Consider the following 55,873-nt stretch of genomic DNA (forward strand, 5'->3'; position numbering starts at 1 on the left):
CCGACGCGCTGCAGCTGAGCGAAGCGGCCTTTGGTCTGGGCGCCGGGCTGTTCTTCGTCGGCTATATTCTGTTCGAGGTGCCGAGCAACCTGATCCTGCAGCGCGTCGGCGCCAAGATGTGGATCGCCCGCATCATGATCACCTGGGGGCTGCTGTCCACCGCCACCATGTTCGTCACCACGCCGACCCAGTTCTACGTCATTCGCTTTTTGCTCGGCGTGGCGGAGGCCGGTTTCCTGCCCGGCGTGCTCTTTTACCTGACGCTGTGGTTCCCGACCTATCGCCGCGGCCGCATCATCGCGCTGTTCATGATCGGCCTGCCGCTCTCCAGCGTGATCGGCGGGCCGCTCTCCGGCTGGATCATGGGCCATTTCGACATGCGCCACGGGCTGCACGGCTGGCAGTGGTTGTTTTTGCTGGAGGGCATTCCCAGCGTGCTGTTGGGCGTGCTGACCTTCTGGCTGTTGCCTAACACTTATCAGCAGGCCAAGTGGCTGACGCCCGAGGAAAAACAGCGCATCGCCGACGATTTGGCGCGTGACGACGCCGAGGCCGATCACGGCAAGCACAGCTTCCGCGACGGCTTCTTCAACCTGAAAGTGTGGATGCTCGGCGGCATCGACTTCGCTATTCTGCTCAGCGCCTACGCCATGGGCTTTTGGATGCCGACCTTCATCAAAACCGCCGGCGTCACCGACATCACCACCATCGGCTACCTGACGGCGATCCCCAGCGTCGCCGCCCTGCTCGGCATGCTGCTGATCGGCAGCAGTTCGGACCGGCTGCGCGAACGGCGCTGGCATATCATCGTGCCGTTTATCATCGGCGCGCTGGCGATGGCCGGCAGCACCTTCTTCACCCACAATGCGTTGGCCACGGTGCTGCTGTTTTCCATCGCCCAGGCGGCGATCATCGGCGCGGTGCCGGTGTTCTTCAGCCTGCCGGCCACCTTCCTGCGCGGCACGGCGGCGGCGACCGGCTTCGCGCTGGCCTGTTCGCTGGCCAACATCGCCGGGCTGGTTAGCAATTCGCTGATGGGGTTGGCGCTGGATCTGACCGGCAAGAGCGGCGGCGCGCTCTGGGCCTTCGCCGGCTGCCTGCTGCTCAGCTCGCTGCTGGTGGTGGCCCTGCCGGCCAAGGTGGTGAACCGCTGAATTCCGGATAGGGGCGCAATATTTTGCGCCCCGACATTACCGCCCAGAATCTGAATAATAGGTATCTATGTGTTCTTGAGCTTTCTTTCTAAGCCCGCAAGATGGAGGGAATGCAGCGATTGATATCAAAAGAAATCCCCCCCAGAGAACAAAAAGCGCGAATCCAAAAAGAGGATCGCTTCTGAGGTTAAGAAAGGACGCTATCAAGAAAGAAAATGAAAACAGCATCATCCAGAATGCATCTTTATATCTTCTTTTTATTTTCTCCTCATCGATAAAGACCTTCCCATTCTTCAATGACAAGAAAAAATTAAATTTACTGAAGTACTTGGGACCCAGTAACTCATGGGAGTCCATGATGATTTTAATCATTTCATTCTGTATGTGTGAATTACTGATTCCAATAATTTTTTTAATCGATGTACGCTTTATTTCAAAATCAACAATCTCCGCACACTCTTTTTCCGCAATACCGTTTTTCTTCTCAGCAACCAGCATTTTACGATAACGATCTGACATCAACCCAAAGAGTTTCATTGAGGAAATATCGCGAAAAAGCCATCTAAAAATAAGAAAGATGGAGCCTAGCGCCATGACATTTAAAGTCCCATTTTGGAACGTTGATAAAATCCAATTTCCGATTTTCAGTAGCTCCTGCATATCCATGCTCCTTTCATGTTTCAATCAAAATCGCCAAGTAAAAAGGCGCAATCTGCTGCGCCTTTTACTGTGCATGAACACACCCGCGGTTACTCGTCCTTCAGCCCGCGGTTGATCAGCATCGGCTCGATGCTCGGCTCTTTGCCGCGCCAGTCGATGTACAGCTTCTCCAGATCCTGGCTGTTGCCGCGCGACAGGATCATGTCGCGGAAGCGCTGGCCGTTTTCGGCGGTCAGGCCACCGTGTTCGGTGAACCACTGGAAGGCGTCGTCCGCCAGCATTTCCGTCCACAGATAGGCATAGTAGCCCGCGGCGTAGCCGTTACCCCAGATGTGCTGGAAGTAGCTGGAACGGTAACGCGGCGGCACGTAGCTGAGATCCACCTTGTCTTTTTGCAGCGACTCGGCCTCGAACTTGTCCACATCCTGCTGCGGCTGATCGGCGGTCAGCATGTGCCAGTGCATATCCAGCAGCGCGGCGGACAGCAGCTCGGTCATGCTGTAGCCCTTGTTGAACTTGTCGGCCTTCTTGATCTTGTCGACCAGTTCCTGCGGCATCGCCTCGCCGGTCTGGTAGTGCTTGGCGAAGTGGCTGAACACTTTCGGATCGCTGACCCAGTGCTCGTTGAACTGCGACGGGAACTCGACAAAGTCGCGCGCGGTGTTGGTACCCGACAGGCTCGGGTATTCCTGATCGGCGAACATGCCGTGCAGCGCGTGGCCGAACTCGTGGAACATGGTGATTACGTCGTCATACGACAGCAGCGCCGGCTGCCCCGGCGCCGGTTTGGTGAAGTTGGCGACGTTGTAGATCACTGGCTTGGTGCCATTGAGCTTCGACTGATCGACGAAGTTGCTCATCCAGGCGCCGCCGCCCTTGTTGTCGCGCTTGAAGTAGTCGGTATAGAACAGCGCCAGCGATTTGCCGTCCTTGTCGAACACTTCATACACCTTAACGTCCGGCTGGTAGACCGGAATGTCCTTGCGCTCTTTGAAGCTGATGCCGTACAGCAGGTTGGCGGCGTAGAACACGCCGTTGTTCAGCACGTTGTTCAGCTCGAAGTAAGGTTTGATCTGCGACTCGTCCAGATCGTACTTGGCCTTGCGCACCTGTTCGGCGTAGAACTGCCAGTCCCAGGCCTGCACCTTGAAATCGCCTTTCTGCTGGTCGATCACCGCCTGAATGTCTTTGGCTTCACGTTCGGCGCGCGCGGTGGCCGCCGGCACGATGTTGCGCATAAAGCTCAGCGCGGCATCCGGCGTCTTGGCCATCTGGTTTTGCAGTTTCCAGGCGGCGTAGTTCGGGTAACCCAACAGCTTGGCCTGCTCGGCGCGCACCTTGGCCAGTCGGGAAATGGTCTGGCGGGTATCGTTGCCGTCGCCCTTCTCCGCCCGCGTCCAGGAGGCGTCGAACAGCGCTTTGCGGGTATCGCGATCTTTCAGGCTCTGCAGCAGCGGCTGCTGGGTGGTGTTCTGCAGCACCAACAGCCACTGTTTCTCCAGCTTGCGCTCGGCGGCCGCCTGCGCTGCCGCGGCCAGCTCACCTTCGGACAGACCGTCCAGCTTCGCCTGGTCGGTTATCGCCAGCGCGCCGTTTTTGCTCGCCGCCAGCAGTTTGTTGGTGAACTGGGTGCTCAGCGTCGCCGCTTCCTGGTTCAGCGCCTTCAGCTTGGCCTTGTCGGCGTCCGACAGGTTGGCGCCCGCCAGCTCGAAGTTCTTATAGGTGACTTCCACCAGCCGACGTGACTCCGGATCCAGCTTTAGCGCATCGCGATCTTGATAGATGGCCTTGATGCGCGCGAACAGCTTGCCGTTGAGCATGATGTCGTCGTTCAGCGCCGCCAGCTTCGGCGAGGTTTCTTCATCCAGCTTCTGCAGCGCATCGCTGGTATTGGCCGAGGTCATGGCGCCGAACACGTTCATCACCCGCGTCAGCAGCGAACCGGCCTGCTCCAGCGCCACGAAGGTATTTTTAAAGTTAGGCTTGGCCGGGTTGTTGGCGATCTTCTCCACCTCTTCCCGCTTTTGCTTGATGCCCGCGTCGATCGCCGGCGCGTAGTCGCTTTCCTTGATCAGGTTGAACTGCGGCGCCTGGAACGGCAGACGGCTTTGATAGAAGAACGGATTTTGGGTCTTTTGCTTGTCGTGCTGATTGGCTTCACCGGTCACGGTAGCCTCCTTCGCCTGGCCGCTGGGCAGCGCGCTATGGTCGGCGTGAGGTTGGGTTTCTGCTGCCTGTGCCTGCGAGCCCAGCGCCATGCCGATCGCCAGCACCAATGTGGATAAACGCATCAAATCGAAACTCCTCCATGTTCACGGAATAAGGTCTCGGGGAATGGCTCCCTCTGAGTCACCTCCTAGCTTAGGCGCAGTTGGCAGTTTGAGCAAAAACAAGTGATTAGAAGTGAGCCGCCTCGCCGATCTGCTGTATCAGAAAGGTCAGCAGCGCGCGCGTTTTGGCCGGAAGATAGCGGCGGCCGGGATAAACGGCATACAGCTGCAGCGGCGCCGGCGGCAAGGCCAGCGGTATCTCAACCAAACGTCCGTCGGCCAGAAACGGCCGGCAGCCGAGCTCGGAGAGTATGGCGAACCCCACGCCGGCCAAGGCCGCCTTCAGCGCCATCTCCCCGCTATTGACGCGATAGCGCGCATTGACCGGGACGGTAACGAACTTGCCGTCCGGACGGACGAATTGCCACGGCATGCCCTTCAGCGCATCCACCGTACTGATACAGGGCAATTGCGTGAATTGCTCAATCTCCGACGTCGGCGGCCACTGCGCCACCAGCGCCGGCGCAGCCACCACAATGCAGGGAAAGGTCGCCAGCGGCTGCGCGACATAGTCGCTGTCGTCCAACAGGCCCCGGCTGACCATGACCGCCAGATCGACATCGTCAAGCAGCGACGCCATGCCCGCCAGATTGGTGACGCAGCTGATTTCGATCTGCGGATGCTGCAGGGCGAAGGCCGCCAACGGATCGCCCAACAGATATGGCCCCACTTCATTCGGCACGCACAGGCGCAGCGGCCCGCGCAGCTGTTGCTGCCGTTCGCTGAGCGTTTGCGCGGTGTGATCGAGCGACGCCAGCAACGGCTGAGCCCGCTCATGCAACAGTTGGCCGTTCGGCGTCAGCCGCATTGAGCGGGTGCTGCGCTCGATTAAGCGCTGGTCGAGCTGGCGCTCCAGCTGCGAGATAGCGCGGCTGACGTTGGAGGTCGGCATCGCCAGCGCCCGAGCGGCCCCGACGAAGCTGCCTTGCTCCACCACCGCCACGAAAATGCGTAACAGGTTTAAATCCAATTTGGCGCGCATGATTATCCCACATTTGATAACAAACCATGCCATTTCTACCACCTAATCCCGCGCCACGCCACGCGCTACACTGCCGGCCTGACTCTGCAACCGAAGGATGCTTATGACACCCACGAGAAAGCTGACGGCGATAGCGCTGGTCATCGCCTTTATTCAATTCACCAATGCCCTGGAATACATGGTGTTCAACCCGATATTTCTCTATATGGCCGCCGACTTTTCCGTGCCCGTCAGTTACGCCGGTTATGTCAGCGCGGCCTATACGCTGGCAGCGGTGATTTCCGGCATCGGCGCGTTCTATTGGATCGGCGGCGTTGAAAAGCGGCGTTTTCTGCTGCTCAACGTCGCGCTGCTGGGGGTGACGACCTTACTGATCGCCGCAACCCAGCAGTTTTATTGGCTGTTGGCGCTGCGGCTGCTGGCCGGTCTGCTGGGCGGCACCACGATGGGCGTGGGGATCGGCTTGCTGCTCAACGCCGCGCCGGCCGCGCTGCACGGCCGAATGTTGGCGACGGTGATCGCGTCTTTTTCGCTGGTGAGCATCGTCGGCATGCCGGGCATGCTGTACCTGTGCGAGGTGGCAAGCTGGCGCGCCGCGCTGGTGACTATCGGCGGGCTGTGTCTGCTGGCGGCGGTGTTGGTGGCGCTGTTCGTTCCCAGGGATGCGCCGCAGCCACAGGCTGCCGCGCCCGTCACGCTCGATCGCCGGCTGTTGCTGTTCGCCTCCGCCGCCGGTCTGACGCAGTTCAGCCCGATGCTGCTGATCCCGGTGCTGGCGCCGCTGCTCACCCAGCGGCTACAGGCAGCCAATGCGCATTTGCCCTGGCTGTTTCTCATTGGCGGCGTGGCCGGCTATCTGGCGACCGTGCTGGCGGGCCGCTGGCTGCAACGCTTTGGGGCCGTGACGCTGACGGTGAGCGCCACGCTGTTGCTGCTGGGCAGCCTGTGGCTGGCGGCGCGCGGTGGCGATCGCGCTGAACTGTTTATGGTGACGTTTCTCGCGGCAGCCTACGCGCGACTGGTGGCGATCTCTTCCCTGAGCATGCGCTGGCCGGACAATCGGCAACGCGCCGCCTTCGGCACGCTGCAAACCGCCCTGATACACCTGAGCGCCACGGTGGCCTTCTTGCTCTCCTCCGCGCTGCTGAGCGGCGGCCTCACCCCGCGCAGTTTGCAGCGCCTGCTGTGGCTGTGCGCACTGAGCGCCGTCGCCGTCGCGCCGCTCAGCGTTTGGCTGCAGGCGCGGCTGCGTCAGCGCGACGCCTCATAAACCACCTTGCCGTCCACATAGGTGCGATAAATATTGCGATCGTCCCCCAGGGTCATCAGCACGAACCCTTGTTCCGCCGTCGTGGCGCTGTTGGCGTAGCGCAGCTGCTGCAGCGGCGTCACCGCCGGATCGAGCACCACGAAATCCGCCTCTTTGCCGACGTTGAAGTTGCCGATTTTGTCGTCCAGCGCCAGCGCGCTGGCGCCGCCCAGGGTGGCATGATAGAACGCTTCTACGGCGGAGAGCCGGTAATGCTGCAGCTGGCCGACCTTGTACGCCTCGCCTAACGTGCGCAGCATATTGAAGGTGGTGCCGGCCCCCACGTCGGTGCCGATGCCGAGCTTCACCTGCTTGCGCCAGGCCTGCTGCAGGTCAAACAGCCCGCTGCCGAGAAACAGGTTGGAGGTGGGACAAAAGGCGATCGCCGAGCGGGTATCGCACAGGCAATCCCACTCCTGCTCCTCCAGATGCAGGCAATGGGCGAATACGCTTTTATCGCCGGTCATGCCGTAGCGGTGGTAAACATCCAGATAGCTGCGGTGTTGCGGGAACAGCGCTTTTACCCAGGCCACTTCCTGCGGATTCTCGCTCAGGTGCGTCTGCAGCCAAACGTCGGGATATTCTTCGCGCAGCCGCTGCACCTGCGCCAGCAGCGCCGGCGTACTGGTGGGCGCAAAGCGCGGCGTAATGGCGTAACCGAGGCGGCCTTTGCCGTGCCAGCGTTCGATCAGTTCGCGCGTCTGGCGATAACTCTGCTCCGGCGTTTCCAGCAGCGCCTCCGGCGCATGGCGATCCATCATGACCTTGCCGGCGATCAGGCGCATGTTCAGCGCTGCCGCCTGGCTGAACAGCGCATCGACCGACTGTGGATGCACGGTGCCGAACACCAGCGCGGTGGTGGTGCCGTTACTCAACAACTGCTGCAGAAAGAAAGCCGACATCGCGTCGGTGTGCTGCTCACAGTCGTAACGGCTTTCTGTCGGGAAGGTGTAATTGTTTAACCAGTCCAGCAGTTGATCGCCATAGGCGCCAATCATTTCGGTTTGCGGATAGTGGATATGGGTATCGATAAAACCCGGCACGATCAGCTTGTCGCGATACTCCGTGACCGCGAAGCCCGGCGGCAGCAGCGCCTCGCCCTGCCGCCAGCTGCCGAACCAGACGATGACGCCGTCGTTCAGCAGCAGCAAACCGTCGGGAACATGCCGCAGGCGTTCTTCGAGCTGTTGCGGCGACTCCACACAGGCTGCGATATCAAAAAAATTGCCACGAATAGCCGTGGTGAATTGCAGTGCCATTATTTTCTTCCTGGTGACGACCGACCAAGCTCACCCGCGAAATAACCTGCGCCGATGAAACAAGGCTTTTTTGCCCAAACGCAAAGACCGGCTTAAGCATAGCAAGCCGTATGCCAACAGGCGGCGATAAAATACATTTTTAAATAAAAACAATTAATTAGTAATTAACCTAAAAGCATAGACCGGCGAAAGAGAATAAGACCCACGCTCAGTCTTCGACGGCGGATAAATAGCAACCGTTTGCTTGCCGAAATAACACCGCGCCGCTGCACCTTTAATGGGCAAACGACGCTCTTTACGACCGTCCGCTTTATTTCAACACCGCTTCCGGGGGCGGAACCCCAGCCTGGAGGCAACGGCCAAACTTGAAACGATAACTATTCTCAATTATCATCCGCGCATCTTTTTGACCAGCAATGCGAAAACCATGTCCGCCACCGCCTCTGCCCCGCACGCCGCGCTGTCGCGCCTTTACGCCACCCACCACGCCTGGTTGCAGGGATGGTTGCGTCGGCGGCTGGGCTGCGCTTTCGACGCGGACGATGTGGCGCAGGACACCTTTATGCGCCTGCTGAAAAGCGACGCCGCGGCGACCCTGCGCGAGCCGAAAGATTTTCTGGTCACCGTCGCCAAGCGGGTGATGGTCGATCTGTTCCGCCGCAGAACGCTGGAGCGCGCCTATCTTGAGATGCTGGCGCTGATCCCGGAAGGCTACGCCCCGTCGCCGGAGCAGCGCCAGAGCCTGCTGGAAAGCCTGCAGCAGATCGACGCCATGCTCGACGGCCTGGGGCCGAAGGTAAAACAGGCCTTTCTGTTGTCGCAGCTCGAAGGCCTGGGCTATGCGGACATCGCCGCGCGCCTCGGCGTGTCGGTCAGTTCGGTTAAAAAATACATGGCCAAAGCCACCGAGCATTGCCTGCTGTTCATCCTCGAAAACGACGTTTATTCATGAGCAACGCCATCACCCCCGAGCAGCGCCAGGCGCTGAAAATGGCCGCACACTGGTATGCCCTGCTGTGCGACGAGCACGTCACCGAACGCCAGCGCCAACAGTGGCAAGCCTGGCACCAGCAGCATGACGATCACCGCTGGGCCTGGAAGCGCGTCGAAGCGTTGCAGAGCCAGCTGCAGGGCGTGCCGGGCAAATTCAGCTATCGCGCGCTCGATCGCGCCGGCCGTCAATCGACGATCGATCGCCGCACCCTGCTGAAAAGCCTGCTGCTGTTGCTCGGCGTGGGCGGCGGCGGCTTCTTCTACCGGTCGCCGCTCGGCCAGGAGCTGCGCGCCGACTACCGCACCGCCACCGGCGAAATCAAACCCATTGTGTTAAGCGACGGCACCCAGCTGGTGCTGAACACCGCCAGCGCGGTGGACGTGCATTACGACGATCGCCAACGGCTGATCCGCTTGCACGCCGGGGAAATCAGCCTGGTTACCGGACGCGATGCCCGGCCGCTGTGGGTGCAGAGCCCGCAAGGGGCGATGCGCGCGCTCGGCACCCGTTTTTTGGTGCGCGAGAGCGGCGGCGAAACGCGCCTGACGGTGCTGGAGCATGCAGTCGAAGCGCAGCTGGCGCAAGACGCGCAACAAAAGCGCCGGGTGAACGCCGGCGAACAGATAAGCTTCAGCGCGGCGGCCTTCAGCGATAAGCAACCGGCTACGGCGGAAGACGGCTGGCTACACGGGGTGCTGAGCGTCAGCCAGTGGCGGCTGGACCGGGTGATCGCCGAACTGGCGCGCTATCGGCGCGGCCACCTGAGCTGCGATCCGGCCGTTGCCGGCCTGCGCGTCAGCGGCAGTTTCCCGCTCAACGATACCGATCGCGCCCTCGCCCTGCTCAGCCAGACGCTGCCGGTACGCCTGCAAAGCTTTACCCGCTATTGGTTGCAAATCGTCCCCGCCTGAATTTTTTAAATGAAAATGATAAAAAATCGCATTCTTGATTGTCCCTTTTGCTTTGCTCATCCGACTCCCAGGAAAACACTGCAGCAATAAATAAAAAATGATTCAGGAGAAGGTATGAACAACGCTTGGGGAAAGGTCGCTCCGGCTTCGCTTTGGGGAAAACGGGCTACGCCGCTGGCCGTGGCCATTGGCCTGGTCTTCGCTGCACCGCAGATGGCGAGCGCCGCCAGCACCGCTGCCGCCTATCACATTCCGGCCGGTGAGCTGGACGGCGCGCTGAACGCTTTCGCCGCGCGCGCCGGCATCGCGCTCTCGGTGGACGGCGCACTAACCGCCGGTAAACGTTCGCCGGGCCTGAGCGGCAGCTACGGCGTCGATGACGGCCTGAACGCCCTGCTGGCGGGCAGCGGCCTGCAGGCTAAAGCGCTCGGCAACAACGGCTACACGCTGGCCAAACTGCCGCAGCCGCAGAAAGAAGAGGACATCACCGTGGTCGGCGACTGGCTGGCGGAAGGCCGTCAGGCAGACGTGTTCGAACACCCCGGCGCGCGCGACGTAGTGCGCCGCGAAGACTTCGTCAAAACCGGCACCACCACCGTGCGTGAAGCGTTGAACCGCGTGCCGGGCGTGGTGGCCCCGGAAAACAACGGCACCGGCAGCCACGATATGGCGCTGAACTTCGGCATACGCGGCCTCAACCCGCGCCTCGCCAGCCGCTCCACCGTGCTGATGGACGGCATCCCGGTGCCCTTCGCCCCTTACGGCCAGCCGCAGCTGTCGCTGGCACCGGTCTCGCTCGGCAATATGGATGCGATTGACGTGGTGCGCGGCGGCGGCGCGGTGCGCTATGGGCCGCAGAGCGTCGGCGGCGTCGTCAACTTCGTTACCCGCGCCATCCCGAAAACCTTCGGCCTGGAGGCCGGCATGCAGGGGCAGCTCAGCCCGACCTCGCGCCAGGATCACCCGAAAGGCACCGGCAACCTGATGATCGGCGGCACCGCCGACAACGGCTTCGGCGCGGCGCTGCTTTACTCCGGCACCCGCGGCAGCGACTGGCGCGAGCACAGCGCGACCAAGATAGACGACGTGATGCTGAAAAGCCGCTACGCCCCGAACGAGGTGCACACCTTCAACAGCCTGCTGCAATACTACGAAGGCGAAGCGAACATGCCGGGCGGCCTGAGCCGGGCGGACTACAACGCCAACCCGTTCCAGTCTACGCGCCCGTACGACAAGTTCTGGGGCCGCCGCCAGTTGGCGAACTTCGGCTACCAATATCAGCCTGATCAGCAGCATAAGTTCGACGTGCAGAGCTTCTACACCTACACCCTGCGCAGCGGCTATCTGGATCAGGGCAAGAACCTGACGCTGTCGCCGCGCGAATACTGGGTGCGCGGCGTAGAACCGCGCTACAGCCAGAGTTTCCGCTGGGGAGATTCCGCCCATGAGGTCGGCGTCGGCTACCGTTACGTCAGTGAGTCCACCCATGAGCTGCGCTACACCAGCAAGGCCAGCACCGGCAGGCTGCCGTCCACCGCCAGCCCGTACGATCGCGACACCCAGTCCGGCACCGAGGCGCACGCCTTCTATCTCGACGATCGCATCGACATCGGCGACTGGACCATCACGCCGGGCATGCGCTACGAGTACATCAAGTCGTATCAGAACAACTACATCAAGAATAACCGCCTCGACGTCAGCTATAACGCGCCGCTGCCGGCGTTGAACGTGATGTATCACCTGAACGAATACTGGAACCTGTACGCCAACACCGAAGGCTCCTTCGGCACCGTACAATACAGCCAGATGGGCAAAGCGGTCGACAGCGGCAAGATTGAACCGGAGAAGGCGCGCACCTGGGAACTGGGCACCCGCTACGCCGGCGATGCGCTGACCGGCGAGATCGGGCTGTTCCTGATCAACTTCAACAACCAGTACGATTCCAACCAGGTGACCGACAGCGTGACCGCGCGCGGCAAAACCCGCCACGCCGGGCTGGAAGGCAGCCTGCGTTACGATCTGTCGCAGCTGACGCCGAAACTGGACGACCTGACCGCCTACGCCAGCTACGCCTACGTCAACGCCACCATCCGCGAAGACGGCGGCTACAAGGGCAACCAGGTGCCGTTCTCGCCGAAGCATAAAGGCACCCTGGGGCTGGACTACACGCCGGGCAACTGGGCGTTTAACCTTAACGGCGAGTTCCAATCCAACCAGTTCGCCGACAACGCCAACACCGTGGCGGAAAGCGCCGACGGCAGCACCGGCCGCATTCCCGGCTATATGCTGTGGGGCGTGCGCGCCGCCTATGATTTCGGCCCGGAAATGGCCGGCCTGAATCTGGGCGTCGGCGTGAAAAACCTGTTCAACCACGAGTATTTCACCCGCGCCTATGACGACAACAACAAAGGTCTGTACATCGGCCAGCCGCGCACGATCTATCTGCAAGGTTCGGTGAAGTTCTGATCCTCAACGGCGGGCGCGGTTAACCGTGCCCGCCGCCTTTCCCGTCGACGTGACGACGTCACATAAAACCGTTCCTCCGCGTCGCCGCAACGGCGAAAAATAAGTCGCTTCTGACGCCAATACGCGTAATATCGACGATCCGCCCCGATTTATGTGCGCGGATTTTTTGCCGTTATGGCCTGAAAAGCGAGGAAATAAAATGAATCACAATGACCTTTCTCAGTGCCGCGTTGACACCGACCGTTTGTTGATTGCCCCCTTTACCGCAGCAGACGCCGACGATGTTTACCAGGCGATCACCCCCACGCTGACGCGCTTTATGACCTTTGAGCCGGAGGCGTCGCCGGAAGATTTCGCCAACGTTTGGCAAAGCTGGCTGCCGCTGATGCGCGAAGGCGAAGAAGTGATCTTCGTCGCCCGTCGGCGCGAAGACCGGCAGTTCGTCGGCGTCGGCGGCGCGCACAACCTGCGCAGCCCCACCCCGGAGCTGGGCATCTGGGTGAAAGAGAGCCTGCATGGCCAGGGCTACGGCCGCGAAATCGTGCAGGGCATCGCGCGCTGGGCCAGCGAGCGCTTTCAGCCGCCGCACTTTCTCTACCCGGTGGCCGAGCAGAATACCGCCAGCCGCCGTCTCGTCGAGTCGCTGGGCGGCGTGCTGGCAGGCCGTTGCGAACGCATCAAGTATGACGCCGTGTTCTACCACCTGCCGCCTCAGCGCTAATCAGCATCGGGCCGCTGGCCCGGTGTGACCTTTTTTCCTTTCCGCCGTGATAACCGCTGCCACTGCCTGCGGGTTTGTGCTAATGATAGAGGCATGTAGGGTAAAAACAGTTGAGGAACAGCAACATGATTATATTTGTTACCGGCGCCACCTCCGGTTTCGGCGAGGCCATTGCGCGCCGTTTTATCCGTGAAGGCCACCAGGTGATCGCCGCCGGGCGCCGCCTTGAGCGTCTCGAAGCGCTGCAGGAAGAATTGGGGGAAGCGTTGCACATCGTGCGGCTCGACGTGCGCAACCGCGCCGCCATTCAGCAGGTGATAGAAGCGCTGCCGGCCGAGCTGCGCCAGATCGACGTGCTGGTGAACAACGCCGGGCTGGCGCTGGGGCTGGAGCCGGCGCACAAGGCCAACGCCGATGACTGGGAAACCATGATCGACACTAACGCCAAAGGGCTGGTGAACATGACCCGCGCGCTGCTGCCCGCCATGGTCGAGCGCAACGTCGGCCACGTGATCAACATCGGTTCCACCGCCGCCAACTGGCCCTATGCCGGCGGCAACGTGTACGGCGCCACCAAGGCGTTCGTCAAGCAGTTCAGTCTGGGCCTGCGCGCCGATCTGCACGGCACGCGCATCCGCGTGACCGATATCGAGCCGGGCCTGGTGGGCGGCACCGAATTCTCCAACGTGCGCTTCAAGGGCGATGACGGCAAGGTCAATAAAACCTACGAAGGCGCCGATGCGCTGACGCCGGAAGACATCGCCGAGTCGGTATTCTGGGTCGCCACGTTGCCGGCGCGCGTCAACATCAACACGCTGGAAATGATGCCGGTCAGCCAGTCCTTCGCCGGGCTGAACATCCACCGCGGCGCCTGAGCCCTGTCGGCGGGAGGCGACTCCCGCCGTGTTTCCTCAGGCCGCGCGCCAGCCGGAAACAATAATCAGCATGCCCGCCAGCGCCACCCCGGCGCCGACCCAATCCAGCGTAGACAGCTTCACGCCGTCCACCACTCGCAGCCACAGCAGCGCCGTCGCCACATACACGCCTCCATAGGCCGCGTAGACCCGCCCGCTGGCCGCAGGATGCAGCGTCAACAGCCAGACGAACAGCATCAGGCTCAAGGCCGCCGGCAACAGCAGCCAGGCGCTGCCCTGCTTCTTGAGCCACAGGTAAGGCAGGAAACAGCCGATAATTTCAGCGAGGGCGGTGGCGAAAAACAACAGCGTAGTTTTTAACATCGGTCGCAGTTTTCTCTCGATAAAGTAAACGAATCGGCACTTGGCTGGTGAATTCCAGGAGCGCGGTGGTATATTTGTCACCACGCCTGCGGGCGAGGTAACGCCAGTGCCGCCTTCATCAGGCGCACTCACTCATAAGGATGAAACGATGAAAACATTTTCGACCCAACGACTGCTGCGCGGGATGCTGCCGGTCGCCATGCTGGCCGTAATGGGCGCCTGGCAGGCGCCGGCGCTGGCCGCCACCTGCACTCAGGGCAGTACCTGCGTCACCGTCGATGGCAAAGGCAGCGGCGCGATGAGCACCGAAGAAGCGCGCCAGAGCAAAGAGCAGTGGAATGATACCAAATCCCTGCGCCACAAGGTTAACACCCGCGTCGAGAAAGAATTCGACAAGATCGATCGCGCGGCGGATGACGAAGATCGCTGCAACGACAGCAACAACGTCAACGCCTACTGGGAGCCGGACACCCGTAAATGTCTGGATCGCCAGACCGGGCGTCGGATTAATCCTTAATCCGCCTGCGGCGGGCGGGCAAGCGTGAAACCCGGCCGCCGTTGCTGCTATCCTGTTACAGGAAGTCCATTGTCTAAAAGGATGACGTGATGAAAAAAACGCTGATATTAACCGCTGTGTTGCTGGCCGGCGCGCCGATAGCGGCTCTGGCCTCCTGCGAAAGCGTGAAAGCGGACATTTCGCAAAAAATCGTCAATAACGGCGTACCGGAGTCCGGCTTCAAACTGGAGATCGTGCCAAACGATCAGGCCGATCAAGCGGGCGGCCAGGTGGTCGGCCACTGCGAAAACGACACCCAGAAGATCGTCTACACCCGCCTGAACAACGGCGACGATCGCGGTGATGCGGCGCAGACCGGCACCAGCCAGGATACCTCCAACACGCAGTAAGCCGCACCGGCTACCCAGGGCGCTCTGCAGCAGCGCCCGCTCCTTCTCTTCCTTACGCCTGTTCCGCCTCTTCCTCTTCGCCCTGCGGCCGACAACGCGCCGGGATCAGCATCGCCGCCGCCAGCGCCAGCAACGACACCAGCGCCGAAACCAGAAACACCCAATGCAGCGAAGCCGCCACTTGCTGGGTCAGCTGCGCCAACGCCTCGCTCCCCATGCTCTGGCGCACTGCCGGTTCCATCAGCCGCTGTACCGGATCGTCAATCTCCGGCAAACGCCACTGCAGGTTGAGATTCAGCGTCGCGCCCAAAATCGCGGTGCCGATGGCCGAGCCCACCATGCGGGTAAACACCGTACAGGCGGTGGCGATGCCGCGAATGCTGTAATGTGCCGCGTTCTGCACCGAAACCAGAAACGTGGTATTGCACAGCCCCATGCCGGCGCCGACCATAAACGCCGCCACCCGGCCCCACAGCAAGCCGCCCTCCGGCTGCAGCAGCAGCAAGATCAGGCCGCCCGCCACCAACAACAGCGCGCCCAGCAGCGCCGTAGCGCGGTACGAGGTCATCAGCATCAAGCGGCCGCTCAGCGTGCTGGCCAGCGGCCACCCGATCGACATCAGCGCCAGCGTGGTGCCCGCCTCCAGCGGCGAGCCCCCCATCACGCCCTGAATGAAGGTCGGCAGAAAGGCGCTGATGCCCATCATCGCCGCGCCGATCACCAGCCCGCCGATGTTACCGGCGACGATCACCCGGCTTTGCCACAGCGCCAACGGGAACAGCGGTTCGACCGCGCGCCGCTCCTGGCGGACAAGCAGCGCCAGCGCCGCTGCCGCCAGCGCAAACAGCGGCACCACCCACCAGCCCAGGCTTTCCATCTGCAACAGCGCCAGCAGCAGCGCCGAAACGAACAGCGTCAGCCAGGCGGTGCCGGCCAGATCCAGCGCGTGCTGGCGCAATGGCTGATGCGCCGGCAGATAGCGCCAGAGGAAGAACATCGCCAACAGGCCGATCGGCAGGTTGACCCAGAACACCAACGCCCACGGCAAATGTTGCACGATAAACGCCCCCAACAGCGGGCCGATGATCGCCGACACGCCCCACACGCTCGACAGGTATCCCATCACCTTCGGCCGTTCGGTGGCGCTGTAGATATCGCCGATGATGGTAGAGGCGATCGGCATGATGGCGCCGGCGCCCAGCCCCTGCAGCAGACGAAAGCCGATCAGCCAATACATGTCGGGGGCGAAACCGCACAGTACCGATCCCAACAGGAACAGCGTGGCGCCGAAGAAGAACACCCGCTTGCGGCCGTAGAGATCCGCCAGCCGCCCGTAGATGGGAATGGTGATCGCCTGCGACAGCAAATAGACCGCGAACACCCAGCCCAGCAGCGAGAAACCGCCGAGATCGCCGATGATGGTCGGCATGGCGGTGGCGACGATGGTGGCTTCGATCGCCGACATGAACATCGCCAGCATGCAGGCGATCAGAATCAGCGGGCGGTGAGCGATGGGTGCGGGTGAAACGTTATTTGTCATGGCGTTATGCAGGTTTCCTGGCGTTTTTGTTTTCCCTGAGTATATCAGCAAGCGCCTACACCGAGTCTATCCGCCCTCACATCCCGTCTTCGCCGACGGCGGATCGCACCATTTGGACTTGTTGTTACGGCGTAACGTTATGCGGCGGATTTTTTTCACTTTCCCCCCATCCCAGCGCTGACGCGGGCTGACACGCCGATTGGCGCAAACTCAATCACCTGATTTTGTTCATAAAACTTGGCACGGTCAACGACAGAGTGCTATACCTTCCCTAGCCGGGGTCGTTGGGCTTCGTGCTTTCTCGGGTTTAAATATCAGTATCTTATGCTGATTAACTCACGTATTGAGCCTACGTTCAGCACGCTGTGCCGAACGCACCCTTCGCTCAATGTCGCTAACCTCATGCGAAACGCCCGTTTTGTACCGCCACGCCCGCCGGGCCGTGGGTAACAATCAGAGCGGAATGCGCCGTCTCGTCGGCCGCTCCGCGCAACGGAGGACGCAACATCATGCACAAGTCAGCGCCATACCGGCGCCTGCTCCTCGGGAGCCTGTTGTTTATCGCCGTCATCGCACTGCTGGTTTACGGCATCGGTTGGGACACCCTCAAGTCGCGCCGGGAAGATTTGATCTACCTCGGCCAACAACACATGTTCCTGGTGGCCTGCTCCATGCTGCTGTCGCTGCTGGTCGGCATTCCCAGCGGTATCTTGCTGAGCCGCCCTTTCGCCCGCCGCTGGGCGGAACACGTGATGCAAATCTTCAACGTCGGCAACACCCTGCCGCCGCTGGCGGTGCTGGCGCTGGCGATGGTGATCATCGGCATCGGCGATCGGCCGGCGGTGGTGGCGCTGTTCCTCGCCTCGCTGCTGCCCATCGTGCGCAATACCTATGCCGGCCTGCGTTCGGTGCCGCCGGCGCTGGTCGAGGCCGCCAACGGTATTGGCATGACCGCCGGGCAGCGGCTGCGCCAGGTCGAACTCCCCAACGCGCTGCCGGTGATCTTCGCCGGGATACGCATCGCGATGGCGATTAACGTCGGCACCGCGCCGCTGGCGTTTTTGATTGGCGCCAGCAGCTACGGCGAGCTGATTTTCCCCGGCATCTACCTGAACGACTTCCCGACGCTGATCCTCGGCGCCGCCGCCACCGCGCTGATCGCCCTGCTGCTCGATCTGGCGCTGGCCGGTCTCGGCCGCCGGCTCAGCCCGCACACCGCATCCTGATGGGAGAAACGCGATGACTCGATGGTTACAACGCCTCCGCCACGCGCTGCTGTTCTCCTTGCTGATGACCGGCGCGGCCGCCTGGGCCGCTCCGCTGACGCTGGCGAGCAAGAACTTTACCGAACAGCGCATTCTGTCGGCGATCACCGTGCAATACCTGCGGGCCAAAGGTTTTCAGGTCGAACCCAAGACCAACCTGGCCACGGTGATCACCCGCAACGCCATGATCAACAAGCAGATCGACATGACCTGGGAATACACCGGCACCTCGCTGATCATCTTTAACCACATCAATAAGCGCATGACGCCGCAGGAAACCTACGACACGGTGAAAAAGCTCGACGCCAAACTCGGCCTGGTGTGGCTGCAGCCGGCGGACATGAACAACACTTACGCCTTCGCCATGCAGCGCCGGCGCGCGGAAAAAGAGCAGATTCGCACGATGTCGCAGCTGGTGGCCAAAGTGGAACAGGTGCGTAAAACCGACCCGAAACACAACTGGCTGCTGGGGTTGGATCTGGAGTTTGCCGGCCGCTCGGACGGCCTGAAACCGATGCAGGCGCTGTACGACATGCCGCTCGATCGCCCGCAAATCCGCCAGATGGATCCCGGCCTGGTCTACAACGCCATCCGCGACGGCTTCGTCGACGCCGGGCTGGTGTACACCACCGATGGCCGGGTGAAAGGGTTCGATCTGCAGGTGCTGGAAGACGACAAAGGCTATTTCCCGAGCTACGCGGTCACGCCGGTAGTGCGCGCCGACGTATTGCAAAACACGCCGGGGCTGGAAGCGGCGCTGAACACGCTGTCGAAACAGTTCAACAATCAGGTGATCACCGAGCTGAACGCTAAGGTGGATATCGACTACCAGACGCCGCAACAGGTCGCCGACGCGTTCCTCAAGCAGCGCGGCCTGATTTAGGAGGCATGATGAATACCTTACTTTACGCCTGGCAAAACTGGGCCTATATCGCCGGATTGACGCTGGAACACCTGCTGCTGGTCGGCATCGCCGTCGGCCTGGCGATCCTGATCGGCGTGCCGCTTGGCGTGCTGATCGTCCGCCACAAATGGCTGGCGACGCCGGTGCTGAGCCTGGCCACGCTGGTGCTGACCGTGCCCTCCATCGCCCTGTTCGGGCTGATGATCCCGCTGTTTTCATTGATTGGCCACGGCATCGGCTACGTGCCGGCGATCACCGCGGTGTTCCTCTACTCGCTGCTGCCGATCGTGCGCAATACCCACACCGCGCTCGACAATCTGCCCGGCGGGCTGCGCGAAGCCGGCCGCGGCATCGGCATGACCTTCTGGCAACGGCTGCGCTGGGTGGAGATCCCGGTGGCGCTGCCGGTGATTTTCGGCGGCATCCGCACCGCCGTGGTGATGAATATCGGCGTAATGGCGATCGCCGCGGTGATCGGCGCCGGCGGCCTCGGCCTGCTGCTGCTCAACGGCATCAGCAGCAGCGACATTCGCCAGTTGATTACCGGCGCCGTGATGATCAGCCTGCTGGCGATCGTCCTCGATTGGTTATTGCACCGCTTGCAAATTGCGCTAACGCCCAAGGGGATCCGCTCATGATTAAATTGGAAAATCTGACCAAACAGTTCATGCAAAAGAACGGCACGCCGTTCAACGCCGTCGACAACATCAATCTGGACGTGCCGGAAGGCGAAATCTGCGTGCTGCTCGGCCCTTCCGGCTGCGGCAAAACCACCACGCTGAAGATGATCAACCGCCTGATCGAACCCACCGGCGGCACCATTCTGATCAACGGCGAAGACACCAGCGCGCTGGATACCGTCAGCCTGCGCCGTAAAATCGGCTACGTCATCCAACAGATCGGTCTGTTCCCCAACATGACCATCGAGGAGAACATCACCGTGGTGCCGCGCATGCTGGGCTGGGACAAAAAACGCTGCCACGCCCGCGCCGAGGAGCTGATGAGCATGGTGGCGCTGGATCCCAAGCGCTTTTTGCACCGCTACCCGAAAGAGATGTCGGGCGGGCAGCAACAGCGCATCGGCGTGATCCGCGCGCTGGCGGCCGATCCGCCTGTGCTGCTGATGGATGAACCCTTCGGCGCGGTGGATCCGATCAACCGCGAAACCATCCAGAACGAGTTTCTCGACATGCAGCGCCAGCTGAAAAAGACCGTGATGCTGGTCAGCCACGACATCGACGAAGCGCTGAAGCTCGGCGATCGCATTGCGGTGTTCCGCCAGGGTAAAATCGTGCAGAACGCCAGCGCCGATGAGCTGCTGGCGCGGCCGGCGAACGAGTTCGTCGCCTCCTTTGTCGGCCAGGATCGCACGCTGAAGCGCCTGCTGCTGGTGCAGGCCGGAGACGTGGCAGGCCAACAAGAGACGGTGACGGTGCGCCGGGAAACGCCGCTGGTGGAGGCGTTCGGGCTGATGGACGATATCGACGCCCGTTCAGTGACGGTAGTGGACGCCGACGGCAAGCCGCTGGGCTACGTCAAACGCCGTGAGGCGCGCGGCGCGCCGGGGGTGTGCGCCGACAGCCTGCACCGTTTCCGCGTCACCGCCCGCGCGGAAGAGAACCTGCGCGTGGTGCTGTCGAAGCTGTACGAACACAACACTTCCTGGATGCCGATCGTCGATGAAGACGGCCGCTACAGCGGCGAAATCTCGCAGGATTATATCGCCGACTACCTCAGTTCCGGCCGCACACGCCGGGTGTTGACGCCGCAATAACCCACGCCGGGGCGCTCGCCGCCCCGCCCATGCCGCAGTTTGCTAAAGATTCACTGGTCATCGGCCGGAGCGCCAAGCACAATGCGCTGATGACCCTTTGATTTTTCTCACGACGCCGCCCACGCATGAAAAGATTGGTCCACCTGCACCACTATCGCGCCCTACTGCGCAGCCTGCTTATCGCCGTATTTATCGGCGTCGCCGCCGCCCTGGCGGTGTGGCTGTTTCACCGTTCGATGATTGGCCTCGAGTGGCTGCTGCTCGGCAATGCCGACGGCAGCCTGGTAGCCGCCGCCGCCGCGCTGCCCGGCTGGCGACGCGCGCTGACGCCCGCGCTGGGCGGTCTGGCGGCGGGCCTGCTGCTGTACATTCACCAGCGCTACCGCCACCAGCGCCCGGCGGCGCCCACCGACTATATGGAAGCGATTGAGACCGGCAACGGCAAGCTGGATACCGGCGCCAGCCTGGTGAAGTGTCTGGCGTCGCTGCTGGTGGTGTCGAGCGGCAGCGCCATCGGCCGCGAAGGCGCGATGATCCTGCTGGCGGCGCTGGTGGGATCGCTCTTCGCCCAGCGCTTTACGCACGAGAAAGAATGGAAACTGTGGGTGGCCTGCGCCGCCGCCGCCGGGATGGCCAGCGCCTACCATGCGCCGTTGGCGGGCAGCCTGTTTATCGCCGAGATCCTGTTCGGCACCCTGATGCTGGCCTCACTCGGCCCGGTGGTGATCGCCGCAGTGAGCGCTCTGCTGATGACCAACCTGCTCAACGGCGGCCAGGCGCCGCTCTACCTGGTGACGCCGCTCTCCGCTCCCTTGCCGACGCAATACCTGCTGATGGCGCTGGTCGGCGTGGTGGCCGGCGCCGGCGGGCCGCTGTTTTTGTGGTTGATGACCGCCAGCGGTCGCGCCTTCCGATCGCTGCGCCTGAAGCCGCCATTGCAGCTGGCGTTGGGCGGCCTGATCGTCGGGCTGCTTTCGCTGCTGTTTCCGCAAGTGTGGGGCAATGGCTACAGCGTGGTGCAGGCGCTGCTGATCGCGCCGCCGGGGGTGTTGCTGCTGGGCGCGATCCTGGTGTGTAAACTGTTGGCAATCCTCGCCAGCAGCGGCTCGGGCGCGCCCGGCGGGGTCTTCACCCCGACGCTGTTCGTCGGCGCCGCGCTCGGATCGATAATCGGTCAGCTGTTCGGCCTGTGGCCGGGCATGGATGCGGCGGTGCCGCTGCTGCTGGCGCTGACCGGCATGGCCACCCTGCTGGCCGCCACCACCCATGCGCCGATCATGGCGGCGCTGATGGTGTTTGAAATGACCGGCGAATACGCGCTGCTGCCCGGCATTCTGCTCGCCTGCGTGATCGCCACCACCGTGTCGCGCGGCCTGCGGCCGATCTCGGTGTACCACACGGCGCCGCTGCCCAAGCGCGAGGTTTAGAACTCACCCTGCTGCAATATTTTCCTGAACTGCGGGCACTGCAGGTGCTCGGGTTCAGGGCAATCAACCATGTGCCGCAGCCCGTCGCGCACCTGTATCAGGCGCTGGATATGGCGATCCAACTCATCCGCCCGCGCCGCCAGCAACACGCGATTGAGCGCGATTTTGCCCCGTTCGTCAAATAAGGCGCTCATCTCATCCAACGTAAAACCGGCCAGGCGCGCGAGGGCGATCAACCGCAGTTGATCGAGCACCCCGGCGGCGTATTGACGGCGCAAACCGTGGCGGCCTATCGACGCGATCAGCCCCTTTTTCTCGTAATGCCGCAGCGCAGAAGGCGCGACTCCGCTCAGGCGCGCCACCGCGCCGATATCCAGTTCTTTTGCCATTGACTTGAAGCCGACTTTAAGTTGCACACTGTGCGCACCTTATCACGTCACTGAGCCAAGGACACCCCTATGACCCCCGATTTGTTATTGCGCATTCTGTTAACCGGCGCCGGCGCCACCCTCTGCATGGATTTGTGGGCGTTGCTGCTGAAGCGGCGCTTCGGCATCCCTTCCCTCGATTACGCGCTGGTGGGCCGCTGGTTTCTCGGCATGTTCGACGGCCGCTGGTTTCACGCCACCATCGTCACGGCGCCGCCGCGCCAGGGTGAGAGAAAAATCGGCTGGATACTGCACTACGCCATCGGCTTGGCGTTCGCCTTTATCCCGCTCGGTTTGGCGGGCATCGAGTGGTATGCGGCGCCGGAACCGCGCATCGCGCTGTTGAGCGGCTGGCTGAGCCTGGCGGCGCCGTTTCTGGTGATGCAGCCCGCGCTGGGCTTTGGCGTGGCGGCGGCGAAAACCGCCAATCCGCGCAGAGCGCGGCTCCTCAGCCTGCTCACCCACACGGTGTATGGGCTGGGCCTGCTGATCGCCGCCCGATTGTTGGCGACGTTCTGCGCCTGAATGGGCTACAGCAACGTGGAAATATCGAGGTAGTGCGCCAGTTCGCGCTGCTCCGCGCGCGGCAGATACGGAATTTCACCCAGCAGCGGCGCGGAAATGCGCTGCTGCAGCGCCGTGATGGTTTCGGCATAGTGTGCCAACCCCGGATTGATGCGGTTGGCCACCCAGCCCAGCAGCGGCAGGCCGTCATTGATGATCGACTGCGCGGTCAGCAGCGCATGGCTGACGCAGCCCAGCTTGATGCCCACCACCAACACCACCGGCAGTTGCTCCTGCACCACCCATTCGGCGTACGGCCGCAGATCGTTCATCAGCACGCGCCAGCCGCCGCTGCCCTCCACCACCACCGTATCGGCTTTGGCGGACAGATCGCGCAGGCCGCTGCTCATCAGGCCGTAGTTGATGTCCTCGGTGGCATGCGCATGAAACACCTCATCCAGACAGGTGATGGGATTGATCTCCTCATAGCACAGCGGCAAGGTGGAAGATGCCTGCAACACCAAAGCGTCTTTATTGCGGATGCCCTCGCTGGTTTCCTGGCAGCGCGCGGCGATCGGCTTGTAGCCCGCGACCGAGCGGCCATCGGCGGCCAGCGCCTGCATCAACCCGCGGGAAACCACGGTTTTACCGACGTCGGTATCCGTGCCTGTCACAAATAAACGCTTCAACATGAATAAAATGCCCCAGAATGCCCCGTTAACAATGTATCGCCGCACCGGCGGCGAAGAAGTCTTGCGGAAAAATTCTAGGGGATGCCGCCACGTAGGGGCTTGAGGTAGCTCAATCTTTTGCAGGATTAATAAGAAGTTCTGATGTTAGCCTTGCAGCAGCTGCACCAGCAATGAACCGTTATACAGCGCCTCTTTCACCAGCGCCGCGCCGGGCATGGTGCCCTGATTGAAGAACTGCGTGGATTCAACCTTGACCTGCTCGCTGTAGGCCGGCAGCGCCTGCTGGCGAATGCAAGAGGCGATGGCCGGGTGCAGGATCTCCGCCGCGCGGTTGAGCGGCGAACCCACCAGGATCTTCTCCGGATTGAACAGGTTGACCATGATAGCCAGAATGCGCCCCACGCTGTGGCCGACGCCGAGGATGATGTCCCGCGCCAGTTGATCGCCCGCCAGCGCGGCGTCGCACAGCGATTCAACGGTCAGCGGCGCGCCGTGCAGGCTGGAGCTCATCGAGCCGCTCAGCCGCTGCTGGGCGATCTCCAGCATGTTCTCGATGCTGGCCACGGTCTCGAGGCAGCCGTGGTTGCCGCAGTAACAGCGTTTGCCGTAAGGATCGACCTGGGTGTGGCCGATCTCCACCACGCTGTGGCTGCCGGCATGCAGCACGTGGCCGCCGGTGATCACACCGGCGCCGACGTTGTGGTCGATCACCACCTGAATCACGTTCTGGCTGCCGCGCGAGGCGCCGTACAACGCCTCGGCCATGGTCCAGGCGCTGATGTCGTGTTGCAAATAGACGGGCAGACCGGTCCGGGTTTCCAGCGCCGGGCCGAGCGGCATCTCCAGCACGTCGTAAAACGGCATGCGGTGCACCACGCCCGACTGCACGTCGATAATGCCCGGCAGCGTAATGGCGATCGCCGTCAACCGTTCCAGCTTGCTTTGGTGGCGAATAAAGAATTGATCGACTTCGGTCAGGATGCGTTTCAGCAGCGGTTCGGGATCTTCGGCCGCCAGCGGCAGCAGCTCTTCCACCACCAATTTGCTGCTCAGATCGCGCAGCGCCAGCGTGATGCTGCCGCGGCTGATGCGGGCGGACAGGTAGTGCCAGGCCTCGGTGTCCAGCACCAGCCCCACCGCCGGGCGGCCCCGGCTGCCGATTTCCTGGTACTCGGTTTCCTTGACCAGATGGGCTTCCAGCAGTTCACGCACGATCTTGGTGATGCTGGCGGGCGCCAGCTGTGCGCGTTTTGACAGTTCGATGCGCGAAATCGGGCCCAGTTGATCGATTAGCCGATAAACCGCCCCCGCATTGGTCTGTTTGATTTGATCAATATGCCCAGGCTGCCCAACCGCAATCACAAACCGGCTCCTACTATTTTTCGCGCTTCTAAATAAAGACTAGGGGTTATGGTGGGGCTTTTGTCATACAGCGTCAACTATTTGATTCGTTATGTGATTTGCTGCACAAATTCCTCGCAATTTCAGCGCGAATTGATTTTTATTTGCCCAATCTCAACGTCATTTCAGCATCAACGCCATCAGCGCCTGCGCCGCGGCGGTCAGCGGCCGTCGGCGGTGATGCACCAGCCACACTTCGGTCGTGGCGTCCGGCTCCGCCAGCGGCAAATAACGCACGCCGTCCACCCGCACCCGGGCGAAAGATGCCGGCAGAATCGAGACCCCCAATCCGGCGGAGACCAAACCGATGATGGTCATCGCTTCCCCCACTTCCTGAGTGATATACGGGGTAATGCCGGCCTTGCCGAGCAGCAGCAGAATTTCGTCATACAGCGCCGTGCCCACTTCGCGCGAGAAGAACACGAACGGCTCCTGCGCCAGGTGTTGAAAACGCAGCGCGCCGCCGGGCGTTTCCGCCAGCGGATGCCCCTCCGGCACCACCGCCACCAGCGGTTCGCGCAGCAGCAGCTGATAGTGCAGCGCTTCCGGCAGCCGCGTGTTGCGCATTACCCCCAGATCCAGCTCACCGTTCAGCAGCGGTTCGATCTGCTGTTTGGTGTTGATTTCGCGCATCTTGATGTGCACCTGCGGAGAATGCTGACGGAAAGCGCGCAGGCTGCGCGCCACCACGCCGATAAACGGTGCGGAAGAGGTAAAGCCGATGGTCATTTCCCCCAGTTCGCCGCGATCCAGGCGCGCCGCCTTTTCCGCCGCGCGGCCGACCTGATCGAGCACCTGATAGGCTTCTTTGAGGAACATCTCCCCGGCCTGCGTCAAGCTGACGTTGCGATTGTTGCGCGCCAGCAGCCGCGCGCCGACCATATCCTCCAGCGCCTGGATTTGCTGGCTGAGCGGCGGCTGGGAGATACGCAGCCGCTCCGCGGCGCGGCCAAAATGCAGCTCTTCCGCCACGGCGATAAAGTAACGCAGGTGTCTCAACTCGATATTCATATTTAAAAAGTCTTAATTGTAATTATTAATATATTAGACAAAAAAATCGCCGCTCCCTATCATTTTGTTATCTGCAAAGTGTCTGTTTATCTCCCCGAAGTTCGGTAAGGAAACGCTGTGACAACCCCTGTGCGTTCTGCGGCCGTGATGCCGTCGACGCTGGCCGCCAACGATGACGCGGCCGCTGCGCCAAAAGTAAAACGCTCCACCCTCAACAACAAACTCCCCTATATCGAACGCGGCACGCCGCAGTTTATGCGCGTAACGCTGGCGCTGTTTTCCGCCGGGCTGGCGACCTTCGCGTTGCTTTACTGCGTGCAGCCGATCCTGCCGGTGCTGTCGCAAGATTTCGGCGTCTCGCCGGCCGAAAGCAGCCTGTCGCTCTCGGTCTCTACCGGCCTGCTGGCGATCGGCCTGATGTTCACCGGGCCGCTGTCCGACGCCATCGGCCGTAAGTCGGTGATGGTGGTGGCGCTGTTGCTGGCGGCAGTCTGCACGCTGATTTGCGCCTTTATGACCAGCTGGCACGGCATTTTGCTGATGCGCGCGTTGATCGGCCTGTCGCTGAGCGGCGTGGCGGCGGTCGGCATGACCTATCTCAGCGAAGAGATCCATCCCAGCTTCGTCGCCTTCTCGATGGGGTTGTACATCAGCGGCAATTCGATCGGCGGCATGAGCGGCCGCCTGGTGACCGGGGTGTTGACCGACTTCTTCTCCTGGCGCGTCTCACTCGGGGTCATCGGTCTGTTCGCCCTCGCCGCCGCCTTCATGTTCTGGCGCATTCTGCCAGCTTCGCGGCATTTTCGCGCCAGCTCACTGCGCCCCCGCACGCTGCTGATCAACTTCAAACTGCATTGGCACGATAAGGGGCTGCCGCTGCTGTTCGCGGAAGGCTTTCTGCTGATGGGCAGCTTCGTCACCCTGTTCAACTACATCGGTTATCGCCTGCTGGCGGATCCTTATCATCTGAGCCAGGCGATCGTCGGCCTGCTGTCGGTGGTCTACCTCACCGGTTCCTACAGCTCGCCCAAGGCCGGCGCGCTCACCTCGCGCTTCGGGCGCGGCCCGGTGCTGCTGGCGTCGATCGTGATTATGCTGATCGGGATTCTGATTACCGCGTTGCCGCAGGTGCCGGCGATCTTTATCGGCATGATGCTGTTCACCGCCGGTTTCTTCGCCGCCCACTCGGTGGCCAGCAGCTGGATCGGCCGCCGTGCGCGCCGCGCCAAAGGCCAGGCGTCGTCGCTGTATCTGTTCTGTTATTACGTCGGCTCAAGCGTGGCCGGGACCCTCGGCGGCGTGTTCTGGCACAGTTTCGGCTGGAATGGCGTGGCGGCGTTCATCAGCCTGATGCTGTTGCTGGCGCTGCTGGTGGTGCATTACCTGAAGCGCCTGCCGGAAGCGGCGCGCCTGTGAATAAAAAAGCCGCGGTGGATTACCGCGGCTCGCTATGCCAATGCCGGTGATTATTGACCGGTTTTCCAGCGGGTGCGCAGGTACTCCACGGCCTTATCCGTTTGCGGCTCGGTCAGATAACGTTGCCGGAACAGGATGGTTCCCCCCATCCCCGGCAAGCTCTCGTTGAGATCCAACTGCCTTTTCAGCTCAGGAACGCCGCCGTCGACGGTCCATGCCGGTTCGCTCGCCGATGGCGTGCCCACTTTATACAGCGCCACCCCGGCATAAAGCCGAACCGGCGTGTCTTTCACCACCTCGGCCCACCAGTTGGCCAGCACGTCGTAGCGAACTATTTCACGATCGAAAGGCCAGTACAGCTGCGGTGCGATGTAGTCGAGCAGCCCCAGTTTGACCCACTGGCGCGTATCGGCATAGGCCGCATCGTACGATGGCGCGCCGGCCTGAGTCGCCGAGCCGGCGGGATCGTCCGCTTTGTTTCGCCAGACGCCCGCCGGGCTGACGCCAAACGCGACAGCGGGCTTTAGCGCCCTGACGGTGGCTGAAACCTGTTTTATCAATTGCAGCGTATTGTCTCTTCGCCAACTGGCCTTGTCTGCAAACCCTTTGCCGTATTCGCGATACGTCTTTTCATCATCCAGCGGCGATTGCGGCGTCTCATAATAGAAATAATCGTCAAATTGAATGCCGTCGACGTCATAGTTTTTGACGACTTCCGCCACCACGCCGGTGATCCAGTTGCGCACATCGGGTAAGCCAGGATCGAGCGCAAAGCGGTCGTTGGCCGTACGTATCCAGTCGGGATGCAGCGCATAGACGCTGGCCGGCGGGGACTGCAGCGTTTGATTAAGCGCATCAATCGTTTGCTGCCGGGTATTCATGGAAACCCGATAAGGATTCAGCCAAGCGTGCACTTTGATGCCGCGCCGGTGCGCTTCTTTCAGCATAAAGGCCAGCGGATCGTAACCCGGATCCTGGCCCACGGTGCCGGTCAATACCTCCGACCAGGGCAAGATGTCAGAACGCCACAGGGCCGTTCCGTCCGGTTTAACCTGAAAATACACCGTGTTAATCCCGGTTTTCACCATGTCGTCCAGTGCGTCCGTCAGCGCCTGCTGCTGCAGGCGAATTCGCTCTGGCGCGGTTTCCGCTTTCAGGGAGGCCGCCGGCGGCCAGTCCAGCCCCATGACGGTGGCCAGCCAGATGCCCCGCATCGGTGTGACCGGCGGTGCAGGCTGCGGAGGCTTTTCCGGCTCAGGGGGTTTGGCGCATCCGCTCACGCCCAGCATGGCGGCCATCAACAGCCATCCGCCTAGTTTTGTTGCGCCTGTCGGCATAAATGTTCTCCTTCCGTGAGTGACGGTTATCCCATGTCGTATCGTGCAGAGCAAGAAACCGCCCGCTTTCTCAACGCTATCCCGCGACCGGCGTCGCCCTTTCTGACGACGCCGGTACTTGTCCCATTACCAGCTCAGCCCGGTCCCGCGAGGGAACGCCACCTTGCCCGTATTGGTTTCCTCATCGTAGTCATGCCAGGTGTTGACCGGCAGTTTTCCGTGCGGTGTGATTTTTCCCGTCAGCACCTGCGCCAGAGATATCATCGAGGGACCGCGCCATACGCCGCTGTCATACCCGTAGTAAGAATAGGTGGCGACGGCTGCATCCACGTCTGCGGCATAGTTCACGATATCGTAAGGCGCGCGCAATGAGAGGTGAACGCGTTTTTTCCCCTGCTCGGCGGCGTATTTCAACCAGCCCGGATAAGGACTGGAATCATTAGCCGCCCCGGTTGCGGAGGTCACGACCCCATCCTGCTCGGCAGGCGTAAAGCGGGTCGAAAGCGTGCCGAGCAGGAACACGTCGCAATCGGCAATATGCGCCCTGATTTGGGCATCGCTCAGTTCCGTTTCCTTCGCGGCAACGACGTTCTGGTAGCCCTCCTGCGCCATCACGTTAGCGATGCCTTTGGCCTGCTCACCCCACGGGGTCAGGATAAAATAGCGCAGCGCCTTGTCTTTCAACGGCAGCAGGCTGTGGCGGTTAATGACCACGGTAATGGAGCGATCGGCGATGCGTTTTTCCAGCTTATGCGCTGAGGACGAAACGCTGCTGGAACAAGGGGCCTCGCGATGCCCCATCAGGTGATGGCGTAATTTGAGGCGCAAAATGCGCTCGACCGAAGCATCGATATCGGCCTCGCTGAGATGCCCTGTTTTCACCCGGTCCGCAAGGTAACGAATCAGGTCCGGCAGCAGGTTAGCCTGGGCCGGCGAAGCGATGCTGACAGGCATCAGGGCGATATCCACCCCGGCGGCAAAGACGTTTTCAGCCGCCCCTTGCTGGCTGAAATGCTCGGCAATCGCCCCCATATCCAGCGCATCTGAAATCGTTACGCCGGCATAACCCAGCTCATCGCGCAGGATGCGGGTCTGAATTTCATGCGACATGGTGGCCGGCACCGTGATTTTTTCGCCGCTGCGGGTGTCGATCTGGCGGTTATCCAGCGCGGGGTACTGAATATGCGCGGTCATGACCATGTCCGGCGCCGCACAGCGGTCAATGGCCTGTTTGTAAGGCGCGATATCGATGGCAAACGCCTCTTCCCGCGTACGGTCGACGCGCGGCAAACCGGTATGCGAGTCGGTGGAGGTGCTGCCATGGCCAGGGAAGTGTTTGTAAGCGGTGATAAGCCCTTGCTGCTTCATCCCCGCCACCATTTTCTCGGCCAGGCGGGAAACGGCGTTCTTATCATCGCTGAAGGCGCGAACGTTAATCACCGGGTTGAACGGGTTGGTGTTGACGTCCACAACCGGTGCAAAGTTGGTATTGATATGCAACGCGCGCATATCCTGGGCCATCAGTTCGCCCTGTTCAACGGCGAGCTGTTTATCCGCGCCGCCCTCAATCGCCGCGGCGAGTGCCATATTGCCGGGGAATGAGGCATAGTCGCCGCGCGGCAGCCGGAAAACGTTACCGCCCTCGTTATCCGTGCCAATGAACAGGCGGATGCCGGCGTGGGTTTTCATCGCGGCATACCAGGCCGTTAACGTATTGATCTGCTGCTTATCTTTCAGATTATTGGCAAACAGGATCACCCCGCCCACATGGTTATCGGTGATCAGCTTGCCAATGGCTTCATCGGGAACGGTCATATCCTGATTGCTGCTACCGTTCCGATCCCAGTAGCGAAAATCCAGCATGATTTTTTGCCCGATCTTCTCTTCCAGCGTCATGTTTTTGACTTTCTGTTTAATATCCACAGTAAACCTCCTGTTAAAGCACCCGTTAATGACAGAAGAAAAGATAACCCCAAGGGCTCATAGCGTCCTGCCATTCTGTTTGTTCCAGCGTTTGGACAACGGCAAACGGGAAATGGATTAAACAGAAGACAAACGAACAGGAAAAAATCCATCAATGAATCAAAACCATAAGAAGAGCAGGTTTATTTTCGACAATCACACTTGCCCGCATGCGTAGCAGACGAGCGAGAGAATTCCCCCTGCTGCCCGCCCTGTTTCCCCCTGGTAAGCCGGGTGGGCAGTTAAGCCGAGTATTGTCCCATTGCCGATGTTGCCCCCAGCCTGCTACTCTCCTATAGTATGTTGTAACTAAAATAGGGGCATATGATGAGCAAATACGATGTGATTGGCCGGATGAACGCCTGCTTTGCCGAACTGGAGCAAGCCCTCGGCGCATTGCAGCAGCAGATAACCCCGCTGCGGCTGCTGGCGGCGCGGGTGTTCAGCCTGCCGGAGGTAGAAAAAGGCCAGGAACATCAGGCCATTTCGCATATCGCGGTCGAGCAGCATGTGGGGCAAGCGGCGCGCGATCTGGCGCTGGAACACTATCAGCGGCTCTTCATCCACCATAACCGTGAGAATGTCAGCAGCAAGGCCGCCGTGCGCCTGCCCGGCGTCATCTGTCTGGCGGTGGAGCAACCGGAGTATCAGGCGCTGCAGGCGCAGCTGGCGCTGATCAACCGCCTGAAAGGCGAACTGGAGCAGATTATCACCGTCGATTCCGGCCTGGCGCCGGAGCAGCGTTTCGAATTCGTGCACACCCATTTGCACGGGCTGATTACCCTCAGCGCCTACCGCACCCTCACCGCCCTGACCAATCCCGACTCGGTGCGCTTCGGCTGGGCCAACAAGCACATCATCAAAAACGTCAAACGGGACGACATCCTGGCGCAGCTGGAGAAAAGTCTGAAAGCCGGCCGCGCGGTGCCGCCGCACAGCCGTGAACAGTGGGCCGCCCTGGTCAGCCGCGAAATAGACGATGTCAGCCGTCTGCCGCAGCATGCGACGTTGAAAATCAAGCGGCCGGTCAAAGTGCAGCCGATCGCCCGCGTGTGGTATCAGCAGCAGCAAAAGCAGGTGCAACACCCCTGCCCGCTGCCGCTGATCGCCCTGTGTCAGGTTGAAAGCGGCGCTGCGGTGCCGAAGATCGGCGAACTGCTCAACTACGACGCCGACGCAGTAAAGCATCGCTACAAACCCGACGCCAGGCCGCTGCGGCTGCTGGTGCCGCGCCTGCACCTGTATACCGACGGCACTACTCGCTGAGGGCATATACCCGCAGGCGATGACCGTCCGGATCCCGCGCCACAAAGGTGTAGCCGAATTCCATTTCGGTTGGCGTTTGCTCGATAGGCAGCCCGAGCTCGCGCCACTGGTTATAGCGCGCCTCCACCTCTTGCGGATCCTGGCATAAAAAGCCCAGTTCACCGCCGCCGCCGGTCAGCGTGGCGGCGGGTTTTACCCCCTGTTTGGCCCACATCCCGAGCTTGAAGCCGTTGTTGAGCACGAACAGGGCAAAGCCGGGAGAAAGCTCTACCGGCGCCTGCCCCAGCAGGCGTTGATAAAAGGCAGCGCTGTTGAGCGGGTTATCGACGTAAAGCAGGGTCATGCTGGGAAGGGTCATCGGTCTGTCCTCTGGGTGATGGGAACCGGTTGGTTCCCGATAGGCACAGACTAAAGGAGGCGACTGACAGTTTATGGCAGCAGCGTGTCGTTATTGTTCCGCAATGCCTTCGCTCAACCGCCACTCTTTCAACAGTCGCCGCCGGCCATGCGGATAACGCTGTTCAAGCGGCGTGGCGGCCTGAATGCGATCGAGGCGAAAATGACGAAAGGCCTGACGCAACTCACACCAGGCAACCAGCATCTGGAACTGGTCGAAAAAGCCCAGCGCAAAGGGCCACAGCAGGCGTTCGCTGCGCTGCCCCGCCAGGTCGAGATAGTCGATATGCAGCTTGCGCTCGCGGCGGATGCTGTCACGGATTAACACCCGCATCTCATCCGCCACCGGCGGCGACTGAGCCGGTGCGATAAGCAGCGTGTTGGCCTCCAACTCCTCCCGCAGCGCCGTCGGCAGCACCGCGGCGATCTTGGCGAGCGCCTGGCCCGCGGCGCTCGCCAACTGGCTGTCGCCGCGGCGGCTGACCCAGCGCATGCCCAGCACCAGCGCTTCTATTTCCGCTTGCGAGAACATCAGCGGCGGCAGCATAAAACCGGGGCGCAGCACATAGCCGAGCCCCGCCTCGCCGACGATCTCCGCTCCCTGCTGCTGCAGCGTGGCGATATCGCGGTAAAGCGTGCGCATGCTGATGCCCAGCGTCTGCGCCAACGCATGGCCCGCCACCGGATAGCGGTGGCTGCGCAGCAGCTGCATCAGATCGAGTAAACGTTGTGCGCGCGACATCTTAATTTCTCCATAAAAAAGGGGCTTACCTCAGTAAGCCCCCGGTTGCCTCACAGATCAATTATTTCTGCATGCTGCCGACCATCGCCTCTGGGCGCACCCATTCATCGAACTGCGCTTCGGTCAGATAGCCGAGCTTCAGCGCTGCGGCTTTCAACGTCAGCCCTTCCTTGTGCGCTTTCTTGGCGATTTGCGCCGCTTTGTCATAACCGATATGGGTGTTGAGCGCCGTCACCAGCATCAGCGATTCATTCAGCAACTGGGTGATGCGATCGCGGTTCGGTTCGATGCCCACCGCGCAGTGCTCGTTGAAGCCCTGCATACCGTCGGCCAGCAGGCGGATCGACTGCAGGTAGTTGTGGATCACCATCGGGCGGAACACGTTCAGCTCGAAGTTGCCGGAAGCGCCGCCGATATTCACCGCCACGTCGTTGCCCAGCACCTGCGCGCACAGCATGGTCATCGCTTCGCACTGGGTCGGGTTGACCTTGCCCGGCATGATGGAGCTGCCCGGCTCGTTCTCCGGGATAGAAATCTCGCCGATGCCGCAGCGCGGGCCGGACGACAGCCAGCGCACGTCGTTGGCGATCTTCATCAGCGAAGCCGCCAACCCTTTCAGCGCGCCGTGCCCCTGCACCAGCGCATCGCAGGTCGCCAACGCTTCGAACTTGTTCGGCGCGGTGACGAACGGCTGATGGGTCAACTCCGCCAGCGCTTTAGCGACGCGTACGGCGTACTCCGGATGGGTGTTCAGGCCGGTGCCGACCGCCGTGCCGCCCAGCGCCAGCTCGGCGATGTGCGGGATGCTGTCTTCGATGTGTTTCAGATTGTGCGCCAGCATCGCCGCCCAGCCGGAGATTTCCTGGCCCAGGGTCAGCGGCGTGGCGTCCTGCAGGTGGGTGCGGCCGATTTTGACGATGCCGCGGTAGGCTTCGGCCTTGTCGCTCAGCGTCTTGTGCAGCACTTTCAGCTCGGGGATCAGGTGCTCGCGCAGCGCAATCACCGCCGCCACGTGCATCGCGGTGGGAAACACGTCGTTGGAGCTCTGACTTTTATTGACGTCGTCGTTCGGATGCACCTTGCGCTCTTCACCTCGCACGCCGCCCAGCAGCTCGCTGGCTCGGTTGGCCAACACTTCGTTCATGTTCATGTTGGTCTGAGTGCCGGAGCCGGTTTGCCAGATGGACAGCGGGAACTGGTCGGCATGGCTGCCCGCCAGCACTTCGTCGGCAGCGTTGATGATGGCGGCGCCCCGCTCGGCCGGCAGCAGCCCCAGGTCCACGTTCACCTGCGCGGCGGCGCGCTTGGTCAACGCCAGCGCATGGATCAGCGCGGTCGGCATCTTTTCGGAGGAAATGCGGAAATGCGCCAATGAGCGCTGGGTCTGTGCGCCCCACAGCTTGTCGGCCGGTACTTCGATGGGGCCCATGGAGTCTTTTTCGATACGAACGCCTGCCATCATTGTCTCCTTAGCATAATTCCTAAAATTGTAGGGTTAGGCCGACGCGCTACCCCCCGTCGGCACGCATTCCCAGTATAGTGACATAATAATTATTCGCATTAAGAGAGTTATCTCACAGCACGATTCATCTCTTTTACCCATTCATGACGCGGTTATTTGCCGTCGGTTAACCCGCGCCGAAATAAAGGCGAAGAAAGAACCGGGATAATAAACGCGGAGATGAAATTAACGCGCGTGACGCGAATTAAAATTATTGATGCGCTGCGCCTGTAAGTGATTGAGTTCATCGATCCGCTGCTGTTGCAAATGATTGATCTCATCGTAGGCATCCTGCCGTTCATTATGGCGATACGCCCCGGTCGCCACCGCGCCGGCGGTGAGCGCCAGCGGATGTGCCACGGGTGCAGTTACGGCGGGAAGCGCGACCGGTGCGGGCGCAACGACGATCGGCGCCGGCGTTACCACCACGGCGCGCGGGGCCGCGTAGGGATAGGTGACGATCACCGCCCCCTGGGCCGCCCCGGTGCAAAGCCCCAACAACAGCAACCATTTTTTCATGCAACAGACCTCTCATTTCGTTAAATCGACTCGTTAACGGCTACGGTAAAGCGGTCTGTCGTTCAGGTTTAAGCTCGGCGTGTGATCGCCCGACTTGGCGCAAAAATAATAATAAGGGAATGGCTCAGAAGGTAAAAAATAAATTCCGCCGACATACTTTGACATGCCGATAAATAAATAATGACGTAGAAAGCCTGCGCTGTCGGCAATAATTTCTTTCCCTACAATCAACGATCGATTGGCGGATTTATCGGGCCCTCTTGAGGCCGGTGAGCCATTTGAGACGCCGATCGTTATCACGCTATACTCTGGCCGCGTGGCCGGACGCAACCTTATCCGGCGTTGTTTTGATCGCGCCCATGAGGGTTCCTGCCGACGCGGGCGTATGATGGTTGTCGGCACAGATGAAGCGAATCGTATAAAATCAGTAAGTTATTGCCATTAGTACGGCAATGACGCAAAGGACGTTTATCGACATGCAAAAAATGACCAACGCGGTACAGAATTACGCCTGGGGCAGCCACGATGCGCTGACCCGTCTTTACGGCATCGCCAACCCGGATAATCAGCCGATGGCCGAACTGTGGATGGGCGCGCATCCCAAGAGCCCTTCCCGCGTGCCCGGCGCCGATGGCGCACTGCGTTCGCTGCGCTGTCTTATCGATGAAGACCAGCCAAAGCAGTTGGGCGCTGACGTCGCCAGCCGCTTTGGCGAGTTGCCGTTCCTGTTTAAAGTGCTCTGCGCCGATCAACCGCTGTCTATCCAGGTCCACCCGAGCAAAGCGGCGGCCGAGATCGGCTTCGCGAAAGAGAACGCCGCCGGCATCCCGCTGAGCGCCGCCGAACGCAACTATAAAGATCCCAATCACAAGCCCGAGCTGGTCTTCGCCCTGACGCCGTTCCTGGCGATGAACGGCTTTCGCGAACTGACCGATATCGTCTCCCTGCTGCAACCGATCGCCGGCGCGCACCACGATATCGCCACCTTCCTGCAGCAGCCGGACACCGCCCATCTGTCTACCCTGTTCGCCAGCCTGCTGACGATGAGCGGCGAGCAAAAGTCGCTGGCGCTCGGCGTGCTGAAAGCCGCGCTCAACAACCAGCAGGGTGAACCCTGGGATACCGTGCGCTTCATCGCCGGTTTCTATCCGGACGACAGCGGCCTGTTCTCACCGCTGCTGCTGAACGTGGTGCAGCTCGCGCCGGGCGAGGCGATGTTCCTGTATGCCGAAACGCCGCACGCCTATCTGAAAGGCGTGGCGCTGGAGGTGATGGCCAACTCGGACAACGTGCTGCGCGCCGGCCTGACGCCGAAATTTATCGACGTGCCCGAGCTGCTGGCCAACCTGCAGTTCCGCCCGCAGCCGGCGTCCGGCCTGCTGACCCAACCGGAGCGGCGCGGCAACGAACTGTTCTTCCCGATCCCGGTGGAAGATTTCGCCTTCTCGCTGCACGATTTGACCGCCGCGCCGCAGGCGCTCGCGCAACGGAGCGCGGCTATCGTGTTCTGCGTCAGCGGCGAAGCGACGCTGGAAAAATCCGGGCAGCGCCTGACGCTCAAACCGGGTGAATCCTGCTTTATCGGCGCCTTCGAATCGCCGGTCAACGTCAGCGGCAGCGGCCGCATCGCCCGGGTTTATAACCAACTGGCCTAACCGTTGATAAATTTCAGCAAATTGCTTGCTGAAAGCGAGAGCTGCCCCCACAATTAAACGCCTGCGGGCGTTTTTTGTCGGCCCACATTTGCCCCCTCCCTCGCAACGGAGGGTTATAAGAAAAAAGGATGAAACAGAGCTATGAAAAAATCGTTAGTCGCTGTCAGCGTCATTGTCGTTCTTGGCGCAGCATGGACCGGGGCATCCTGGTACACCGGGAAACAGATCGAGCAGCACATGGGCGAAGTCGTCGACAACGCCAACGGCCAACTGAAAGCCTATCTGCCGAAAGCCGGCGTCAAGCTGAGCTATGAAAATTACCAGCGCGGCCTGTTCAGCAGCAAAGTGCGTTATGTGCTGCGCTCCGACGGCACGGATACCAGCGAAAACGCGGCGCTGAAAGCCGGTGAAGAAGTGGCGTTCCTGGAAACCATCGATCACGGTCCGTTCCCGTTCGCGCAGCTGAAAAAATTCAACCTGCTGCCGAGCATGGCGTCGGTGCATACCGAGCTGGAAAACACCCCGGCGGTGAAAGGCCTGTTTGAAACCACCAAAGGCAAATCGCTGTTTACCGCCGATTCGCGCATCTCGTACAGCGGCGATACCGCGTCCGCCATCGACTTTATCCCGCTGGACTACCAAAAGGATAAATCTTCGCTGAAATTCAGCGGCGCCACCATTAACGCCGACGTGTCCCGCGATCTGAAAAAATTCGCGCTGGACGCCAATAGCGACAACATCGTGTTCGCCAGCCCGAACGAATTTGGCCAAAACGAGCAGATCACCTTCCAGGGCTTCAACCTGAAAGGCAACAGCAACGAAAGCAAGTTCGGCGTGAAGCTCGGCGATCAAACGATGACGCTGAAACAGTTCAAACTGACGATCGACGGTAAAGACACCGTGGCGTTGGACGGTTTCAATCTGGTGAGCAAGTTCGGCGAGCAAGGCAGCAGCAATATCGGCGGCCAGATCGATTACACCATGGACGCGCTCAAGGTGCAGGGCAACGACTTCGGCGCCGGTAAACTGACGCTGAAAATCGACAACGTCGACGGCAAGGCGCTGAAAGACTTCTCCGACAGCTACAACCGCCAAACCATGGCGCTGCTGCAGCAGGGCGAGAACCTGGATCCGGACGTCTACGAACAGCAGACCTCCGAGATGCTGCAAAAGAACCTGCCGATGCTGCTGAAAGGCAACCCAAGCCTCAGCATCGCCCCGCTGAGCTGGAAAAACAGCAAGGGTGAGAGCATCTTCACGCTGGATCTGGCGATGACCGATCCGAGCAAGGCCGCCTCCCCGGCACAGTCGCCGGATCAAGTGATCGCTCAGGCGGTTAAAAAGCTGGATCTCAGCCTGACCATTCCGGAAGCGATGGCTACCGAAGTGACCGCGAAGACCGCCTTGTTGCAGGGTTACAATGAGGAAGACGCGCAGAAACTGGCGCAGCAGCAAGTGCAGGGCCTGGCGGCCATGGGTCAGATGTTCAAGCTGACCACCCAGAAAGACGGCGTGATCGCGAGCAAGTTCCACTACGCTGACAATCAGGTTGACCTGAACGGCAACAAAATGTCGCTGCAGGAGTTCATCAGCCAGTTCGCCATGCTGGGCGCCCCGGCGGAAGACGGCGAACCGGCGCAGGAAGCGGAACCCGCTCCGGCACCGGCGCAGTAATCGCCTGAAAGCCTTAACAAGGGCCCCCTGCGGGGCCCTTTTTATTTACGCCGCATAAACCGCATCGCGGATCTGCTGCGGGTAGCGGCCACACATGCCCTCAAATGCGGTATTGGTCAAGACAACCACGCTCAGCTGCGCCTCTGGATCAAAGAACCAGCTGTGGCCGTAAACGCCGCCCCAGGTCAGGGTACCGGCATGCTGCGGCGTCTGCGCAGCGTCTGGATCCACCAGCAGCGCGCCGCCAAAGCCGAAGCCCCAGCCCGGCCCTTGCGTTTGCGCCTCGACGCCGACGTGCGGGTGACGCAGCAACGCCACCGTATCCGGTTGCAAAATGCCCTGCCCGCCGCTGCGCAGCGCCTCCACCAGCCGCAGCACGTCGTCGGCATCACCGACCATGCCCGCGCCGCCGGAGGGATAGGCTCCGACGTTAAGCGCGCGCGCCGGCGAGAACGTCACTTCTCCCCCCGCCATGCCTTCCGGCAAGGCGATCCGCACGCCTTCCGGCATGCGCCGCGGCCCCTGCGGCGTATTGTAATAAGGCGTCGCCAGGTTAGCGGCATGGGTCGCATGGAACGCGGTATTGCCGAGCCCCAGCGGCCGCGCCACCCATTCGACAAACAGCTGCGGCAGCGGCATGCCCGTCACTCGCTCCAGCACCGCGCCGAGCACGTCGATCGCCAGCGAATAGTTGAAGCGCGCGCCCGGTTCCGACAGCAACGGCGCCTGCGCCAACAGCCGCAGGTTTTGCTCCAGCGTCAGCGTCGACAGCTCCACGCCGTCCTGGATCCCCAACTGATGGTAAACGCCTGCTGGCGGTTGGTTCAGCCGATAGTCGAGCCCGGCGGTATGACTCAGCAAATGACGAATCTTGATCGTCGGGCGCCGGCCGTCGGCCAGCGCCGGGGTAAACCACGGCAGCCAATCGCTGACCGCATCGTCGAGGCTCAGCTTGCCTCGTTCAATCAAACGCAGCGCCGCCAGCGTGGTATAGGGTTTGGAAACCGACGACAGCCGAAACTGCGTTTCTCGCCGCATCGGTTGCCGCGCTTCGCGATCGGCATAACCGGCCGCACCGGCGTAGCAAATTTCACCCCGCCGCGCCACCAGCACCACGCTGCCCACGATGCGCCCTTCGGCCATCGCCTGTTGATCGATCGCCGCGATCCGTTCTGTTAACGCCCGTTGTTCTGCCGACATGATTTTTATCTCGCTGAGGGAAAGTAAAAATCAGTCTAAAACGTTCGTCATAAATTAAAATAAGGCATAATTTAATGAATCATTAAGCACAGGTTATTGATAGATGAGTTCACTCCTGCAGCTGCTGCCCTATTTCGAAGCCGTCGCGCGGCTGGGCAACTTCACCCGCGCGGCCAACCAGCTGGGTGTCACGCCGCCGGCGGTGTCGCAAAACATTCAGGCGCTGGAGAATCAGCTGGGGGTGCGCTTATTCCACCGCACCAGCCGCTCGGTACGTCTCAGCGACGAGGGCCGACTGTTTTACCAGAAGGTCTCGCCGGCGATGAACCAGATAGACGTGGCGGCGGACGACGTGCGCGCCCTGGGCGCGCAGCCGGCGGGCCTGCTGCGCATCACGCTGCCGCAACTGGCCGCTTCGCTGCTGGTGATGCCGCACCTGGCGGAGTTTCAGCGGCGCTATCCCGAAGTGCAGCTGGAGCTGTTTACCGAAGACCGCTTTTCCGATCTGGTGCTGGGCAGTTTCGATGCCGGCATTCGCATGCACGCCATGCTGCAAAAGGACATGATCGCCGTGCCGATCGACAACGGCCAGCGCCGGGTGCTGGTCGCCTCACCCGATTATCTGACGCGTTGCGGCGCGCCGGCCACGCCGGACGATCTGCTCGCGCACCATTGCCTGCGCTACCGTTTTCCCGGCAGCGGCAAATTGGAGCCCTGGTATTTCAGTCGGCACGGCGATGAGCGGGCGCTGGACGTCAGCGGCAGTTTGATCTTTAACGAAGATCGGCTGATCAAGGATGCGGCGTTGGCGGGCCTGGGGATCGCGCAACGTTTTCAGGGCACGGTGGTGCAGGAACTGGCGCAGGGCGATCTGGTGGAGGTGCTGCCGGAGTATGCCAGCGAGGCATCGGGATTTTTCATCTACTTTCCCGCCGGCAGGCATCTGCCGCTCAAGCTGCGCGCTTTTATCGATTTCATGCGCGAACGGCGAGAGCGACAGCACCGGTAACAGGGGCGCCCCGACGGCGCCCCCCACGATCAGCGCTTATCCAGCGCTTGCACGATGCGGTAAGCCGCCTCGACCCGATCGTCGTTCGGGAACCATTTGTTGGCCAGCATCACCACGGCGATATTTTTCGCCGGGATAAACACCGCGTAGGTGGAGAAACCGCCGGTCGAGCCGGTTTTGTTATACCAACCGGCGCGCAGCTCCGGCTGCGGCGGCGTGATGGCGGTGGCCGGCGTGCCGTTCATGATCATCCCGGCGTTGTTGCCCTCGATCAGCCGCGACAGTTTCACCGGGTACGGGTAGTTCTCCCACATCAGATCCTGCGTGAACACGCCCGCTTTGTAATAGCCGACGTGCGTGGCGGCCAGCGCCTCGCGCCACGGCTGCGCGACCTTCGCCTGCTGCAGGTTGGCGTCCAGGTAACGAATCAGATCGCGGGCGTTGGATTTGATGCCGTAAGATTCGGCGTCCAGCGGGCCGGGATTGACGCGCACCGGCTTATCGTCCTTGTTGTAACCCTGGGCATAGTTGGCCATCTGCGCCGCCGGCACCTGAATGTAGGTGTGGCTCATGCCCAGCGCCGGCAGCATGCCCTGCTCCATGGCCTGGATAAACGGCCGATCGAGGCTCTTGGCGGCGATCATGCCCAGCATGCCGATACCGAGGTTGGAATAGACGCGGTAGCTGCCCGCCGGGTGCTTCGGCTGCCAGGCCCGGTAGTAAGCCATCAGTTGGGCGTTGTCGGTCACGTCGTCCGGCACGAACAGCGGCAGGCCGGATGTGTGGGTCGCCAGATTCAGCAGGCTGACGCCGTCGAAGGCGCTGCCGCGCAGCTCAGGCAGATAATGGCTGGCCGGATCGCTGAACGACAGCTTGCCCTGCTGCTGCGCATAGACCGCCAGCGTCGCGGTGAAGGTTTTGCTCAGCGACCCCACTTCGAACAGCGTCTGCTCGGTGATCGGTTTGCCGGTCTGTTTCGAGGCGACGCCATACGGGTAAATCTGCTGTTTGCCATCGACCGATACGGCGATCGCCATGCCCGGCACGCCGTATTTTTTCATCAGCGGCTGAATAACGGCGTCGATATCCTGCTGCTGCGCGGCGTGTGCGGTCGGCAAGATCAGTGCGGCGATCAGCGCGGCCGCCAGGCGGTTCATTTTCGTCATGATAGAGGCTCTTCGGTTGCAGGGCATCGGCCGCGGCCAAAAGTTTTTATTGGCGTTGCGCACGGCGCACTCCCTGATGGATGATGTCATTCCTTTACGGGCTCCGCCAATATTGCGGCAGCCGCGCCAAATATCGGTTTTTGCCGCCGGGTTGACAAGCGATAATAATTTCAGCCAGCATAAAGAAAAACTTATGGCTATCAACAATGCGCAATCGACTTCCCCTCAACGCCCTGCGGGCGTTCGAATCCTCCGCCCGCCACCTGAACTTCACCCGCGCCGGTCTGGAGCTGCGCGTCACTCAGGCCGCCGTCAGCCAGCAGGTGCGCATGCTGGAAGAACAGCTGGGCATTCAGCTGTTCCGCCGCCTGCCGCGCGGGTTGGATCTGACCGAAGAGGGCCAGGCGCTGCTGCCGGTGTTGAGCGATGCTTTCGATCGCATCGAGGCGGTGTTGCAGCAGTTCGAAGGCGGGCATTTCCACGAAGTGCTGACGGTGGCGGTGGTCGGCACCTTCGCGGTCGGCTGGCTGATGCCGCGGCTGGCGGCGTTCCGCGCGGCGCATCCGTTCATCGATCTGCGGGTGCTGACCCACAACAACCTGGTCAATCTGTCGGCCGACGGCATGGATTTCGCCATCCGTTTCGGCGAAGGTTTATGGCCCGCCACCCGCAATATCAAGCTGTTCGACGCGCCGCTGACGGTGCTCTGCTCGCCGGCGGTCGCCGCGCGGCTGCATACGCCGCAGGATCTGCAGCACGAACTGCTGATGCGCACTTACCGCCAGGATGAATGGGAACGCTGGTTCACGGCTGCGCAGGTGACGCCGTGGCGAATCAACGGCCCGGTGTTCGACTCATCGAGGCTGATGGTGGAAGGCGCGCTCCAGTGCGACGGCGTGGCGCTGGCGCCGGTCAGCATGTTCCGCCGCGAACTGGCCGCCGGCGCGCTGCAGCGGCCGTTCGCCGCCGAGGCCGCGCTCGGCGCCTACTGGCTGACCCATTTGAAATCGCGGGATCTGACGCCGGCGATGAAGGCTTTTATTGGCTGGATTTGCCGCGAAGCGGAAGAGGAACAGCGGCGGGATTAGGCGGAGCCGCGCCGGATCAGCGTCGGCGGCAAAATGACGTTCTGCGCCGGCAGATCGGCGTCATTGATGCGCTGCAGCAGGCGCGCGGCGGCGCTGCGCCCCACTTCCCGCGCCGAGCTGGAGACAAAGGTCAGCGGCGGTTCGGTCAGCTCGGCCTCCGGCACGTCGCCGAAACCGATCAGCGCCACCTGCCGGCCGTAGTAGGCGTCGACCCCGTCCGAACCGATGCTGCGGCCGCTGCGCGTCAGGCCAAAATAGGCGCCAAGCGCCACCGACGCCTTGTGGCAAACGACAGCGGTGATATTCGGGTAGTGGCGCAGCAGCTGTTCCGCCGCTTCCGCCGCCTCACGCTGCCGGCAATCGCACTCGACGATCCATTCGCTGCGAAACGGCAGGCCGTACTGCAACAGCGTGGCGCAAAATCCGCCCAACCTTTCGGCGCGCGTCAACGAGTCGCTCTGGCCGCCGAGATAAGCAATCTGGCTGTGGCCGCGTTTGATCAAAAATTCGGTGGCCAGCTTGGCGGCCTGCATATTGTCCGGCCGTACCACGTCCACGCCCTCGAGACCGCTGGAGCGCGCCACGCATACCAGCGGCACGCCCTGCTCGGCCGCCTTTTCCTTCAGCCCGGCCGCCGCGCGGATGCCGCCCGCCAGCACGATGCCGTCGACGCCCTGCGCCAGCAGCGCGTCAAACGCCCGCTGCAGCCCCTGACCATCGCGCCCGCTCTGGGTTAAAAACAGCAGTTTGTCGTGCGCCTCCAGCGCTTCACTCAGCCCGGCGGTCATTTCGGCATAGAAAGGTTCGCAAATGTCGCGCAGGATCAGGCCGATTACCCCGGATTCGCCGCCGCGCAGCGTCGCCGCCTGGCGATTGCGCACGTAGCCCAACTGCTCTATCGCCTGATTGACCTTCTCGACGGTGGTCGGCGAAATCCGCCCCTTGCCGCTCAATACCAGAGAAACCGTGGTGACCGAAACGCCCGCCTGTTGCGCCACATCGGTAATGGTGATCTTTTTGATGCTCATAGTCTCTGCGAACCCGTTCCTGGGCAACCCGCGCCGTAGTGATCAAGGGTATACCGAATCCGTCAATGCAGTAAAACGTTTTACTGCCCGCCGCATTGTCGCCAAAAACCGGGCGACAGATTTGTGATTGGCGGCGCATTTTTGCTAGGTAAAACGTTTTATCTTCTTTTTACCTAATCAGAAGTCCTCTTTTTGCTCGTCTTTTCGCCAGGAGAAGTCGGTTATGTCAGCAGCCAATAAACCCAAAATCACCCTCTGGGAGTTCTTCCAGAGCCTGGGCAAAACATTCATGTTGCCCGTCGCCTTACTCTCTTTCTGCGGCATCATGCTGGGGATCGGCAGCTCGCTGAGCAGCCGCGACGTGATCACCCTGATGCCGTTTATCGGCCATCCGATCTTCCAGCTGATCTTCACCTGGATGAGCAAGATAGGCTCCTTCGCCTTCAGCTTCCTGCCGGTGATGTTCGCCATCGCCATTCCGCTGGGCATGGCGCGCGACAACAAGGGCGTCGCCGCCTTCTCCGGCTTCGTCGGCTTCGCCGTGCTGAATCTGGCCACCAACTTCTACCTGACCGCCGCCGGCGTGCTGCCCACCAGCGATCCGCTGGTGCTGAAGGCCAACAACATCCAAAACATTCTCGGCATTCAGTCGATCGACACCGGCATCCTCGGCGCAGTGATCGTCGGCATCATCGTGTATCTGCTGCATGAACGTTTCCACACCATCCGGCTGCCGGATGCGCTGGCCTTCTTCGGCGGCACCCGTTTCGTGCCGATAGTCACCACCGTGACGCTGGGCCTGTGCGGCCTGCTCATCCCCCTGATCTGGCCATGGTTCGCCGCCGGCATCAACGGCCTGGGGCGCATGATCAATGGCGCCGGCATTTTCGGGCCGATGATCTTCGGCACCGGCGAACGCCTGCTGTTGCCGTTCGGTCTGCATCACATACTGGTGGCGCTGATCCGCTTTACCGAGGCGGGCGGCACGATGGAGGTGTGCGGCCACAGCGTCAGCGGCGCCCTGACCATCTTCCAGGCGCAGCTCTCCTGCCCGACCACCACCGGTTTCGCCGAAAGCGCCACCCGCTTCCTGTCGCAGGGTAAAATGCCGGCGTTCCTCGGCGGCCTGCCGGGCGCGGCGCTGGCGATGTACCACTGCGCCAAACCGGAGAACCGCCATAAAATCAAGGGGCTGTTGATTTCCGGCGTGGTGGCCTGCGTCGTCGGCGGCACCACCGAGCCGATCGAGTTTCTGTTTCTGTTCGTCGCGCCGTTCCTTTATCTGATCCATGCGCTGCTCACCGGGTTGGGCTTTACCGTCATGGCGCTGCTGGGCGTGACCATCGGCAACACCGACGGCAACATTATCGACTTCGTGGTGTTCGGCATTCTGCACGGCACCGCCACCAAGTGGTATCTGGTGCCGGTGGTGGCCGCCATCTGGTTCGTCGGCTATTACGCCATTTTCCGCTTCGCCATCCAGCGCTTTAACATCAAAACGCCGGGCCGCGAGAGCGACGGCGCCGTCAGCCAAAGCGCGCCAAGCGGCGCAGTGGGCAAATCCGGCTACAATGTGCCGGCGATTTTGGCGGCGCTCGGCGGCCCGGACAACATCATTACGCTGGACAACTGCATCACCCGCCTGCGCCTGTCGGTCAACGACATGAGCCAGGTGGACGACGCGGCGCTGAAGGCCAACCGCGCCATCGGCGTAGTGCATCTCAACGATCATAATCTGCAGGTAGTGATCGGCCCGCAGGTGCAATCGGTGAAGGATGAATTAGACTCACTGATAGCCACGGCGCACCCTGCCGCGGCGCTGCAGGGAGCCACCCATGTTTGATTTCTCTACCCCGATCGACCGCCACGGCACCTGGTGCACCCAGTGGGATTACATCGCCGATCGCTTCGGCAGCGCCGACCTGCTGCCGTTCACCATCTCCGATATGGATTTCGCCACCGCACCGTGCATTCTCGAGGCGCTGCAACAGCGCCTGCAGCACGGCGTGCTGGGCTACAGCCGTTGGCAGCATGAGGATTTTCTCGGCGCGCTGCGCCACTGGTATCAACAACGTTTCAACACCGCTATCGACACCACAACGGCGGTGTACGGCCCTTCCGTTATCTACATGGCGGCGCAGCTGATCCGCCAATGGTCCGTGCCGGGCGACTACGTGGTGACCCATACCCCGGCCTACGACGCCTTCTATAAGGTGATCCTCGCCAACCAGCGCCAGCTGCTGGCCTGCCCGCTGCACAAGGCCGCAGATGACTGGCGCTGCGACATGGCGCACCTCGAAGCGCTGCTGGCGCGGCCGCAGACCAAGATCCTGCTACTGTGCAGCCCGCATAATCCCACTGGCAAAGTGTGGCGCCGCGAAGAGCTGCAGCAGATGGCCGAACTGTGCGAACGCCACGACGTGCGCGTGATCAGCGATGAAATCCACATGGACATGGTCTGGGGCGCACACCGCCATACGCCCTGGAGCCAGGTGGCGACCGGCCCCTGGGCCTTACTGACCTCCGGCTCCAAGAGTTTTAACATTCCGGCGTTAACCGGCGCCTACGGCTTTATCAGCGACGACGCCAGCCGCGAAGCCTATTTCCAGCAGCTCAAATCCCGTGACGGCCTCTCCTCGCCGGCAGTGCTGGCGGTGGCGGCGCACGTAGCCGCCTATCGGCGCGGTGAACCCTGGCTGGACGCCCTGCGCGACTATCTGCAGGATAACCTGACCTACGTCGCCGAACGGCTGGCGGAGGCGTTTCCCGCGCTGGGCTGGCGCCCGCCGCAAGCCACCTATCTGGCCTGGATCGATCTGCGGCCGCTGGCCGTGGACGATCGGGCGCTGCAGCAGGTGCTGATCGAGCGTGAAAAGGTGGCGATCATGCCGGGCTTTACCTACGGCGAAGAAGGCCGCGGGTTCCTGCGCCTCAACGTCGGCTGCCCGCGCAGCAAGCTGGAAGCCGGCATGGACAAGCTGATCGCCGGGTTGAAGTTTGTGCTGGACGAGAAATAACGCGAGGGGGCGAGCCTCTGCCCGCCCCTCGGTTACGCCTGAACAGACGGAATTTCCTCCAGATGACGATAGACCGTCAATCCCCATTCGTTAGCCAACCGCACGTCGTTATCGGCCCCCGCAGACGCCCCTTCGATGCGATACACCGCCTGACACTGCGCAATCAGTCGGTGAGCCACCGGGTAAAGAAACGCCTCGCTGACCGCATCGCCAACCTGAGTGGAACCGGCCGCGGCCGCCAAAGGTAGCGCCAGCCATTCGCCGATCACCGGCACGTGCCCCCGTTGGTAGACCGCCAGCGCTGCCTGTTCGAGGCGCGCCAGATTGGCGGCGATACGCTGCGGATCGCCATCGGTGCCGCTGCGATAAGGGCCGGCGATCAAGATTTGTTGGGCTTTCATCGTTGTTCCTCCAACGTCCGATTCAAGGCGACAAACTGCAGCAGCATGATGGTTTTGGCGTCAACGATCGTACCCTGACGAACCGCCTGCAGGGCCTGCGCCAGCGGCAGCTCGATCACCTCCAGATCTTCCCCCTCCGCCGCCAGCCCGCCGCCCTCGTTGAGGCGATCGCTCGCCTGATATTCACCGACGAAAAAGTGCAGCTTTTCGGTGACCGAACCAGGGCTCATGTACGCCTCAAACACTTTCTCCACGTTCTGCACGAAATAGCCGGTTTCCTCTTCAACTTCGGCGCGGATGCGCGCCTCCGGCGACGCGTCGTCCAACAGCCCGGCGGCGGCCTCAATCAGCATGCCGTCATGACCGTTGACGAACACCGGAAAGCGGAACTGGCGCGTCAGGATCACCGTTTGCGCCTGCCGGTTGAACAGTAAAATGGTGGCGCCGTCGCCGCGATCGTAAGTCTCACGGCTCTGCCTTTGCCAGACGCCGTCGCGCCGCAGAAAATCAAAGGTGGTTTTTTTCAGCAGGTACCAGTCATCGGACAACACCCGGGTTTCGACAATGCGAACCCTGTCTTTGGTGGCTATCATCGGTTTACTCCGCCAGAGGAAGGAAATGGATACTATCGTGCAGTTTCGTGTATGATCAAGATATTTCGTGCATAGGAAATTTGAGAGGAAATGGCCATGTTGACCAGCCAGCGCAAGAAGATCATTTTGGAAAAACTGGCCCAGGAGGGTCAGGTCTTGGCCAAACAGCTCAGCGAGATGTTCGGGCTGTCGGAAGATACGGTTCGGCGCGATCTGCGCGAACTGGACGCCGAGGGGTTGCTGCAACGGGTGCATGGCGGCGCCCTGCCGGTTTCTTCCGCCATCGCCAGCTTCGCCGAACGCAATCAATTGGAATCCGGCGCCAAACGCGCGATCGCCAAAGCGGCGGCGGCGCTGATCGCCCCCGGCCAGGTGGTGATCATCGACGGCGGCACCACCTCCGCAGAGCTGGTCAGGCAACTGCCGGCCAACCTCAACGCCACCATCGTCACCCACAGCCCCAGCGTCGCCGTGGGCCTGGTCGATCACCCCACCGTCGAGGTGATCCTGATCGGCGGCCGACTGTATAAGCATTCGATCGTCAGCGTCGGCGCCGCTGCCGTAGAAGCGATGTCGCATATTCGCGCCGATATCTATTTTATGGGCGTGACCGGCGTGCACCCCACTGCGGGGTTGAGCACCGGCGATCTGGAAGAAGCCTACATCAAGCGCGCGCTGGCGGCCCGTGCGGCGGAAACCGTGGTGCTGGCTTCCGCCGCCAAGCTTAATGCCGCCTCGCAGTATGCGATCGGCGATATTACGCTGGCGCACACCATCATCGTTGAGCGGGCTACCGATGACGCGCTGATCGCGCCGTTGCAGCAGGCGGGCGTCAGCGTGTTGAAAGCCTGATTCACGACGAAAATGCGATACACCTCGCATTATTTGTGATGTAAGTCACTTTTTTATGCAACGCGATGGCAAGTTTCATCCATTTGTTTTTATACTGTTCTGCACTTTACCTACGATAATTAGCGAGTGCCCAGCATGATCGATCCCCGCCTACCGCTTACCGATATTCACCGCCATCTCGACGGCAACATCCGCGCGCAGACCATTCTCGACCTCGGCCGCCAGTTCAATCTCGCCCTGCCGGCCAACGATTTGGAGAGCCTGCGCCCGCACGTGCAGATCACCCATGCCGAACCGGATCTGGTCAGCTTCCTGCAGAAACTGGACTGGGGCGTGGCGGTGCTGGGCGATCTGGACGCCTGCCGCCGGGTGGCATACGAAAACGTCGAGGACGCCGCCAACGCCGGCCTGCACTATGCCGAGCTGCGTTTCTCCCCTTACTACATGGCGATGAAGCATCAACTGCCGGTCGCCGGCGTGGTGGAAGCGGTGATCGACGGGATCCGTTCGGGCTGCCGCGATCGTGACATCGACATTCGCCTGATCGGCATCATGAGCCGCACCTTCGGCGAGGCCGCCTGTCTGCAGGAACTGGAAGGATTGCTGGCGCACCGCGACGGCATTACCGCGCTGGATTTGGCGGGCGATGAGCTGGGCTTCCCCGGCAGCCTGTTCCTCAGCCACTTCAACCGCGCCCGCGACGCCGGCCTGCGCATCACCGTGCACGCGGGCGAAGCCGCCGGCCCGGAAAGCATCTGGCAGGCGATCCGCGAGCTGGGCGCCGAACGTATCGGCCACGGGGTGAAAGCGGTCGAAGACCCGGCGCTGATGGACTTCCTGGCGGAACACGGCATCGGCATCGAATCCTGCCTGACCTCCAACATCCAGACCAGCACCGTGCCATCGCTGGCGCAGCATCCGCTGGCCACCTTCCTGCGCCACGGCGTGCTGGCGTCGATCAACACCGACGATCCGGCGGTTCAGGGCATCGAGATCGAGCATGAATACCGCGTCGCCGCGCCGCAGGCCGGGCTGACGCCGGAAGAAATCCGCACCGCGCAGGAAAACGGCCTGAAGCTGGCCTTCCTCAGCGAGCAGGAAAAACAGGCGCTGCGCGCCAAAGTTCAGGGCTAAATCCCCCCAGGCGCCAAACGGCGCCTTCTTCTCATCCCCCGTTTTCTTCCGACTGCTCGTCTTTATCGCTGTGTTACCCCATGACTCTGCCGCAAGAGAGGAATTTCGCATGTCTGACAAAACACGCCGCATCGTGCTGACCGGCGGCCCGGGTTCGGGTAAAAGCACGCTCATCGACGTTCTTCATCGCCGCGGCTTTCCGCACTCGCAGGAAGCCGGCCGGGCGATTATTCAGGATCAGGTGAGTATCGGCGGCCATGCGCTGCCGTGGGGCGATCGCCAGGCCTTCGCCGAGCGGATGCTCGATTGGGAACTGCGCTCATGGCGCGAAGCAACGGGGGAAACATGCTGGTTCTTCGATCGCGGGCTGCCGGATATCGCCGGGTATCTCACGCTGTGCGGGCTGCCGATCCCCGCGCATTTGACGGCGGCGATCGGCACCTTCCGCTATGCCGAAAGGGTGTTCATCGCCCCGCCGTGGCAAGCGATCTACGCGCAGGACAGCGAAAGAAAGCAATCTTTCGCCGAAGCCGAGCTGACCTACCGGGCGATGGTGGCCGTCTATCGCCGCTATGGCTATCAGCTGCAAGAACTGCCGCGCGCCTCACCGGACGAGCGCGCCGACTTTCTGCTCGACGCGCTGGGCCGCCGTTAGCGACCTGCGGCCTATTTGGCCGCCAGCGCCTCCGCCTCGGCCCGCTGTTTGGCGGTTTTACGCGCATAGCGCTGCGCCAGCACCGCGCACACCATCAGTTGCACCTGGTGGAAAATCATCAGCGGCAGCACCATCGCGCCCACCGCCGCGGCCGGGAACAGCACGTTGGCCATCGGGATGCCGTTCGCCAGGCTCTTTTTCGAGCCGCAGAAGACGATGGTGATTTCATCGGCGGTGTTAAAGCCCAGCCAGCGCGCCGCGTAGGTGTTGATCACCAGCACCACCGTCAGCAGCACCAGCGACATCACCAGGATGGTCAGCAGCGACCAGCCGTCGATGCGATGCCAAATCCCTTCCACCACCGCCGCGCTGAACGCGGTATACACCACCAGCAGGATCGACGAACGGTCGGTCAGATTGATCAATTTGCGATGGCGATCGATCCACTTGCCGATCAATGGCCGCGCCAGGTGGCCGATCACGAACGGCACCATCAATTGCAAAATGATTGAACCGATGGCGTGCAGCACGTCGGTATTACCGCCCTGAGTATGCATCAACGCCCCCACCAGCAGCGGCGACAGGAACACGCCGAGAATGCTCGACGCCGAGGCGCTGCAGATCGCCGCCGCCACGTTGCCGCCCGCCGCCGACGTAAAGGCGATGGCCGACTGCACCGTGGCCGGCAGCGCGCACAGATAGAGGAAGCCGAGATAGACCGTCGGCGTCATGATGCCCGGCACCAACAGGTTCATCGCCAGCCCGAGCAGCGGGAACAGCGCAAAGGTGCTGAGGAACACCAGCAGATGCAGCTTCCAGTGACTCATGCCGGCGATGATCGCCTCGCGCGACAGCTTGGCGCCGTGCATAAAGAACAGCAGCGCGATGGCGGCGGTGGTCAGGTGTTCAAAGAAGGTTTTCCAGATGCCTTCGCAGGGGAACAGCGAGGCGACGATCACCACCAAAATCAGAACCAGCAAAAATTTGTCAATGCGCAAACGCTGCAACCAGGACATGAAACGGATTTCCTTGCACGTAGAGTCGTAAAAAGGCCCGACGTTGCGCCGGGCCACAGAAAAGTGGGCGGGATCAGACCACCGGCAGCGCCTGCTGCAGCCGGGCCGATTCCAGCCCCAGTTCGATCAATGCCATCACCGCGATGGCGTCGGCGGCCGGCACCGGATTTTCGCCTATGCCGGCAATCGCGTCGCGCACCGCCGCGTAATAAGCCGGGTAGTTGCCGGGAATATTGAGCAGCGGCTGTTCCGCCAGCAGGTCGCCGCGTGACAGCGTCACAACGCCCTCGCGCATGTCATAGCCCCAGTCGGCCTGCGGCAAGCGTTCGCCGGCCTTCAGCCGGTCTTCCTGCGGATCCAGGCCGTATTTGACATAGCTGCCGCGGGTGCCGTGCACCACATAGCGCGGGCTCTCCGCCGCCGCCAGCATGCTGGCGTGCAGCACCACACGGCGATCGCCATAGCTCAGCAGCGCGTGGAAATAGTCCACCGCCTGCGCCCCCGGCCGCAGCTCACCCAGATCGACAAACAGCCGCTCGGGTTTGCCGAAGAGTTGCAGCGCCTGATCGAGCAGATGCGGCCCCAAGTCGAACCAGATGCCGCTGCCGACGCCGCCCTGTTCGCGCCAGCGCTGACGCACCTGTGGCCGGTAACGATCAAAGTGCGACTCGAAGTACACCACCTCGCCCAGCGAACCGTCGTTCAGCAGCGCTTTGAGGGTCAGGAAATCGCTGTCCCAGCGACGGTTGTGGAACACCGACAACAGCAAACCGCTCTGCTGCGCCTGTTGCTGCAGCGCTTGAGCTTGTGACAATGTCACGGTAAACGGTTTGTCCACCACCACGTGCTTGCCGGCGGCCAGCGCCTGTTGCGCCAGCGGGAAATGGGTATCGTTGGGGGTAGGAATCACGATCAGATCGAGGGCCGGATCGGCGAACAGCGCCTGCGCATCGCCCACCACCGTCATCGACGGCCAGTCCGCGCGCACTTTGCCGGCATCGCTGCTGGAAACGGCGGCCAGCTCCAGCCCGGGCGTACCGGCGATCAGCGGCGCATGAAAGGTTTTGCCGGCGTAGCCGTAACCGACCAGCCCGACACGAATTTTCTCAGCCATGGGATTACCTCTTGCAGGCTCACGACACACCCTTTCGATTTGACACCATGCGGACGGCTGGAACAAGAAGTAAATGAGATGTTAATTCGAAGCGGGGTCGGAGTAGCCAAACGTGCGGCCCGGCCCCGCGACGCCGAGCTATCCGGTTGATAGGGATGACGAAGCCGGTATTACCCGCTAAGCTATGCCGCCTGTGATCCCCGATTCAATCAGGAAGCCGTTTTATGTCTCAAGCTGAATACTCTCGTATCGGCGGTTGGTTGCTGGCCCCGCTGGCCTATCTGATCGTCACCCTGCTCAGCGCCAGCCTGATGCTGCTCCTGTACGCCATGGCGATCTTCATGCCCGAGTCGCGCGACTATCTGTTGACCAACGCCCAGGCGTTTACCCTGCAATGGTACTTTTCGGTGTTGACCACGCTCTTGATGTGGGGCTTCACCCTGTGGCTGGTGTTTCTGTTTTGCCAGCGGTCGCAGCGCTTCCCTAAACTGTTCCTGTTATGGCTGCTGATCACGGTGATCCTGGCGGTGAAAGCCTTCGCCTTCGCGCCGGTGCCGGATGAAGTGGCGGTGCGCAGCCTCGGCTGGCCGCTGCTGATGGCGGCGCTGCTGGTGCCTTACATCAAGCGTTCGCAGCGGGTCAAAGGGACCTTTACCGAACGTTAAAGGCGATTGCAGCACGTTTTATTGGGTGATTTGTGTAAATTTTCACCAAAAAAGGCAATACCCCTGCGATTCATATGTTGTCGTCCGGCCGCCGATTCCCGATAATAGGCGGCTTTTATTTTTTTAGGCATCGCAATGACCGAATACCTGCTCCTGTTTGTCGGCACCGTACTGGTGAACAACTTCGTTCTGGTGAAGTTTCTTGGCCTGTGCCCGTTCCTCGGCGTTTCCAAGAAGCTGGAAAGCGCCATCGGCATGGGAATGGCCACCACCTTCGTCATGACGCTGGCCTCCGTCAGCGCCTGGGTGATCAACACCTTTATTCTGGTTCCGCTGGACCTGGTGTACCTGCGCACGCTCTCCTTCATTTTGGTGATCGCCGTGGTGGTGCAGTTCACCGAGATGGTGGTGCGCAAGACCAGCCCGGCGCTCTACCGCCTGCTGGGCATCTTCCTGCCGCTGATCACCACCAACTGCGCGGTGCTGGGCGTGGCGTTGCTTAACGTCAACCTCGGTTATAACTTCCTGCAGTCCGCCGTTTACGGTTTCAGCGCCGCCGCCGGTTTCTCGCTGGTGATGGTGCTGTTCGCCGCCATTCGCGAACGTCTGGCGGTGGCCGACGTGCCGGCGCCGTTCCGCGGCTCCTCGATCGCACTGATCACCGCCGGGCTGATGTCGCTGGCCTTTATGGGCTTTACCGGGCTGGTGAAATTCTAATGACTGCGTTGTGGATAGCTATCGCGGCTTTGAGCGCGCTCGGGCTGCTGTTCGGACTGGTGCTGGGCTACGCCGCGCGCCGTTTTGAGGTGGAAGAGGATCCGGTCGCCGAGCAGGTCGACGCGATCCTGCCACAGAGCCAGTGCGGCCAGTGCGGCTACCCCGGCTGTCGCCCCTATGCCGAGGCGGTGGCCAACGGCGAGATGATCAATAAATGCGCGCCGGGCGGCGAACAGGTGATGCTGAAACTGGCGGAGCTGCTCAACGTGGAGCCGCAGCCGCTGGGCAGCGAAGCCGCCGCCGAGCCGGAGCGTAAAGTGGCCTATATCGACGAGGCCAACTGCATCGGCTGCACCAAGTGCATTCAGGCTTGCCCGGTTGACGCCATCGTCGGCGCCACCCGCGCCATGCATACCGTCATTACCGACCTCTGTACCGGCTGCGATCTGTGCGTCGCCCCTTGCCCTACCGACTGTATTGAAATGAGACCGGTCGCCACCACCACCGCCAACTGGAAGTGGGACATGAAGACGATCCCGGTGCAAGTGATCCACGTGGAGCAACATGCTTAATCTGTTCGCCGCCTTTAAAAAAGACCGGATCTGGGATTTCGACGGCGGGATCCATCCACCGGAAATGAAGACTCAGTCGAGCGGCGCGCCGCTGCGTGTCGCCCCTCTGCCCAAGACCTTTATCATTCCGCTGCAGCAGCATCTGGGACCGGAAGGCGAACTGTGCGTCAACGCCGGCGATCGGGTGTTGAAAGGCCAGCCGCTGACCGTCGGCCGCGGGCGCACCGTGCCGGTGCACGCCCCGACCTCGGGCACCGTTAGCGCCATCACGCCGCACATCACCGCTCACCCTTCCGGGCTGTCGGAGCTGTGCGTGATTATCGAGGCAGACGGCGAAGACCGCTGGTGCGAGCGCGAGCCGGTGGCGGATTACCGCCAATCGCCCGCCGCGGAGCTGATTCAACGTATTCATCAGGCCGGCATCGCCGGTCTGGGCGGCGCCGGTTTCCCGACCGCCAGTAAACTGCAAGGCGGCATGAGCGGCGTGGAAACGCTGATCCTCAACGCCGCCGAGTGCGAGCCTTACATCACCGCCGACGATCGCCTGATGCAGGAACATGCCGATCAGATCGTTGAAGGCACGCAGATCCTGCAACACATTCTGCAGCCCAAGGTCACGCTGATCGGCATTGAAGACAACAAGCCAGAGGCGATCGCGGCGCTGAAACAGGCGTTGCGCGGCCAGACCGGCATTGCCCTGCGCGTCATCCCCACCAAATACCCGTCCGGCGGCGCCAAGCAACTGACCAAGATTTTGACCGGCAAGGAAGTGCCGCACGGCAAGCACTCCTCCGCTATCGGCGTGCTGATGCAAAACGTCGGCACCGCCTTCGCCATCAAGCGGGCGATCGTCGACGGCGAACCGTTGATTGAGCGCGTGGTGACCCTGACCGGCGAGGCGGTCGAGCGCCCTGGCAACCTGTGGGCACGCATCGGCACGCCGGTGCAGCACCTGCTTGATTTCGTCGGTTTCCGTCCGCAGGCGCAGCAGATGGTGGTGATGGGCGGCCCGCTGATGGGCTTTACCCTGCCCGCGCTGAACGTGCCGATCGTCAAGATCAGCAACTGCATTCTGGCGCCGACGGTGGATGAAATGACGCCGCAGGAACCCGAGCAATCCTGCATCCGCTGCGGCCTGTGCGTGGACGCTTGCCCTGCCGGGCTGTTGCCGCAACAGCTGTACTGGTTCAGCCGCGGGCAGGAGCACGACAAGGCGCGCAACCACAACCTGTTCGATTGCATCGAATGCGGCGCCTGCGCGTTCGTCTGCCCCAGCAATATTCCGCTGGTGCAGTACTACCG

The 55,873-nt window shown here is 61.6% G+C and carries 54 protein-coding genes (2 of these 54 cut by a window edge); 30 read left to right on the plus strand and 24 right to left on the minus strand.

All coding sequences use genetic code 11. The features are described 5' to 3' along the window. A protein-coding gene (locus ACUTQY_RS16420; protein ID WP_016927840.1) for an MFS transporter crosses the window boundary here: on the plus strand, positions 1–1,154 show its 3' portion. Its footprint begins 157 nt before the window's first position; 1,154 of the gene's 1,311 nt are visible here — the last part of the coding sequence; the start codon falls outside the window, past its left edge; the stop codon is at positions 1,152–1,154. A gap of 36 nt (positions 1,155–1,190) precedes the next feature. Here the strand turns inward: ACUTQY_RS16420 and ACUTQY_RS16425 are convergent, their stop codons facing one another. From ACUTQY_RS16425 to ACUTQY_RS16435, 3 genes are all read right to left on the minus strand, one after another. Further along, the gene (locus ACUTQY_RS16425) at positions 1,191–1,814 is read right to left on the minus strand and encodes a hypothetical protein (RefSeq protein WP_060660751.1); all 624 of its coding nucleotides are present in this window, start codon (positions 1,812–1,814) and stop codon (positions 1,191–1,193) included. A gap of 89 nt (positions 1,815–1,903) precedes the next feature. After that, positions 1,904–4,105 (minus strand): peptidyl-dipeptidase Dcp, encoded by a 2,202-nt coding sequence (dcp, locus tag ACUTQY_RS16430; RefSeq protein WP_046686992.1) that lies wholly within the window; start codon positions 4,103–4,105, stop codon positions 1,904–1,906. A 106-nt stretch (positions 4,106–4,211) separates the two neighbouring features. Beyond that, a complete protein-coding gene (locus ACUTQY_RS16435) occupies positions 4,212–5,126 on the minus strand; it encodes a LysR family transcriptional regulator (RefSeq protein WP_033650466.1) in 915 nt (304 codons plus the stop codon). A gap of 103 nt (positions 5,127–5,229) precedes the next feature. Between ACUTQY_RS16435 and ACUTQY_RS16440 the strand changes: the two genes are divergently transcribed. Beyond that, complete coding sequence (locus tag ACUTQY_RS16440; protein WP_046686990.1) at positions 5,230–6,396, plus strand: MFS transporter; 1,167 nt, start codon at positions 5,230–5,232, stop codon at positions 6,394–6,396. Here ACUTQY_RS16440 and guaD read toward each other — a convergent pair. After that, complete coding sequence (gene guaD / locus ACUTQY_RS16445; RefSeq protein ID WP_046686989.1) at positions 6,378–7,694, minus strand: guanine deaminase; 1,317 nt, start codon at positions 7,692–7,694, stop codon at positions 6,378–6,380. The genes ACUTQY_RS16440 and guaD overlap by 19 nt on opposite strands. Positions 7,695–8,121: 427 nt before the next feature. Here guaD and fecI point away from each other — a divergent pair, with 427 nt between their 5' ends. The 5 genes from fecI to ydfG all read left to right on the plus strand — a co-directional run bounded on the left by fecI (position 8,122) and on the right by ydfG (position 13,661). Beyond that, positions 8,122–8,646 carry a ferric citrate uptake sigma factor FecI gene (gene fecI, locus ACUTQY_RS16450; protein WP_046686988.1) on the plus strand — a complete coding sequence of 175 codons (525 nt, stop codon included), beginning with the start codon at positions 8,122–8,124 and terminating at the stop codon, positions 8,644–8,646. Beyond that, entirely contained in the window at positions 8,643–9,599 is a 957-nt protein-coding gene (gene fecR / locus ACUTQY_RS16455) for a ferric citrate uptake sigma factor regulator FecR (protein WP_046686987.1), read from the plus strand. The genes fecI and fecR overlap by 4 nt, the downstream gene beginning before the upstream one ends. A 114-nt stretch (positions 9,600–9,713) precedes the next feature. Continuing rightward, positions 9,714–12,065 carry a TonB-dependent Fe(3+) dicitrate receptor FecA gene (gene fecA / locus ACUTQY_RS16460; protein WP_084710291.1) on the plus strand — a complete coding sequence of 784 codons (2,352 nt, stop codon included), beginning with the start codon at positions 9,714–9,716 and terminating at the stop codon, positions 12,063–12,065. A 199-nt stretch (positions 12,066–12,264) separates the two neighbouring features. Continuing rightward, positions 12,265–12,786, plus strand: a complete 522-nt coding sequence (locus ACUTQY_RS16465; protein WP_046686986.1) for a GNAT family N-acetyltransferase — start codon at positions 12,265–12,267, stop codon at positions 12,784–12,786. Positions 12,787–12,911: 125 nt separating this feature from the next. Continuing rightward, positions 12,912–13,661: a bifunctional NADP-dependent 3-hydroxy acid dehydrogenase/3-hydroxypropionate dehydrogenase YdfG gene (ydfG, locus tag ACUTQY_RS16470; protein WP_033642989.1), complete on the plus strand. Its 750-nt coding sequence runs from the start codon at positions 12,912–12,914 to the stop codon at positions 13,659–13,661. Positions 13,662–13,697: 36 nt separating this feature from the next. On the opposite strand, the gene ACUTQY_RS16475 is transcribed toward ydfG, so the two are convergent. Next, on the minus strand, positions 13,698–14,024 hold the full coding sequence (locus ACUTQY_RS16475; RefSeq protein WP_033650474.1) for a YnfA family protein: 327 nt from the start codon (positions 14,022–14,024) through the stop codon (positions 13,698–13,700). Between the two features lie 148 nt (positions 14,025–14,172). Here ACUTQY_RS16475 and ACUTQY_RS16480 point away from each other — a divergent pair, with 148 nt between their 5' ends. Beyond that, positions 14,173–14,541 carry a DUF1283 family protein gene (locus tag ACUTQY_RS16480; RefSeq protein ID WP_033633135.1) on the plus strand — a complete coding sequence of 123 codons (369 nt, stop codon included), beginning with the start codon at positions 14,173–14,175 and terminating at the stop codon, positions 14,539–14,541. A gap of 89 nt (positions 14,542–14,630) precedes the next feature. Next, entirely contained in the window at positions 14,631–14,930 is a 300-nt protein-coding gene (locus ACUTQY_RS16485; RefSeq protein ID WP_033642988.1) for a DUF1161 domain-containing protein, read from the plus strand. Positions 14,931–14,982: 52 nt separating this feature from the next. Here ACUTQY_RS16485 and ACUTQY_RS16490 read toward each other — a convergent pair whose 3' ends face one another. Further along, entirely contained in the window at positions 14,983–16,470 is a 1,488-nt protein-coding gene (locus ACUTQY_RS16490; protein WP_033642987.1) for an MDR family MFS transporter, read from the minus strand. A 509-nt stretch (positions 16,471–16,979) separates the two neighbouring features. On the opposite strand from ACUTQY_RS16490, the gene ACUTQY_RS16495 reads away from it, so the two are divergent. From ACUTQY_RS16495 to clcB, 5 genes are all read left to right on the plus strand, one after another. Next, complete coding sequence (locus ACUTQY_RS16495) at positions 16,980–17,696, plus strand: ABC transporter permease (protein ID WP_033642986.1); 717 nt, start codon at positions 16,980–16,982, stop codon at positions 17,694–17,696. A gap of 64 nt (positions 17,697–17,760) precedes the next feature. Beyond that, a complete protein-coding gene (locus ACUTQY_RS16500) occupies positions 17,761–18,618 on the plus strand; it encodes a glycine betaine ABC transporter substrate-binding protein (RefSeq protein ID WP_223524993.1) in 858 nt (285 codons plus the stop codon). Positions 18,619–18,626: 8 nt separating this feature from the next. After that, complete coding sequence (osmW, locus tag ACUTQY_RS16505; protein WP_004938544.1) at positions 18,627–19,277, plus strand: osmoprotectant ABC transporter permease OsmW; 651 nt, start codon at positions 18,627–18,629, stop codon at positions 19,275–19,277. Then, on the plus strand, positions 19,274–20,413 hold the full coding sequence (osmV, locus tag ACUTQY_RS16510) for an osmoprotectant ABC transporter ATP-binding protein OsmV (RefSeq protein ID WP_033642984.1): 1,140 nt from the start codon (positions 19,274–19,276) through the stop codon (positions 20,411–20,413). Before osmW ends, osmV begins: the two co-directional genes overlap by 4 nt. A 125-nt stretch (positions 20,414–20,538) precedes the next feature. Beyond that, complete coding sequence (clcB, locus tag ACUTQY_RS16515; RefSeq protein WP_033642983.1) at positions 20,539–21,840, plus strand: voltage-gated ClC-type chloride channel ClcB; 1,302 nt, start codon at positions 20,539–20,541, stop codon at positions 21,838–21,840. On the opposite strand, the gene ACUTQY_RS16520 is transcribed toward clcB, so the two are convergent. Continuing rightward, complete coding sequence (locus tag ACUTQY_RS16520) at positions 21,837–22,229, minus strand: helix-turn-helix domain-containing protein (RefSeq protein ID WP_033650479.1); 393 nt, start codon at positions 22,227–22,229, stop codon at positions 21,837–21,839. The genes clcB and ACUTQY_RS16520 overlap by 4 nt on opposite strands. 69 nt (positions 22,230–22,298) lie before the next feature. On the opposite strand from ACUTQY_RS16520, the gene ACUTQY_RS16525 reads away from it, so the two are divergent. After that, the gene (locus tag ACUTQY_RS16525; protein ID WP_033642981.1) at positions 22,299–22,793 is read left to right on the plus strand and encodes a DUF2938 family protein; all 495 of its coding nucleotides are present in this window, start codon (positions 22,299–22,301) and stop codon (positions 22,791–22,793) included. Positions 22,794–22,798: 5 nt separating this feature from the next. Here ACUTQY_RS16525 and bioD read toward each other — a convergent pair whose 3' ends face one another. The 3 genes from bioD to ACUTQY_RS16540 all read right to left on the minus strand — a co-directional run bounded on the left by bioD (position 22,799) and on the right by ACUTQY_RS16540 (position 25,876). Then, the gene (gene bioD, locus ACUTQY_RS16530) at positions 22,799–23,464 is read right to left on the minus strand and encodes a dethiobiotin synthase (protein ID WP_033642979.1); all 666 of its coding nucleotides are present in this window, start codon (positions 23,462–23,464) and stop codon (positions 22,799–22,801) included. A 144-nt stretch (positions 23,465–23,608) separates the two neighbouring features. Further along, entirely contained in the window at positions 23,609–24,826 is a 1,218-nt protein-coding gene (gene mlc / locus ACUTQY_RS16535) for a sugar metabolism global transcriptional regulator Mlc (protein WP_033642978.1), read from the minus strand. A 159-nt stretch (positions 24,827–24,985) separates the two neighbouring features. Beyond that, a complete protein-coding gene (locus ACUTQY_RS16540; RefSeq protein WP_033650481.1) occupies positions 24,986–25,876 on the minus strand; it encodes a LysR substrate-binding domain-containing protein in 891 nt (296 codons plus the stop codon). Between the two features lie 147 nt (positions 25,877–26,023). Here ACUTQY_RS16540 and ACUTQY_RS16545 point away from each other — a divergent pair, with 147 nt between their 5' ends. Beyond that, entirely contained in the window at positions 26,024–27,292 is a 1,269-nt protein-coding gene (locus ACUTQY_RS16545; protein WP_169539675.1) for an MFS transporter, read from the plus strand. Between the two features lie 50 nt (positions 27,293–27,342). On the opposite strand, the gene ACUTQY_RS16550 is transcribed toward ACUTQY_RS16545, so the two are convergent. Further along, positions 27,343–28,629 carry a glycoside hydrolase family 10 protein gene (locus ACUTQY_RS16550; protein ID WP_033642975.1) on the minus strand — a complete coding sequence of 429 codons (1,287 nt, stop codon included), beginning with the start codon at positions 28,627–28,629 and terminating at the stop codon, positions 27,343–27,345. A gap of 126 nt (positions 28,630–28,755) precedes the next feature. Then, positions 28,756–30,552, minus strand: coding sequence for a glycoside hydrolase family 3 protein (locus ACUTQY_RS16555; RefSeq protein ID WP_046686985.1), 1,797 nt, complete (start codon positions 30,550–30,552; stop codon positions 28,756–28,758). Positions 30,553–30,918: 366 nt separating this feature from the next. Between ACUTQY_RS16555 and tus the strand changes: the two genes are divergently transcribed. Next, positions 30,919–31,857, plus strand: a complete 939-nt coding sequence (gene tus / locus ACUTQY_RS16560; protein ID WP_033642973.1) for a DNA replication terminus site-binding protein — start codon at positions 30,919–30,921, stop codon at positions 31,855–31,857. Here the strand turns inward: tus and ACUTQY_RS16565 are convergent. The 5 genes from ACUTQY_RS16565 to ACUTQY_RS16585 form a co-directional block, all read right to left on the minus strand. After that, entirely contained in the window at positions 31,847–32,215 is a 369-nt protein-coding gene (locus ACUTQY_RS16565; protein WP_028128189.1) for a VOC family protein, read from the minus strand. The genes tus and ACUTQY_RS16565 overlap by 11 nt on opposite strands. 90 nt (positions 32,216–32,305) lie before the next feature. Further along, complete coding sequence (locus ACUTQY_RS16570; protein WP_033642971.1) at positions 32,306–32,995, minus strand: helix-turn-helix transcriptional regulator; 690 nt, start codon at positions 32,993–32,995, stop codon at positions 32,306–32,308. A 61-nt stretch (positions 32,996–33,056) separates the two neighbouring features. After that, complete coding sequence (gene fumC / locus ACUTQY_RS16575; RefSeq protein WP_046686984.1) at positions 33,057–34,454, minus strand: class II fumarate hydratase; 1,398 nt, start codon at positions 34,452–34,454, stop codon at positions 33,057–33,059. Positions 34,455–34,682: 228 nt separating this feature from the next. Next, positions 34,683–35,015 (minus strand): hypothetical protein, encoded by a 333-nt coding sequence (locus ACUTQY_RS16580; protein WP_033642969.1) that lies wholly within the window; start codon positions 35,013–35,015, stop codon positions 34,683–34,685. 33 nt (positions 35,016–35,048) lie between these two features. Next, a complete protein-coding gene (locus tag ACUTQY_RS16585; RefSeq protein WP_128868934.1) occupies positions 35,049–35,315 on the minus strand; it encodes a hypothetical protein in 267 nt (88 codons plus the stop codon). Between the two features lie 176 nt (positions 35,316–35,491). On the opposite strand from ACUTQY_RS16585, the gene manA reads away from it, so the two are divergent. Continuing rightward, a complete protein-coding gene (manA, locus tag ACUTQY_RS16590; RefSeq protein ID WP_033642968.1) occupies positions 35,492–36,670 on the plus strand; it encodes a mannose-6-phosphate isomerase in 1,179 nt (392 codons plus the stop codon). A 141-nt stretch (positions 36,671–36,811) separates the two neighbouring features. Further along, positions 36,812–38,344, plus strand: a complete 1,533-nt coding sequence (locus tag ACUTQY_RS16595) for a YdgA family protein (protein ID WP_046686983.1) — start codon at positions 36,812–36,814, stop codon at positions 38,342–38,344. A gap of 45 nt (positions 38,345–38,389) precedes the next feature. Here ACUTQY_RS16595 and ACUTQY_RS16600 read toward each other — a convergent pair whose 3' ends face one another. Further along, positions 38,390–39,544, minus strand: a complete 1,155-nt coding sequence (locus ACUTQY_RS16600; RefSeq protein ID WP_342188382.1) for a serine hydrolase domain-containing protein — start codon at positions 39,542–39,544, stop codon at positions 38,390–38,392. A 103-nt stretch (positions 39,545–39,647) separates the two neighbouring features. Here ACUTQY_RS16600 and ACUTQY_RS16605 point away from each other — a divergent pair, with 103 nt between their 5' ends. After that, positions 39,648–40,553 (plus strand): LysR family transcriptional regulator, encoded by a 906-nt coding sequence (locus tag ACUTQY_RS16605; RefSeq protein WP_033650491.1) that lies wholly within the window; start codon positions 39,648–39,650, stop codon positions 40,551–40,553. A gap of 29 nt (positions 40,554–40,582) precedes the next feature. Here ACUTQY_RS16605 and ACUTQY_RS16610 read toward each other — a convergent pair whose 3' ends face one another. Next, positions 40,583–41,719, minus strand: coding sequence for a class C beta-lactamase SRT-3 (locus ACUTQY_RS16610; protein ID WP_033642964.1), 1,137 nt, complete (start codon positions 41,717–41,719; stop codon positions 40,583–40,585). Between the two features lie 206 nt (positions 41,720–41,925). On the opposite strand from ACUTQY_RS16610, the gene ACUTQY_RS16615 reads away from it, so the two are divergent. Beyond that, entirely contained in the window at positions 41,926–42,807 is an 882-nt protein-coding gene (locus tag ACUTQY_RS16615; protein WP_033650493.1) for a LysR family transcriptional regulator, read from the plus strand. Here the strand turns inward: ACUTQY_RS16615 and ACUTQY_RS16620 are convergent. Continuing rightward, positions 42,804–43,835 (minus strand): Mal regulon transcriptional regulator MalI, encoded by a 1,032-nt coding sequence (locus ACUTQY_RS16620; RefSeq protein WP_033650494.1) that lies wholly within the window; start codon positions 43,833–43,835, stop codon positions 42,804–42,806. The genes ACUTQY_RS16615 and ACUTQY_RS16620 overlap by 4 nt on opposite strands. Positions 43,836–44,058: 223 nt before the next feature. On the opposite strand from ACUTQY_RS16620, the gene malX reads away from it, so the two are divergent. Together malX and ACUTQY_RS16630 are read left to right on the plus strand one after the other, a co-directional pair. Then, positions 44,059–45,678 (plus strand): maltose/glucose-specific PTS transporter subunit IIBC, encoded by a 1,620-nt coding sequence (gene malX, locus ACUTQY_RS16625; RefSeq protein WP_046686982.1) that lies wholly within the window; start codon positions 44,059–44,061, stop codon positions 45,676–45,678. Beyond that, positions 45,671–46,852: a MalY/PatB family protein gene (locus ACUTQY_RS16630; RefSeq protein WP_046686981.1), complete on the plus strand. Its 1,182-nt coding sequence runs from the start codon at positions 45,671–45,673 to the stop codon at positions 46,850–46,852. Before malX ends, ACUTQY_RS16630 begins: the two co-directional genes overlap by 8 nt. A gap of 32 nt (positions 46,853–46,884) precedes the next feature. Here the strand turns inward: ACUTQY_RS16630 and ACUTQY_RS16635 are convergent, their stop codons facing one another. Together ACUTQY_RS16635 and ACUTQY_RS16640 are read right to left on the minus strand one after the other, a co-directional pair. Continuing rightward, a complete protein-coding gene (locus ACUTQY_RS16635; RefSeq protein WP_033640470.1) occupies positions 46,885–47,253 on the minus strand; it encodes a hypothetical protein in 369 nt (122 codons plus the stop codon). After that, on the minus strand, positions 47,250–47,846 hold the full coding sequence (locus ACUTQY_RS16640) for an NUDIX domain-containing protein (protein WP_046686980.1): 597 nt from the start codon (positions 47,844–47,846) through the stop codon (positions 47,250–47,252). The genes ACUTQY_RS16635 and ACUTQY_RS16640 overlap by 4 nt, the downstream gene beginning before the upstream one ends. A gap of 96 nt (positions 47,847–47,942) precedes the next feature. Here ACUTQY_RS16640 and ACUTQY_RS16645 point away from each other — a divergent pair, with 96 nt between their 5' ends. From ACUTQY_RS16645 to ACUTQY_RS16655, 3 genes are all read left to right on the plus strand, one after another. Continuing rightward, complete coding sequence (locus ACUTQY_RS16645) at positions 47,943–48,698, plus strand: DeoR/GlpR family DNA-binding transcription regulator (protein WP_042784408.1); 756 nt, start codon at positions 47,943–47,945, stop codon at positions 48,696–48,698. A 135-nt stretch (positions 48,699–48,833) separates the two neighbouring features. After that, on the plus strand, positions 48,834–49,832 hold the full coding sequence (gene add, locus ACUTQY_RS16650) for an adenosine deaminase (RefSeq protein ID WP_016927887.1): 999 nt from the start codon (positions 48,834–48,836) through the stop codon (positions 49,830–49,832). Positions 49,833–49,941: 109 nt separating this feature from the next. Further along, complete coding sequence (locus tag ACUTQY_RS16655) at positions 49,942–50,487, plus strand: AAA family ATPase (RefSeq protein WP_046686979.1); 546 nt, start codon at positions 49,942–49,944, stop codon at positions 50,485–50,487. 11 nt (positions 50,488–50,498) lie between these two features. Here the strand turns inward: ACUTQY_RS16655 and ACUTQY_RS16660 are convergent, their stop codons facing one another. Together ACUTQY_RS16660 and ACUTQY_RS16665 are read right to left on the minus strand one after the other, a co-directional pair. Further along, positions 50,499–51,503, minus strand: coding sequence for a bile acid:sodium symporter family protein (locus tag ACUTQY_RS16660; protein ID WP_033640474.1), 1,005 nt, complete (start codon positions 51,501–51,503; stop codon positions 50,499–50,501). A gap of 73 nt (positions 51,504–51,576) precedes the next feature. After that, positions 51,577–52,617 carry an oxidoreductase gene (locus ACUTQY_RS16665; protein WP_033650498.1) on the minus strand — a complete coding sequence of 347 codons (1,041 nt, stop codon included), beginning with the start codon at positions 52,615–52,617 and terminating at the stop codon, positions 51,577–51,579. Positions 52,618–52,841: 224 nt separating this feature from the next. On the opposite strand from ACUTQY_RS16665, the gene ACUTQY_RS16670 reads away from it, so the two are divergent. From ACUTQY_RS16670 to rsxC, 4 genes are all read left to right on the plus strand, one after another. Then, positions 52,842–53,282: a DUF2569 domain-containing protein gene (locus ACUTQY_RS16670; RefSeq protein ID WP_004938446.1), complete on the plus strand. Its 441-nt coding sequence runs from the start codon at positions 52,842–52,844 to the stop codon at positions 53,280–53,282. A gap of 135 nt (positions 53,283–53,417) precedes the next feature. Continuing rightward, positions 53,418–53,999: an electron transport complex subunit RsxA gene (gene rsxA / locus ACUTQY_RS16675; protein ID WP_004938443.1), complete on the plus strand. Its 582-nt coding sequence runs from the start codon at positions 53,418–53,420 to the stop codon at positions 53,997–53,999. Continuing rightward, entirely contained in the window at positions 53,999–54,571 is a 573-nt protein-coding gene (rsxB, locus tag ACUTQY_RS16680) for an electron transport complex subunit RsxB (RefSeq protein WP_004938428.1), read from the plus strand. Before rsxA ends, rsxB begins: the two co-directional genes overlap by 1 nt. Next, on the plus strand, positions 54,564–55,873 hold the 5' portion of the coding sequence (gene rsxC / locus ACUTQY_RS16685; RefSeq protein ID WP_046686977.1) for an electron transport complex subunit RsxC. Its footprint extends 889 nt past the window's final position; only the first 1,310 of its 2,199 coding nucleotides appear in the window; it begins with the start codon at positions 54,564–54,566; its stop codon lies beyond the right edge, outside the window. The genes rsxB and rsxC overlap by 8 nt, the downstream gene beginning before the upstream one ends.

The sequence above is a fragment of the Serratia sp. TSA_130.1 genome, from assembly GCF_052691795.1.

Coding starts and splice junctions, on each gene's coding strand:
- ACUTQY_RS16425 (WP_060660751.1), bottom strand. CDS start 1,814: ATGCAGGAGCTACTGAAAATCGGAAATTGGATTTTATCAACGTTCCAA.
- dcp (WP_046686992.1), bottom strand. CDS start 4,105: ATGCGTTTATCCACATTGGTGCTGGCGATCGGCATGGCGCTGGGCTCG.
- ACUTQY_RS16435 (WP_033650466.1), bottom strand. CDS start 5,126: ATGCGCGCCAAATTGGATTTAAACCTGTTACGCATTTTCGTGGCGGTG.
- ACUTQY_RS16440 (WP_046686990.1), top strand. CDS start 5,230: ATGACACCCACGAGAAAGCTGACGGCGATAGCGCTGGTCATCGCCTTT.
- guaD (WP_046686989.1), bottom strand. CDS start 7,694: ATGGCACTGCAATTCACCACGGCTATTCGTGGCAATTTTTTTGATATC.
- fecI (WP_046686988.1), top strand. CDS start 8,122: ATGTCCGCCACCGCCTCTGCCCCGCACGCCGCGCTGTCGCGCCTTTAC.
- fecR (WP_046686987.1), top strand. CDS start 8,643: ATGAGCAACGCCATCACCCCCGAGCAGCGCCAGGCGCTGAAAATGGCC.
- fecA (WP_084710291.1), top strand. CDS start 9,714: ATGAACAACGCTTGGGGAAAGGTCGCTCCGGCTTCGCTTTGGGGAAAA.
- ACUTQY_RS16465 (WP_046686986.1), top strand. CDS start 12,265: ATGAATCACAATGACCTTTCTCAGTGCCGCGTTGACACCGACCGTTTG.
- ydfG (WP_033642989.1), top strand. CDS start 12,912: ATGATTATATTTGTTACCGGCGCCACCTCCGGTTTCGGCGAGGCCATT.
- ACUTQY_RS16475 (WP_033650474.1), bottom strand. CDS start 14,024: ATGTTAAAAACTACGCTGTTGTTTTTCGCCACCGCCCTCGCTGAAATT.
- ACUTQY_RS16480 (WP_033633135.1), top strand. CDS start 14,173: ATGAAAACATTTTCGACCCAACGACTGCTGCGCGGGATGCTGCCGGTC.
- ACUTQY_RS16485 (WP_033642988.1), top strand. CDS start 14,631: ATGAAAAAAACGCTGATATTAACCGCTGTGTTGCTGGCCGGCGCGCCG.
- ACUTQY_RS16490 (WP_033642987.1), bottom strand. CDS start 16,470: ATGACAAATAACGTTTCACCCGCACCCATCGCTCACCGCCCGCTGATT.
- ACUTQY_RS16495 (WP_033642986.1), top strand. CDS start 16,980: ATGCACAAGTCAGCGCCATACCGGCGCCTGCTCCTCGGGAGCCTGTTG.
- ACUTQY_RS16500 (WP_223524993.1), top strand. CDS start 17,761: ATGACCGGCGCGGCCGCCTGGGCCGCTCCGCTGACGCTGGCGAGCAAG.
- osmW (WP_004938544.1), top strand. CDS start 18,627: ATGAATACCTTACTTTACGCCTGGCAAAACTGGGCCTATATCGCCGGA.
- osmV (WP_033642984.1), top strand. CDS start 19,274: ATGATTAAATTGGAAAATCTGACCAAACAGTTCATGCAAAAGAACGGC.
- clcB (WP_033642983.1), top strand. CDS start 20,539: ATGAAAAGATTGGTCCACCTGCACCACTATCGCGCCCTACTGCGCAGC.
- ACUTQY_RS16520 (WP_033650479.1), bottom strand. CDS start 22,229: ATGGCAAAAGAACTGGATATCGGCGCGGTGGCGCGCCTGAGCGGAGTC.
- ACUTQY_RS16525 (WP_033642981.1), top strand. CDS start 22,299: ATGACCCCCGATTTGTTATTGCGCATTCTGTTAACCGGCGCCGGCGCC.
- bioD (WP_033642979.1), bottom strand. CDS start 23,464: ATGTTGAAGCGTTTATTTGTGACAGGCACGGATACCGACGTCGGTAAA.
- ACUTQY_RS16540 (WP_033650481.1), bottom strand. CDS start 25,876: ATGAATATCGAGTTGAGACACCTGCGTTACTTTATCGCCGTGGCGGAA.
- ACUTQY_RS16545 (WP_169539675.1), top strand. CDS start 26,024: ATGCCGTCGACGCTGGCCGCCAACGATGACGCGGCCGCTGCGCCAAAA.
- ACUTQY_RS16550 (WP_033642975.1), bottom strand. CDS start 28,629: ATGCCGACAGGCGCAACAAAACTAGGCGGATGGCTGTTGATGGCCGCC.
- tus (WP_033642973.1), top strand. CDS start 30,919: ATGAGCAAATACGATGTGATTGGCCGGATGAACGCCTGCTTTGCCGAA.
- ACUTQY_RS16565 (WP_028128189.1), bottom strand. CDS start 32,215: ATGACCCTTCCCAGCATGACCCTGCTTTACGTCGATAACCCGCTCAAC.
- ACUTQY_RS16570 (WP_033642971.1), bottom strand. CDS start 32,995: ATGTCGCGCGCACAACGTTTACTCGATCTGATGCAGCTGCTGCGCAGC.
- fumC (WP_046686984.1), bottom strand. CDS start 34,454: ATGGCAGGCGTTCGTATCGAAAAAGACTCCATGGGCCCCATCGAAGTA.
- ACUTQY_RS16580 (WP_033642969.1), bottom strand. CDS start 35,015: ATGAAAAAATGGTTGCTGTTGTTGGGGCTTTGCACCGGGGCGGCCCAG.
- manA (WP_033642968.1), top strand. CDS start 35,492: ATGCAAAAAATGACCAACGCGGTACAGAATTACGCCTGGGGCAGCCAC.
- ACUTQY_RS16595 (WP_046686983.1), top strand. CDS start 36,812: ATGAAAAAATCGTTAGTCGCTGTCAGCGTCATTGTCGTTCTTGGCGCA.
- ACUTQY_RS16600 (WP_342188382.1), bottom strand. CDS start 39,544: ATGTCGGCAGAACAACGGGCGTTAACAGAACGGATCGCGGCGATCGAT.
- ACUTQY_RS16605 (WP_033650491.1), top strand. CDS start 39,648: ATGAGTTCACTCCTGCAGCTGCTGCCCTATTTCGAAGCCGTCGCGCGG.
- ACUTQY_RS16610 (WP_033642964.1), bottom strand. CDS start 41,719: ATGACGAAAATGAACCGCCTGGCGGCCGCGCTGATCGCCGCACTGATC.
- ACUTQY_RS16615 (WP_033650493.1), top strand. CDS start 41,926: ATGCGCAATCGACTTCCCCTCAACGCCCTGCGGGCGTTCGAATCCTCC.
- ACUTQY_RS16620 (WP_033650494.1), bottom strand. CDS start 43,835: ATGAGCATCAAAAAGATCACCATTACCGATGTGGCGCAACAGGCGGGC.
- malX (WP_046686982.1), top strand. CDS start 44,059: ATGTCAGCAGCCAATAAACCCAAAATCACCCTCTGGGAGTTCTTCCAG.
- ACUTQY_RS16630 (WP_046686981.1), top strand. CDS start 45,671: ATGTTTGATTTCTCTACCCCGATCGACCGCCACGGCACCTGGTGCACC.
- ACUTQY_RS16635 (WP_033640470.1), bottom strand. CDS start 47,253: ATGAAAGCCCAACAAATCTTGATCGCCGGCCCTTATCGCAGCGGCACC.
- ACUTQY_RS16640 (WP_046686980.1), bottom strand. CDS start 47,846: ATGATAGCCACCAAAGACAGGGTTCGCATTGTCGAAACCCGGGTGTTG.
- ACUTQY_RS16645 (WP_042784408.1), top strand. CDS start 47,943: ATGTTGACCAGCCAGCGCAAGAAGATCATTTTGGAAAAACTGGCCCAG.
- add (WP_016927887.1), top strand. CDS start 48,834: ATGATCGATCCCCGCCTACCGCTTACCGATATTCACCGCCATCTCGAC.
- ACUTQY_RS16655 (WP_046686979.1), top strand. CDS start 49,942: ATGTCTGACAAAACACGCCGCATCGTGCTGACCGGCGGCCCGGGTTCG.
- ACUTQY_RS16660 (WP_033640474.1), bottom strand. CDS start 51,503: ATGTCCTGGTTGCAGCGTTTGCGCATTGACAAATTTTTGCTGGTTCTG.
- ACUTQY_RS16665 (WP_033650498.1), bottom strand. CDS start 52,617: ATGGCTGAGAAAATTCGTGTCGGGCTGGTCGGTTACGGCTACGCCGGC.
- ACUTQY_RS16670 (WP_004938446.1), top strand. CDS start 52,842: ATGTCTCAAGCTGAATACTCTCGTATCGGCGGTTGGTTGCTGGCCCCG.
- rsxA (WP_004938443.1), top strand. CDS start 53,418: ATGACCGAATACCTGCTCCTGTTTGTCGGCACCGTACTGGTGAACAAC.
- rsxB (WP_004938428.1), top strand. CDS start 53,999: ATGACTGCGTTGTGGATAGCTATCGCGGCTTTGAGCGCGCTCGGGCTG.